The organism is Rhodospirillaceae bacterium (assembly GCA_002728255.1).
Classification (GTDB): Bacteria; Pseudomonadota; Alphaproteobacteria; order UBA7887; family UBA7887.
Map to the genome: position 1 here is coordinate 1 of PBWV01000020.1, position 57,671 is coordinate 57,671.

The 57,671-nt window shown below is 47.0% G+C and carries 57 protein-coding genes, 2 tRNA genes and 1 pseudogene (1 of these 60 running past the window's edge); 32 read left to right on the forward strand and 28 right to left on the reverse strand.

Annotated elements, in window-relative coordinates; all coding sequences use genetic code 11:
• From CMM32_05490 to CMM32_05500, 3 genes are all read left to right on the forward strand, one after another.
• Positions 1–203 (forward strand): GTP cyclohydrolase I FolE (locus tag CMM32_05490; GenBank protein ID MBT06355.1); only part of this gene is annotated, 203 nt, incomplete at its 5' end.
• 180 nt (positions 204–383) lie between these two features.
• Complete coding sequence (locus CMM32_05495) at positions 384–1,472, forward strand: hypothetical protein (GenBank protein ID MBT06356.1); 1,089 nt, start codon at positions 384–386, stop codon at positions 1,470–1,472.
• Positions 1,473–1,549: 77 nt separating this feature from the next.
• The gene (locus tag CMM32_05500; GenBank protein ID MBT06357.1) at positions 1,550–1,999 is read left to right on the forward strand and encodes a hypothetical protein; all 450 of its coding nucleotides are present in this window, start codon (positions 1,550–1,552) and stop codon (positions 1,997–1,999) included.
• Between the two features lie 182 nt (positions 2,000–2,181).
• Here the strand turns inward: CMM32_05500 and CMM32_05505 are convergent, their stop codons facing one another.
• The 10 genes and pseudogenes from CMM32_05505 to CMM32_05550 all read right to left on the reverse strand — a co-directional run bounded on the left by CMM32_05505 (position 2,182) and on the right by CMM32_05550 (position 12,245).
• A complete protein-coding gene (locus CMM32_05505; GenBank protein MBT06358.1) occupies positions 2,182–3,012 on the reverse strand; it encodes a hypothetical protein in 831 nt (276 codons plus the stop codon).
• 17 nt (positions 3,013–3,029) lie between these two features.
• Positions 3,030–3,443 (reverse strand): hypothetical protein, encoded by a 414-nt coding sequence (locus CMM32_05510; protein MBT06359.1) that lies wholly within the window; start codon positions 3,441–3,443, stop codon positions 3,030–3,032.
• A 63-nt stretch (positions 3,444–3,506) separates the two neighbouring features.
• The gene (locus CMM32_05515; GenBank protein ID MBT06360.1) at positions 3,507–5,024 is read right to left on the reverse strand and encodes a microcystin degradation protein MlrC; all 1,518 of its coding nucleotides are present in this window, start codon (positions 5,022–5,024) and stop codon (positions 3,507–3,509) included.
• A 52-nt stretch (positions 5,025–5,076) separates the two neighbouring features.
• Positions 5,077–6,039, reverse strand: a pseudogene (locus CMM32_05520) (site-specific DNA-methyltransferase).
• 96 nt (positions 6,040–6,135) lie between these two features.
• Entirely contained in the window at positions 6,136–7,311 is a 1,176-nt protein-coding gene (locus CMM32_05525; GenBank protein ID MBT06361.1) for a peptidase M20, read from the reverse strand.
• A 44-nt stretch (positions 7,312–7,355) separates the two neighbouring features.
• Positions 7,356–8,222 carry a hypothetical protein gene (locus CMM32_05530; protein ID MBT06362.1) on the reverse strand — a complete coding sequence of 289 codons (867 nt, stop codon included), beginning with the start codon at positions 8,220–8,222 and terminating at the stop codon, positions 7,356–7,358.
• 157 nt (positions 8,223–8,379) lie between these two features.
• The gene (ggt, locus tag CMM32_05535) at positions 8,380–10,074 is read right to left on the reverse strand and encodes a gamma-glutamyltransferase (protein MBT06363.1); all 1,695 of its coding nucleotides are present in this window, start codon (positions 10,072–10,074) and stop codon (positions 8,380–8,382) included.
• A gap of 45 nt (positions 10,075–10,119) precedes the next feature.
• Entirely contained in the window at positions 10,120–10,221 is a 102-nt protein-coding gene (locus CMM32_05540) for a hypothetical protein (protein ID MBT06364.1), read from the reverse strand.
• Positions 10,184–10,918 carry a hypothetical protein gene (locus tag CMM32_05545; protein MBT06365.1) on the reverse strand — a complete coding sequence of 245 codons (735 nt, stop codon included), beginning with the start codon at positions 10,916–10,918 and terminating at the stop codon, positions 10,184–10,186. The genes CMM32_05540 and CMM32_05545 overlap by 38 nt, the downstream gene beginning before the upstream one ends.
• A gap of 229 nt (positions 10,919–11,147) precedes the next feature.
• Entirely contained in the window at positions 11,148–12,245 is a 1,098-nt protein-coding gene (locus CMM32_05550) for a C4-dicarboxylate ABC transporter (GenBank protein ID MBT06366.1), read from the reverse strand.
• Positions 12,246–12,465: 220 nt separating this feature from the next.
• Here CMM32_05550 and CMM32_05555 point away from each other — a divergent pair, with 220 nt between their 5' ends.
• Entirely contained in the window at positions 12,466–12,648 is a 183-nt protein-coding gene (locus CMM32_05555; protein ID MBT06367.1) for a hypothetical protein, read from the forward strand.
• 90 nt (positions 12,649–12,738) lie between these two features.
• Here CMM32_05555 and CMM32_05560 read toward each other — a convergent pair whose 3' ends face one another.
• Positions 12,739–14,376 carry a glutamine-hydrolyzing GMP synthase gene (locus CMM32_05560; GenBank protein MBT06368.1) on the reverse strand — a complete coding sequence of 546 codons (1,638 nt, stop codon included), beginning with the start codon at positions 14,374–14,376 and terminating at the stop codon, positions 12,739–12,741.
• On the opposite strand from CMM32_05560, the gene CMM32_05565 reads away from it, so the two are divergent.
• On the forward strand, positions 14,355–14,645 hold the full coding sequence (locus tag CMM32_05565; GenBank protein MBT06369.1) for a hypothetical protein: 291 nt from the start codon (positions 14,355–14,357) through the stop codon (positions 14,643–14,645). The two genes, CMM32_05560 and CMM32_05565, sit on opposite strands and share 22 nt — an antisense overlap.
• Here the strand turns inward: CMM32_05565 and CMM32_05570 are convergent.
• The 3 genes from CMM32_05570 to CMM32_05580 all read right to left on the reverse strand — a co-directional run bounded on the left by CMM32_05570 (position 14,642) and on the right by CMM32_05580 (position 18,195).
• Positions 14,642–15,940, reverse strand: a complete 1,299-nt coding sequence (locus tag CMM32_05570; protein ID MBT06370.1) for an rRNA cytosine-C5-methylase — start codon at positions 15,938–15,940, stop codon at positions 14,642–14,644. The two genes, CMM32_05565 and CMM32_05570, sit on opposite strands and share 4 nt — an antisense overlap.
• Positions 15,941–15,960: 20 nt before the next feature.
• Positions 15,961–17,424, reverse strand: coding sequence for an IMP dehydrogenase (locus CMM32_05575; protein MBT06371.1), 1,464 nt, complete (start codon positions 17,422–17,424; stop codon positions 15,961–15,963).
• Positions 17,425–17,505: 81 nt separating this feature from the next.
• On the reverse strand, positions 17,506–18,195 hold the full coding sequence (locus CMM32_05580) for a 23S rRNA methyltransferase (protein MBT06372.1): 690 nt from the start codon (positions 18,193–18,195) through the stop codon (positions 17,506–17,508).
• Positions 18,196–18,356: 161 nt separating this feature from the next.
• Here CMM32_05580 and CMM32_05585 point away from each other — a divergent pair.
• Both CMM32_05585 and CMM32_05590 read left to right on the forward strand, forming a co-directional pair.
• A tRNA-Gln gene (locus CMM32_05585) sits at positions 18,357–18,430 on the forward strand.
• A 63-nt stretch (positions 18,431–18,493) separates the two neighbouring features.
• On the forward strand, positions 18,494–18,967 hold the full coding sequence (locus tag CMM32_05590) for a hypothetical protein (protein ID MBT06373.1): 474 nt from the start codon (positions 18,494–18,496) through the stop codon (positions 18,965–18,967).
• 57 nt (positions 18,968–19,024) lie between these two features.
• Here the strand turns inward: CMM32_05590 and CMM32_05595 are convergent, their stop codons facing one another.
• The gene (locus CMM32_05595; GenBank protein ID MBT06374.1) at positions 19,025–21,211 is read right to left on the reverse strand and encodes a malate synthase G; all 2,187 of its coding nucleotides are present in this window, start codon (positions 21,209–21,211) and stop codon (positions 19,025–19,027) included.
• A 246-nt stretch (positions 21,212–21,457) separates the two neighbouring features.
• Between CMM32_05595 and CMM32_05600 the strand changes: the two genes are divergently transcribed.
• Positions 21,458–22,231 (forward strand): 2,4-dihydroxyhept-2-ene-1,7-dioic acid aldolase, encoded by a 774-nt coding sequence (locus CMM32_05600; protein MBT06375.1) that lies wholly within the window; start codon positions 21,458–21,460, stop codon positions 22,229–22,231.
• A 1-nt stretch (position 22,232) separates the two neighbouring features.
• Here CMM32_05600 and CMM32_05605 read toward each other — a convergent pair whose 3' ends face one another.
• Complete coding sequence (locus CMM32_05605) at positions 22,233–23,207, reverse strand: NADPH:quinone oxidoreductase (protein MBT06376.1); 975 nt, start codon at positions 23,205–23,207, stop codon at positions 22,233–22,235.
• Between the two features lie 84 nt (positions 23,208–23,291).
• Here CMM32_05605 and CMM32_05610 point away from each other — a divergent pair, with 84 nt between their 5' ends.
• Entirely contained in the window at positions 23,292–24,182 is an 891-nt protein-coding gene (locus CMM32_05610) for an MBL fold metallo-hydrolase (GenBank protein ID MBT06377.1), read from the forward strand.
• Between the two features lie 21 nt (positions 24,183–24,203).
• Here CMM32_05610 and CMM32_05615 read toward each other — a convergent pair whose 3' ends face one another.
• Positions 24,204–25,415: an N-acetylmuramoyl-L-alanine amidase gene (locus CMM32_05615; protein MBT06378.1), complete on the reverse strand. Its 1,212-nt coding sequence runs from the start codon at positions 25,413–25,415 to the stop codon at positions 24,204–24,206.
• A 545-nt stretch (positions 25,416–25,960) separates the two neighbouring features.
• Here CMM32_05615 and CMM32_05620 point away from each other — a divergent pair.
• The gene (locus tag CMM32_05620) at positions 25,961–28,513 is read left to right on the forward strand and encodes a ribonuclease E/G (GenBank protein ID MBT06379.1); all 2,553 of its coding nucleotides are present in this window, start codon (positions 25,961–25,963) and stop codon (positions 28,511–28,513) included.
• Between the two features lie 43 nt (positions 28,514–28,556).
• On the opposite strand, the gene CMM32_05625 is transcribed toward CMM32_05620, so the two are convergent.
• Positions 28,557–29,711 (reverse strand): 1-aminocyclopropane-1-carboxylate deaminase, encoded by a 1,155-nt coding sequence (locus tag CMM32_05625; GenBank protein ID MBT06380.1) that lies wholly within the window; start codon positions 29,709–29,711, stop codon positions 28,557–28,559.
• Positions 29,712–29,881: 170 nt separating this feature from the next.
• Between CMM32_05625 and CMM32_05630 the strand changes: the two genes are divergently transcribed.
• The 3 genes from CMM32_05630 to CMM32_05640 all read left to right on the forward strand — a co-directional run bounded on the left by CMM32_05630 (position 29,882) and on the right by CMM32_05640 (position 33,755).
• A complete protein-coding gene (locus tag CMM32_05630) occupies positions 29,882–31,294 on the forward strand; it encodes a peptidase (GenBank protein ID MBT06381.1) in 1,413 nt (470 codons plus the stop codon).
• A gap of 120 nt (positions 31,295–31,414) precedes the next feature.
• The gene (locus tag CMM32_05635; GenBank protein ID MBT06382.1) at positions 31,415–32,143 is read left to right on the forward strand and encodes a hypothetical protein; all 729 of its coding nucleotides are present in this window, start codon (positions 31,415–31,417) and stop codon (positions 32,141–32,143) included.
• Between the two features lie 178 nt (positions 32,144–32,321).
• Positions 32,322–33,755: a peptidase S41 gene (locus tag CMM32_05640; GenBank protein MBT06383.1), complete on the forward strand. Its 1,434-nt coding sequence runs from the start codon at positions 32,322–32,324 to the stop codon at positions 33,753–33,755.
• A gap of 20 nt (positions 33,756–33,775) precedes the next feature.
• On the opposite strand, the gene CMM32_05645 is transcribed toward CMM32_05640, so the two are convergent.
• On the reverse strand, positions 33,776–34,558 hold the full coding sequence (locus CMM32_05645; GenBank protein ID MBT06384.1) for a thiazole synthase: 783 nt from the start codon (positions 34,556–34,558) through the stop codon (positions 33,776–33,778).
• Positions 34,548–34,784, reverse strand: coding sequence for a thiamine biosynthesis protein ThiS (gene thiS, locus CMM32_05650; GenBank protein MBT06385.1), 237 nt, complete (start codon positions 34,782–34,784; stop codon positions 34,548–34,550). The genes CMM32_05645 and thiS overlap by 11 nt, the downstream gene beginning before the upstream one ends.
• Positions 34,785–35,001: 217 nt before the next feature.
• On the opposite strand from thiS, the gene aroQ reads away from it, so the two are divergent.
• The 4 genes from aroQ to CMM32_05670 all read left to right on the forward strand — a co-directional run bounded on the left by aroQ (position 35,002) and on the right by CMM32_05670 (position 37,942).
• Complete coding sequence (gene aroQ, locus CMM32_05655) at positions 35,002–35,451, forward strand: type II 3-dehydroquinate dehydratase (GenBank protein MBT06386.1); 450 nt, start codon at positions 35,002–35,004, stop codon at positions 35,449–35,451.
• 35 nt (positions 35,452–35,486) lie between these two features.
• A complete protein-coding gene (gene accB, locus CMM32_05660; GenBank protein MBT06387.1) occupies positions 35,487–35,936 on the forward strand; it encodes an acetyl-CoA carboxylase, biotin carboxyl carrier protein in 450 nt (149 codons plus the stop codon).
• 5 nt (positions 35,937–35,941) lie between these two features.
• Positions 35,942–37,282, forward strand: coding sequence for an acetyl-CoA carboxylase biotin carboxylase subunit (gene accC, locus CMM32_05665; protein ID MBT06388.1), 1,341 nt, complete (start codon positions 35,942–35,944; stop codon positions 37,280–37,282).
• A 3-nt stretch (positions 37,283–37,285) separates the two neighbouring features.
• On the forward strand, positions 37,286–37,942 hold the full coding sequence (locus CMM32_05670) for a leucyl/phenylalanyl-tRNA--protein transferase (protein ID MBT06389.1): 657 nt from the start codon (positions 37,286–37,288) through the stop codon (positions 37,940–37,942).
• Here CMM32_05670 and CMM32_05675 read toward each other — a convergent pair.
• Genes CMM32_05675 through CMM32_05685 form a run of 3 tightly spaced genes read right to left on the reverse strand, consistent with a single transcriptional unit; the run spans position 37,891 to position 38,767 of the window.
• On the reverse strand, positions 37,891–38,397 hold the full coding sequence (locus CMM32_05675) for a hypothetical protein (GenBank protein ID MBT06390.1): 507 nt from the start codon (positions 38,395–38,397) through the stop codon (positions 37,891–37,893). The two genes, CMM32_05670 and CMM32_05675, sit on opposite strands and share 52 nt — an antisense overlap.
• Positions 38,324–38,560 carry a hypothetical protein gene (locus tag CMM32_05680; protein MBT06391.1) on the reverse strand — a complete coding sequence of 79 codons (237 nt, stop codon included), beginning with the start codon at positions 38,558–38,560 and terminating at the stop codon, positions 38,324–38,326. The genes CMM32_05675 and CMM32_05680 overlap by 74 nt, the downstream gene beginning before the upstream one ends.
• Before the next feature lie 12 nt (positions 38,561–38,572).
• Positions 38,573–38,767: a hypothetical protein gene (locus CMM32_05685; protein ID MBT06392.1), complete on the reverse strand. Its 195-nt coding sequence runs from the start codon at positions 38,765–38,767 to the stop codon at positions 38,573–38,575.
• Between the two features lie 87 nt (positions 38,768–38,854).
• Here CMM32_05685 and CMM32_05690 point away from each other — a divergent pair, with 87 nt between their 5' ends.
• Positions 38,855–39,754, forward strand: a complete 900-nt coding sequence (locus tag CMM32_05690; protein MBT06393.1) for a hypothetical protein — start codon at positions 38,855–38,857, stop codon at positions 39,752–39,754.
• Here CMM32_05690 and CMM32_05695 read toward each other — a convergent pair.
• A complete protein-coding gene (locus CMM32_05695; GenBank protein MBT06394.1) occupies positions 39,751–40,137 on the reverse strand; it encodes an NADH:ubiquinone oxidoreductase subunit NDUFA12 in 387 nt (128 codons plus the stop codon). The genes CMM32_05690 and CMM32_05695 overlap by 4 nt on opposite strands.
• A gap of 207 nt (positions 40,138–40,344) precedes the next feature.
• Between CMM32_05695 and CMM32_05700 the strand changes: the two genes are divergently transcribed.
• A complete protein-coding gene (locus CMM32_05700; protein MBT06395.1) occupies positions 40,345–40,767 on the forward strand; it encodes a nucleoside-diphosphate kinase in 423 nt (140 codons plus the stop codon).
• Here CMM32_05700 and CMM32_05705 read toward each other — a convergent pair.
• Entirely contained in the window at positions 40,764–41,420 is a 657-nt protein-coding gene (locus CMM32_05705) for a phosphoribosylglycinamide formyltransferase (protein ID MBT06396.1), read from the reverse strand. The genes CMM32_05700 and CMM32_05705 overlap by 4 nt on opposite strands.
• 7 nt (positions 41,421–41,427) lie before the next feature.
• Positions 41,428–42,507 (reverse strand): phosphoribosylformylglycinamidine cyclo-ligase, encoded by a 1,080-nt coding sequence (locus CMM32_05710; GenBank protein ID MBT06397.1) that lies wholly within the window; start codon positions 42,505–42,507, stop codon positions 41,428–41,430.
• Between CMM32_05710 and CMM32_05715 the strand changes: the two genes are divergently transcribed.
• The 6 genes from CMM32_05715 (at position 42,468) to CMM32_05740 (ending at position 50,258) form a co-directional block, all read left to right on the forward strand.
• A complete protein-coding gene (locus tag CMM32_05715) occupies positions 42,468–43,823 on the forward strand; it encodes a hypothetical protein (protein MBT06398.1) in 1,356 nt (451 codons plus the stop codon). The two genes, CMM32_05710 and CMM32_05715, sit on opposite strands and share 40 nt — an antisense overlap.
• A 60-nt stretch (positions 43,824–43,883) precedes the next feature.
• Positions 43,884–44,966, forward strand: a complete 1,083-nt coding sequence (locus CMM32_05720; protein ID MBT06399.1) for an AI-2E family transporter — start codon at positions 43,884–43,886, stop codon at positions 44,964–44,966.
• Positions 44,963–45,646, forward strand: a complete 684-nt coding sequence (locus CMM32_05725; protein MBT06400.1) for a hypothetical protein — start codon at positions 44,963–44,965, stop codon at positions 45,644–45,646. The genes CMM32_05720 and CMM32_05725 overlap by 4 nt, the downstream gene beginning before the upstream one ends.
• 26 nt (positions 45,647–45,672) lie before the next feature.
• The gene (locus CMM32_05730) at positions 45,673–46,452 is read left to right on the forward strand and encodes a 3-oxoacyl-ACP reductase (protein MBT06401.1); all 780 of its coding nucleotides are present in this window, start codon (positions 45,673–45,675) and stop codon (positions 46,450–46,452) included.
• A gap of 92 nt (positions 46,453–46,544) precedes the next feature.
• The gene (locus CMM32_05735; protein ID MBT06402.1) at positions 46,545–48,680 is read left to right on the forward strand and encodes an RNA degradosome polyphosphate kinase; all 2,136 of its coding nucleotides are present in this window, start codon (positions 46,545–46,547) and stop codon (positions 48,678–48,680) included.
• A gap of 78 nt (positions 48,681–48,758) precedes the next feature.
• Positions 48,759–50,258: an exopolyphosphatase gene (locus tag CMM32_05740; GenBank protein ID MBT06403.1), complete on the forward strand. Its 1,500-nt coding sequence runs from the start codon at positions 48,759–48,761 to the stop codon at positions 50,256–50,258.
• A gap of 66 nt (positions 50,259–50,324) precedes the next feature.
• On the opposite strand, the gene rnd is transcribed toward CMM32_05740, so the two are convergent.
• Positions 50,325–51,488 carry a ribonuclease D gene (gene rnd, locus CMM32_05745; protein MBT06404.1) on the reverse strand — a complete coding sequence of 388 codons (1,164 nt, stop codon included), beginning with the start codon at positions 51,486–51,488 and terminating at the stop codon, positions 50,325–50,327.
• Positions 51,489–51,649: 161 nt separating this feature from the next.
• Between rnd and CMM32_05750 the strand changes: the two genes are divergently transcribed.
• The 4 genes from CMM32_05750 to CMM32_05765 all read left to right on the forward strand — a co-directional run bounded on the left by CMM32_05750 (position 51,650) and on the right by CMM32_05765 (position 55,110).
• The gene (locus CMM32_05750) at positions 51,650–52,609 is read left to right on the forward strand and encodes a dihydrodipicolinate synthase family protein (protein MBT06405.1); all 960 of its coding nucleotides are present in this window, start codon (positions 51,650–51,652) and stop codon (positions 52,607–52,609) included.
• 55 nt (positions 52,610–52,664) lie between these two features.
• On the forward strand, positions 52,665–53,375 hold the full coding sequence (locus CMM32_05755; protein MBT06406.1) for a short-chain dehydrogenase: 711 nt from the start codon (positions 52,665–52,667) through the stop codon (positions 53,373–53,375).
• Positions 53,376–53,379: 4 nt separating this feature from the next.
• On the forward strand, positions 53,380–54,213 hold the full coding sequence (locus tag CMM32_05760) for a methyltransferase (GenBank protein MBT06407.1): 834 nt from the start codon (positions 53,380–53,382) through the stop codon (positions 54,211–54,213).
• Positions 54,214–54,402: 189 nt separating this feature from the next.
• On the forward strand, positions 54,403–55,110 hold the full coding sequence (locus tag CMM32_05765) for a hypothetical protein (GenBank protein ID MBT06408.1): 708 nt from the start codon (positions 54,403–54,405) through the stop codon (positions 55,108–55,110).
• 33 nt (positions 55,111–55,143) lie between these two features.
• On the opposite strand, the gene CMM32_05770 is transcribed toward CMM32_05765, so the two are convergent.
• A tRNA-Val gene (locus tag CMM32_05770) sits at positions 55,144–55,218 on the reverse strand.
• Positions 55,219–55,456: 238 nt separating this feature from the next.
• Here CMM32_05770 and CMM32_05775 point away from each other — a divergent pair.
• The 3 genes from CMM32_05775 to CMM32_05785 form a co-directional block, all read left to right on the forward strand.
• Positions 55,457–56,158 (forward strand): ABC transporter permease, encoded by a 702-nt coding sequence (locus CMM32_05775; GenBank protein MBT06409.1) that lies wholly within the window; start codon positions 55,457–55,459, stop codon positions 56,156–56,158.
• Positions 56,151–56,969: an ABC transporter ATP-binding protein gene (locus tag CMM32_05780; protein MBT06410.1), complete on the forward strand. Its 819-nt coding sequence runs from the start codon at positions 56,151–56,153 to the stop codon at positions 56,967–56,969. The genes CMM32_05775 and CMM32_05780 overlap by 8 nt, the downstream gene beginning before the upstream one ends.
• Positions 56,872–57,671, forward strand: the 5' portion of a protein-coding gene (locus CMM32_05785) for a sulfate transporter (GenBank protein ID MBT06411.1). 142 nt of this gene lie beyond the right edge of the window; the window shows 800 of its 942 coding nt (coding positions 1–800); it begins with the start codon at positions 56,872–56,874; its stop codon lies off the right edge, out of view. The genes CMM32_05780 and CMM32_05785 overlap by 98 nt, the downstream gene beginning before the upstream one ends.

Consider the following 57,671-nt stretch of genomic DNA (forward strand, 5'->3'; position numbering starts at 1 on the left):
CGGATACCATACAGAAAGTGCTGGAGCCCAAAGGGGTTGGTGTAGTCATTGAGGCAGCACATCAGTGCATGACCACCCGAGGTATTCGTAAACCGGGGGTCAGTATGGTTACGAACCGAATGCTGGGGACATTTCGGGACGATCCGGCGATGCGACGGGAGTTCCTGGACATGATCGGCAACGTGGGCGGAAACCGGAAGTAATAAGTACTAAGCAAAGCTGGGCCATTTAAGTCAGTGCTGAGGCAGTGTTATCCCTTTAACCGCAGAGTCGAGGCAGGGGACCCATGCTGTGCCAATTTGGTGTAAACTAACCACCATTTCCCAGATAACTGATGGCCTTGCCATCATGATTTAGAAATCAAGTCAGGAGCACGAATACCTATGAGGGGGCGGCCGGTATCAAGATGGAAACGTGCAATTGTATTCTGGCTATTTGTTTTAGTGGCTGCTTACGCGGCTTATGTCTATCCTGTGGTTTCGATAAGTCGTTGGCTAGGTTACTCGCAATGGGCATCGTGGCCAGTCACAATCGCTTTGTGGGTATTGATCGTGGTGGGGTTGTGGTGTTCGTTTCGGAGCTCCCTAATCAAGAGTAAACTTCTGTGGGTTCACTGGATGGGAATTGGATTCATTTTCTTTTCAGTGTGCGTCGTTTACGAATTATTTTGTCTATTCTTAGCTATCGATGAAAACCAAGGTGTCTTGGGCGTGATAACTATTGGGGTTTTTCTGTCATTGTTTTCGTTTTTCAATGGACAACAGATCGTAGTTAAGAAGAATAATTTCACTTCTCCCAAATTAACCCGCTCGTTTCGATTGATTCAATTGAGCGACGTTCATATTGGTTCTCGTAGTGCCCGTTATCTTGCGCGTGTGGTTGATCGGGTTAACGCGCTGACTCCCGACGCAGTTGTGATTACTGGTGATTTAGTCGATACAGAAAGTGTGGGTGCGAGTGACCTAGCTGCCCTTAAAAAGGTGGGCGCACCGACTTTCTTGTCCATTGGTAATCATGAACGTTATGTTGGCTTGGAAGCGTTGCAACCATTGATAGAATCGCTTGGTATAACGATTTTGCGCCAAAGTAGCCAAGTGATAGGCGAGATACAATTGATTGGCATTGATGATGCGGAATCAACGGATCAGGTTGCTGTGCAGTTGCCTTTGATTGAGCGTTTTAGCGGAAAATACGACGTATTGCTCTATCATCGACCGCTTGGCTGGTCGGACGCTTTTAGGGGTGGGGTTGATCTAATGTTGTCAGGCCACACTCACAATGGTCAGATTTTCCCCTTCAATTGGTTGGTGCGAACCCAGTTCAGTCGTCTTCAGGGGCTCTATTCAGCTAGTGATGGGTCAGGCCAACATTATGTTTCACCGGGCACCGGTACCTGGGGCCCGGTCATGCGTCTTGGTTCACACAACGAGATTACCGTTTTTGATTTGGGATCAGCAGGAAAAACCGCGTAATTGGGAAAATATTGTGTTTCACTGTTTCCATTAGAGTAATTGTCCGGAGGGAAATTCATGAAATCGTTTGACTTATAATGGTTAGAATTTATGTCGATGCTGATGCCTGTCCGGTTAAGAAAGAGGTAGAACGGATTGCGACACGCCATCAAATTCAAACTTATCTGGTATGCGATGGTGGAATTCGCCCTTCGCAGAATCCATTAATACAACTTGTTGTTGTTAATCGGGGGGCCGATGCCGCGGATGACTGGATTGTAGATCATATCAGACTAGCTGATATCTGTGTGACTAATGATATTCCGCTTGCTGGACGTTGTATTAAAGGGGGCGCTTTTGCTATCAAACCTAATGGCAATATCTATAACAACGATAATATAGGTGTTGCTCTTGCTATCCGGGACATAAAGGAAGGCCTGCGAGCAACCGGTGAGATGACGGCTGGTCCTCTTCCGTTTAGAAAAACCGATCGGTCCAAGTTCCTAGATCGCATGGAAATGATTGTCCAAGAGGCAAGAAGATTATAGTTCATTGCATCACGCTAAATCCGTAGTGCCTAGCTGGACATTATCTCCTGTTTCTTCGTGCTAGGTTGTCCTTTTTTTATCTGAATTATACCCACTTGGAAAATCATAGGCTATTGTCCATGTCCGAGTTTTCAGGACAGGCGCGCATTAAGAAGTAATTCTTGGCGAAGCTTTTGACTAAATCAGAGGCGCCTCCGGCGCGAGGGCTGCTTAACATCACAAAAGACTTGGGCTATCCGAAAATCCTCACGAAGGGTGTCTCCTTGCCCAACAAAATTATCTGCAGCAAGTGGGAATAGGGGGGCGTAGGGATTAGGAAATACGCTCGCTCGCTCCAGGAGCCATCGTATGGACGTTAGGTCAGATGTATAAACTCGTCCTCGGCGGTTAGTTGAGGCGACTAGGATTCCGATAACTTGTCCCCGGTCGTTGAACATAGGTCCACCCGACAAACCGCCTAGCGATGGCAGGCTATCGGGCGCCCTCTTGCGTTCTGCCCATGTATGAACCAGCTCATCGGTGTGGTATCGGCCTCTCTGTTTCATACGGTTGAAGCCCATCAGCTGCGCATAAACACCACCAGGTGAGCGCTGCGGATACCCAATTGCGAACCCATCCTGGCCTTTCTGAAGGTCTTCATTGAAGAATGCGAATGGTTCTGGGTCGATCTGTACAGCCAATAGGGCCACATCCGCGTTCGGGTGGAGCACAATTTGCTGGGCGCCTATGCCCTTACGTGGGCCTTGCACCAGTCCGATAGTGTCGCAGCCATCCGCAACGTGACGCGCTGTAAGCCACCAGCCTCCACCGATGGCGAAGGCTGTTCCGATCGACGGCTGCTGTGGTGAAAGATCGATCGTAAACGTCTCGACGTCCAGGTACTCCCCTTCCGCATAAGAAACTGGAGGTCGGCGCACAACTTCATTCTTGGGAAAGCGTGCATAGGAAAACAGCGCGTAGAGAACTCCGACTATTGCTGCCAGGTATGCAAGCCCATTCAGTAGGCGATCCATGAATCTAACAACCCGGCCTAGCCCGATACGGCGGCGGCAGTGATTGCGGCTACAGCCAATTTGATGGCAGAGAGTAAAATAGCAGCAGCTACTTCACCTGCCTCAATGCGAGTTGAAAGATCACGTAGAAGCAGATCGGCAAGACGAAATACAATTAGTTGAATCACTAGTGTGAGAGCCCCCCAAATTACGATGTCCGCGACGTTCACGCTTACGGACATCGACGCGGCTAGGGGAATTGCAAGTCCAAGCACAGCGCCAGCTAAGGAAATTGCAGCAGCTACGTTCCCCTCTCGGACAAGAGCCACATCCTTATGGGGGGTGATCCAAGTGTAGATCGTTACTCCTAAAACTAGCATGACAATTGTTACACAAAAGTGCATGAGCAGCACAGGAAATCCGGCCAGAAAACTTTGAATAACTGCATCCATGTCTCACATTCCTACTCAATAACGTTGTGATTTGATAGTCTTCATATTTGAATGGTCAGTGTCTCAGGTCTCATTAGTAGAGCGTGGATCATTAACTTGATCCAATGGAAATATTGGGCGGCGGATGTTATCAAAATTGAGAGCGCTGTAATCTGAGGTGCACACCCCGACCCCGGCGCACTCTACTATCTCTTGTGAAATGTGCTCAAAACCGGCTCGCCAATGAATGCGGCTTTTTAAGGCCAAAAACCGCTTGCGAGAAGGATCAATGCCGAGTGATAGAAAGGCTTCTTCATCATGAGGCTCGACATGGCTCGAAATAATAATTATTTCAACGCGTCCTGTGTCAAACACTACAGTCGGGCCCATATCTACCATAACGCCGGCTGACATGGGGCCGCGGTTAATAAAACGTCCATCAGAAATCAATTTAACCCGACCACGGACTTCGAGCGGGGAGCCTCTATGTCCAATTGATGGCAAATCCGTTTTCCCCCCCAAGGATATGGTCAGTTCCACGCCAATGCCCCCGGCTATCAGTTGCCCAACGGCTTTAGGATCGTGAATGGCAAAAAAGGCGACATCTTCAAGGCCGGATTCCAGAATTCCCTCCAGCACTTTCATTGTGTCCATTGAGCCGCCAGATGCAGCATTGTCGTAATGGTCGAGTAGCACGACAGGCCCTCTATCTTTTTCAATTCCTAAAACGCGAGCCTTTTCTAACGAAAGTTCAAGTGGTTCAATCTGGTAAACAAATTCATTCCGATGATCCCAAGCGTAGTCGAGAAGTTCATCTCTTAACCGCTTAGCAAGGGCCATATCATTGTCGGTTACAACCACAGCGCTAGAACCAGCCAGTTTTATATCAGCATGAGGAAAGCCGGTGAAAAAGCTTGCTGCTAAAGCGCCTGCTGCTTCCATGCGCTGCGCCATTGCCTGGATTTCTCTATTGGGGCTATCACCAGATCCTTGACGCATGACATGAGGCATCATCGGCCTGTTTCCCCAAGCCATGGTGGGGCGGACTTCGCCTTTTATCATCGCCAAGATTGGTCTTGCAGCACGTAAGCCTGTTTCATATATGTCGATATGGGGGTAGGTTTGATACCCAGCGACGACGTCCGCCAACTCAACCATGTCAGGATAGAGATTGGTGTGCATATCAAGTGCAACTCCGATAGGTATTTCTGGCGCTAGTTCACGAAGTCTATGGATCAAGGGTCCTTCGCCATCGGCCTGGCTCTCTGTTACCATAGCGCCATGAAGATGTAGTAAAATTCCGTCACAGCCTTTTGCAACACAATCATAGATTCTTTCTGTCATGTATTCGTAGGCATTATCTTCAACCAACCCTGAGGGCCAAGCGCTGGCAGCGATAGGAAAAACCATCTCTGCTCCCTCTGCTTCGGCCACTTCAATAAAACTGCCAAGAGCCGTACCTGTTCCTTTGAAGGCTGGTAGTACTTCATCTTCCTCAAATGGCACTGGACGGGTATTCCCGCGTGCAAACCTCTCCAATGGTGTTGGCACAGGTGAAAAAGTGTTCGTTTCATGTTGCATCATGGCAATAACAAGGCGCAAATTCGGATCTCCTATGTCTAGAAACCGTTAAATCTAATTTCGGGGTGTTCCGTCAATTTCTCTTCTTTTTTGATAATATTCTTCGACCTATCGTGTTTCTTTCCCAAAAAACGCCCTCATTAAGTCCCTGTATCTTTTTATCAACTTGTGCCTTAATCAACCTTTTCTGGGCCCAGAGACAGTATTCCTATTCTCTTTCGAAGGCTAAAAAATTTCTATTAAGTTTGCTCGATACAACTGCTGTGGTTCCACTTCCTAAGAACGGATCACACACTAACTCGCCTTTGTTAGAACTGGCTAAAATTAATTTTGCAATCAACTTTTCATTTTTTTGAGTCGGATGATCAGTATTTTCTGGCATGGACCAGAATGGAATAGTTATATCGGACATTAAATTGGATGGAGCGGTATCTCTATACTTTCCCTTCTTTGAATCCACCCAATCCTTTGGCTTGCCGTCTTCTTTATAGGGAGCCATAACAGTTCGTCGAAGTTTCACGTCATCGATATTGAATGTGTACTCTCTCCCTACAGTACAAAACCAAATGTCTTCACTACAGTTTTTCCAATTAGTTTTTGCCCCTCTACCTTTTTCTCGTTCCCACGTAATTCGGTTTCTGATTTTGAAAAATTTTGAGGCCGCCTCGTAAATTGATATCGAACTGTACCAATCGCCGCAAATGTAAACAGATGCGTCCACTTTGAGTTTAGGAAGAAATGTAGAAAGAATTTCCTCTAAATAGGAAGTGTATTCGCCTATTGTGGTTTTAGAAAAACTCAACGAATTGAATTTTTTGTTCAAATTGTATGGTGGGTCTAAGATGAGAAGAGTGATACTTTTGTCCGCAATTTTGGATATTGCGTCCTTGTAATTACAATTCACAATTTTATTTTCAAAGTTATCAATAGAACTTAATTGATCCTTTGAGACAATTCGCTTGATCAAATCGTCTTTCTCTGACTCTAAAATCGTTAATGTTCGATTACGAGGTGCTCGCGTTTTTTGTTCTGTCATTTTTCGGTGTCACTTAATTGAAAGGCCTTTATTATCTGATTAATATGCTCAAATAATACGATCAGATCATTTCAAATGTTGCCTACCCGAAAGGGTTCATTTAGCGGCCAACTGCATTTCCACTAGTTTGCTCCAGTAGCTTGCACCGATGGTCAGTATCTCGTCGTTAAAGTCGTAATTAGGGTTATGCACGTGGCAGCCTCCCGGACCACCCTCAACTCCGTTGCCTATGCGTATGTAACAACCGGGGCGTTCAGCGAGCATCCATGAAAAATCCTCGGCACCCATCACTGGTGGTTCATCGCGCAGGATCTGCACTTCACCTACAATTTCAGCTGCCGCTTGGGCAGCAAAATCGGTCTCCTCGACTGTGTTTACGGTCGGCAAATAACGGCGATCGTAAGAGAATTCGATTTGCGCTCCGAAGGTTTGTCCAATGCCCTCTGCTATCTGACGCATTTCACGCTCGATTAAGTCTTGGATTTCGACCTTCAAAGCACGTGTAGTTCCCGAAAGAATTGCTTCCTCAGGAATTACATTGGTGGTATGGCCAGCGTGCACTTGGGTTACGCTGATCACTGCTGAGTCAAGCGGGTCGGTTCGCCGAGCCGCAATTGATTGGAAGCTTGTGATCATGTGGGCCGCGACGACGACCGGATCATTGCCTTGGTGGGGGAAAGCACCGTGAGCCCCGACGCCGGTGATTTTGACTTCGAAGAAATCTGCGGAAGCCATCATTGGCCCAGGGTTTACCGAAAATTGGCCCACTGGGAGACCTGGTGAGTTGTGCATCCCGTAGACAGCCTCACAGTTAAATTTCTCGAACAAGCCATCCTCTACCATGACGCGGGCACCTGCGACATTTTCCTCGGCAGGTTGAAAGATGAAATGAACCGTGCCATCAAAGTTTTTTGTCTCTGCAAGATATCGTGCTGCGCCCAGCAGCATGGTAGTGTGGCCATCATGGCCACAGCCGTGCATTTTGCCCTCGTTACGAGACTTGTGGTCAAACTCATTGAGCTCGTGGAGGTTTAATGCGTCCATATCGGCCCGTAGGCCGATCTTTTTACTGCCCGTCCCTACTTTGAGGGTGCCGACGACGCCTGTTTTTGCTAGGCCTTTATGCACCTCAACTCCATAGGATTCGAGTTCGTCAGCTACTACCTTAGCTGTGCGTTCCTCTTCGAATGCCGTTTCAGGATGACTATGAATGTCGCGGCGGATACGTGTCATATCGTCATGGAACTCGCTGATGCGTGTGTAAATAGCCATTTTGACCTCCCTAAACTCAAATATTTCTATCAGAACGCTGCGATTTAACCAATTTTATCTAGATTCTGAGTCAGGACGGTGTGATCCTGATTGTCCAAAGGCAACACGGGGGCTCGACATTGGCCGACATTAAATCCCCGATAATTTGCAGCACTTTTTACAGCCGAATTGTAGACATGTGTCCAGATAAACAGTTGGGAAGGTAATAGACGTTGCCAAAGTTGGTTTGCTTCCCTGAGTTTGCCTTCCTGTACCAAGCCATAGAGTTCGACTGCTTCTTGCGGAATGAAGTTGNTTNCTCCCCACACGCAACCAACGCAGCCAGCTGCCAGNGCTGNATACATTATAGGATCNCCTCCGTTAAAAACCTTTCCTGGGGTTTGTAACAACTCTTGAATGCGTACGAGGTCTCCAGTGNTGTCTTTGATGTACTCTATATTGTCGATCTCTAGCAATTTTATGAAGAAGTCAGGGGTAATATCGAAGCCGGAATGTACCGGAACATTGTACACCATAATTGGAAGATCGGTCGCTTCGGCTACTTTTTCAAAATGGTGATAGACACCAGCAGCATCAGGTCCTTTAAAATAAGGAGGCAAGATCATGAGTGCATCTGCTCCATGATCAGCTGCGTGCTTGCTTGCATCTATCGTCTCGCGCAAACTGATAGCAGAGGTGTGCGCAATAAAGTGAGCATGGGATTCTACGTGTTTGCCGGTAACCTCAATCAAATAGCGTTTTTCTTCAGTTGACAGGTAAGCAAATTCGCCTGTCCCTCCGCATGCCAAGATAATATCAACTTTCGCTTCTATCATTTGGTCTATATGTCGTAAATAACCACGCTCATCAATGTTCTCATCATCGTTAAAGGGCGTACAGACTGGAACACAAACACCGGAAATTTCTGTCATAAAACTTCTCCTTAAAACATACTTACCTAAATTAGATCTAAAAGTTTAACTAAGTCTAGGGATATCTGCAGGTGCACTCAACGACTCGAAAATACTTTCACACTGTAAATTGCATTTTCTTTGCTTTTCTGGAACCAACTTCCAATTCAGCTGAGCTTCAGCGTCCTGCTTTGTCTGGCCAAAAACGAACTCCAGGCCGGGCTAAACCGCCGGAGAGGGCAATTGGCGTGCCGTCCGCCCGCCAACAGGCGGCGCCTGTCATCTGCCCGTCGTCACCAAACGCGATCGCATTCATGCCACCGCCCACATGCGGCATCATCTGAACCTCATGCCCACGTTCCATCAGGGCATCGCGCACGCTATCCGGAAACCCGGTTTCCAACTCAACTAAACCACCTTGGGTCCAAAGCCTTGGTGCCTCGACGGCCTCTTGCACGCTCATCCCATGGTCGATAATCGAGATCAACGCCTGCATCACCGACGGAAATATGGTAAGCCCGCCCGGTAGCCCGAGCGCCAAGACCGGCTTACCATCTTTAGTCGCCATCATTGGCGCATTGGAAGTAGTTACCCGTTTACCCGGCGCGATTGACAACGCATGGCCCGGATGAGGATCGAATACATGCATGTAATTGTTCGGGATGATACCCGTGCCAGGCACCACGGTTTTTGCTCCGAAGAGGCTGTTGATCGACTGTGTCATGGCAACGATGTTCCCCTCATCGTCGGCAACGGTCAGATGTGTTGTATTCGCCGATTCAGGCAAAGCAACTCTGGCTTCCCATGATTTGGCCCGTTTCAAATCGATCTCTGACCGCCGCTCATCCGCATAAGCCTTTGAGATCAGACGATCAACAGGGACATCAACGAAAGCGGGATCTCCTGTTACCGCCTGGCGGTCAGCGAAAGCAATCTTCAAGACCTCCGCTAGTATGTGCAGCATTTCCGGCGTTCCGAATCCGAGTTCGCCGACACGAAATCCCTCCAAAATGTTCATCATCTGGACGATATGGATACCACTCGCGGCGGGCGGTGGCGGGCCCACTATCTCGTAGCCGCGATAGGTGCCCTGTATAACGTCGCGTTCGATCGTCGCGTAATCCTCTAAATCCGCGACGGAAAGAAAGCCATTTGCCTTATAGCAATAATCCGCAACCGTTCCACCTAGGGATCCACCATAGAAAACATCTGACCCTTCCGACGCGATCGCCCGTAACGTCTCGGCATAGTCTCCCATAACAAGTCGGCTTCCGGCGGAGGNTGGGGTGCCATCTGGGAGAAANATTGCCGAAATAGATGCATCGCGTAACAGATCTTCTGCTGCATCTGAAATACATTCGTTCAAATAGGGGGTCACGGAAAAGCCGTTCGATGCATAGCCAATAGCCGGCGCCATAGCATCAGCCAGTGAGATAGTGCCAAAACGGTCTAGGACCTCACACCAGGCCTTTAGATTACCAGGCGAAGCGACGGCCTTCGGACCAATCGTATTCTCCCTTCCTACAGTCTCCAGATAGTCGGGAAGGGTGTCCGAGATGGGCTGGAAGCAGTCTGGACTGGATGCTAGTGGCGCACGCGCCTGGCCATCTATCACCGTATGTTTCCCATCGGCAAATCGAATATGGCATAAGCCGCCGCCAACGATTCCCACCATCTGTGGCTCAACCACGGTCAGGGCGAAGAGAGAGGCGATTGCGGCGTCGAAGGCGTTGCCGCCACCAGCCAGCATCTGCATACCGGCAGTCGAGGCGAGCGGATGATTGGTAACGACCATGCCGCGCGACCCTAAGGCGGGTTTTTTTTTACACTCGAACAGGGCGCCTGCACGATCGCGCCAATCGAATTCAGCCATACGTCCTCACTTTAAATAATTTTCGGTCGAAAATCTTTTAATATGTCATTCCCGCTCTATGGTTCCAGGTGGTTTGTTGGTGACACCATACACGACGCGATTAATGCCCCTAACCTCGTTCACAATACGACTGCGGCGTTTTCGCAATAATTACAATATTTTTTCCAAAAAGATATTGTAGGCCAATTGTATCAAAAACCTTACTTATCGGAAAAATAACACTGTCATAAAATTTAAGAGTTTTAAGATTCCCAAGTACATCTACACTTTTACACCCTAAAATCTTAACCGCTAAAGACGCAAAAAAACCAATAGAGTCGGCAAAATAAATTTTTTCTATCAAAAAACCCGCTTTCNTCAATTTGTCGGAGATGTCTTTTTTTGTATAACGGCGGTAATGACCAACAGCTTTATCTAAATCGGAATACAAAATAGGAAAAGCAGGTAGGTAGAGAACAAGTTTTGAGCCAGTTTTCATATATTTTTTTATGTTTCTTAAAACCTCTAAGTCATCCTCAATATGTTCCATAACATTTGAACTAAAAACACCGTCAACGGCACTTCCGATTTCAGAAATATTGTCATAGAATTTAAAACCGCGTTCCANCAAAAATTTCCTATTCTCTTTGTCAATCTCTACACAAATAGGCTTGATGCCTGTTTNTTTTTCATAAATATTAGNTAATATTCCAATACCCGCTCCAAAATCTACAACACACTTTTCCCCATTCAGTTCCTCAATAAAAATGTTTACAATTGACTTATTGTAAGTTGGCAAACCAATCTCATTATTAATTAATTCTTTTAAGCCAGAATAATCTGGGCTCTTAGGGGATTGCTTCATATATAATACTATTATCAATAAACTTACTGGGTATGGTTCTCATAGCGTTTCATTCTGCTATTCCCACTCAATAGTGACACCCTGTTTTTATCGTTTATTATCAATGACGTAAAAAAACTCTCAAACAACTTTCAAACTATTTTATTAGTGTGGATCAGAAGTAGTGTCGATCAAATGCTTACAAAAACCTATGGTGCACAACAACTTTTATATTTTGTTTTTGTATTAGTTAATCAAGATAGCCGAGGTCCCCCCAGATTTTGTATTCCTCGCGAAAACTCTTCAAAGAAGCCCATACCCGAGCAAAGTCTTCGTCCTCACTTGCCATCTCCCCCACAACTTCCTGCCAGGCAGACTCCAACAAATCGAGGGTCTCCTGCGGCCATTTATGAAGCGTTACACCTTTAGCCTTTATTTGTTCAAGCGCACCAAATTGCACCGCATCGCCCAGCGCGAGAGTTCGCAGCATATTCGCCTTACATACTGTATTTATAATCTCCTTATGAGTGTCAGAAAGTGTGTTCCAATCATCCTGATTGACCATAAACTCGTTGATACTAGTGGGTTGATGCCAGCCTGGGAAATAGTAGTGTTTTGCCACTTCATGGAAACCAAGATCTAGATCCATAACTGGCATCGAGAACTCTGTGGCATCTATCGTTCCAAGCTCCAGGGCCGGAAAAATATCGCCTCCCGCAATCAACTGGGTGGATACTCCTAGTTTCTCCATAACCTTTGCACCGAGACCAAAGAAGCGCATTTTTAGACCCTTGAGCTCATCAACAGATTTCACTTCAAAGCGAAACCACCCGGACCCTTCAGGAGGCGCCATCGCGCAGGGCTGCGAAACAATGTTATATCGGGCATAAATCTCCTGCATGAGATCCAGGCCACCTCCGTGGTATATCCAAGCAAGATATTCGGTCGCCCCCGGTCCAAACGGAACCGCAGCAAAAAACTGAAGTGCAGGCACCTTGCCAGCCCAATACCCAGATGAAGACCATCCTGTGTTTGCAGCTCCTGCAGACACAGCATCAAAAATTTCTAGGGGGGGGACCAACGCGCCCGGATCAAAAAATCGAATGTTTAATGTGCCATTTGAAATAACTCGCACATTCTCTTCAAAGTCTTTTCCCCCTGTGCCACCAATCAACATAGTTGCAGGAAAGCTACTGGGCATGGACCAATTAACCACTTCCTGCTTCGACGCCACCTCACTCTGGCTACCAGCCTCCTGTTGGTCTCCACCAGACTGAAGCGCGAGGCTCCCGATTAGGACGCCTACAACTAATCCGCCCACACTTCCCATTACAGTAGATTTATTCATCTAATAAGCACTNCCCAATGCTGTTCGTGGTAGGCTCAAAATGAATCGGCATCGTACCCGAGCGCCTACATTAGAAAGATTACAACATCTTTTGTTTCGATACNGCAAGTGTTACCGAAGTCGGGCAAGGCTAAACGGGGTTCGGCAGAGAACCCTATAATTAAGAACATCTTCTGCTCAAATTATTCTTATAGGAATATTCTTATAAGAATAATCGAAAATGACAGGTGATCCAAAAACACTGAATGACCCAAAAACATTTAGTTTCACCAATTATGCTGATGAGTTTGACACTCATATCAGTAAGTCAATAAGGGGATATGCTGCCCTCCGAGTCCTATCGGCATTTATGACTCGCAATAGTGACACGAAGTTTCAAACTTTGTTTCAAAGTGGGAATTAGAAATACAAAGAAATCAAGGGGTTGTTTGAAACTTTCAAACAACTTTCAAACAAAAAGAGGTAATAAAAACAATGACTTAACTTATATTTTTTACTCCCACTCCACGGTGCCTGGAGGTTTGCTCGTTATATCATAGGTTACGCGGTTGATCCCCTTGACTTCATTTACAATACGCCTTGCAACTGTACTTAGAAAATCATGCCCAAAGGGATAATAATCAGCAGTCATTCCATCCTCTGATGTAACCGCCCGCAAGGCACAGACAAACTCGTAAGTCCGAGAGTCTCCCATAACCCCAACCGTTTTAACTGGTAATAGCACACAAAATGCCTGCCAGATTTCATTGTAGATCCCAAAATTTTCAATCTCTTGAAGGTATATATCGTCGGCGGCTCGAAGTATGGAGAGTTTTTCTGCGGATATGGCGCCAGGAATGCGAATAGCTAGGCCGGGACCAGGAAACGGGTGCCGTCCAACAAGATTGGAAGGTATGTTTAATTCATTACCCAGAATACGTACTTCGTCCTTAAATAATTCGCGGAGAGGCTCCAAAAGTTTTAACTGCATTCGTTCTGGCAGGCCGCCAACATTATGGTGAGATTTTATGGTTTTGCTTGGGCCACCGGCAACTGGTACAGACTCTATCACATCTGGGTACAGGGTGCCTTGAGCTAGGAATTCGGCTCCAGTTATTTTGTTTGCTTCGTCTTCAAAGACATCAATGAAGGTATTTCCTATAATTTTTCTTTTCTGTTCAGGATCGGTGACGCCGTCCAACTTTGTCAGAAATAAATCGCTTGCATCCTTATGGATTAGCCGAATATTGAATTCTTTTTCGAACAACTCCACCACAGTTTTTGCTTCGGCTGTCCTCAACAAGCCGTGGTCGACAAGAACGCAGGTCAATTGATCTCCAATAGCTTCATGGATTAATACGGCGGTAACAGAAGAGTCTACTCCACCGGATAGTCCGCAAATTACTTTCGCCTTACCCACTTTTGCGCGGATGGCTCTGATCGCTTCGTCACGAAAGGATTTCATGGACCACGTGCCGGAACACTTAGCAATATTTAGAGCAAAGGAACGTAGTAAAGCTCCTCCCTCTGGCGTGTGTACGACTTCTGGATGAAATTGGAGTCCATAGAGTTGGCGTTTCTCATCTGCAATTGCTGCATAGGGAGTACCATCGCTTTTGGCGACAGCTTTGAACCCGTTCGGGAGAGCGGTTACTTTATCTCCATGGCTCATCCAAACATCTGCATGAGTGCCAGCTTTCCAAATTTCATCAAATAGCTTGCATGTTGCAAGCACTGAAATTTGGGCTAGGCCAAACTCCCTTTCATTGGCGGCCTGAATTTCCCCACCAAGTTGGGCGCACATTATTTGTTGGCCGTAACAAATTCCAAGAATAGGAAGCCCTGACTCAAAAATAGCGTTCGGGACGGATGGAGCTCTTTCTGAAGTTACTGAGGAAGGGCCGCCAGATAGAATAATTCCTCGGGGCTTAAAAGTTGTTAGTTTTTTTTCAGACGAGGAATACGGAACTATTTCGGTATAGACGCCAGACTCCCGAAGACGTCTGGCAATTAGTTGAGTCACTTGAGAGCCAAAGTCAATCACTAGGATTCGATTTTCTGTTCCCGCCCCCTTATCGGCCTGTTTCTCAGTCAAAGCCTTAGTCATCCTTGTTCGCATAACGGATAGCGGTGGCCTCCTCATGGGGGCCATTATCTATTATCGATATTGCTTTAGCTGTGTCGGCCAGTTCATGGAGCGCAGAATTGGCGCCAGTTTTCTGGACAGCCATAGAACGGTTGGCCAATGCACTGGTGCTTAATAAGCCGGCTGTTAATAATAAGTGGAATGCCATAATGCCCTTGGTGGCAAAGCTTAAAATGTCGGGATATCTTTTTTGGGGTTTTAGCATAGTGCCATATAAATACTCTCTTCTTGCTGGGTGTTCCAGTCTTTCAGGTGATTCTCAGTGCGAGCCCTAGATTCGTTCAAAAATCGCAATATAAAAACCATCTACTGCATGTTGTTTGGGGGTTAGTTGAAGCGTATTCGTGGTGGGTACTTCTATATTGCCGATTTCTTTACGCCAGATCTCCCCAATAGGTAAGAGCCGAAACATTTTCTGTCGCTGTACAAAGTTTTCTACCTGCTCGAGGTTCTCGGATGCCAAAATAGAGCAAGTCGCGTATACCAGCCGGCCGCCTGGTTTTACCAAGGGCGCAGCTTCATCCAAAATTTGCGATTGTTGTCTTTTATAGTCAGCCAAGCTTTTTTCTGTGAGTCTCGTCCTTGCATCGGGATCGCGTCGCCACGTTCCAGTGCCACTGCAAGGGGTATCAACTAGTACACGGTCAGCAGTCTGTTCCGCAGATTTTCGCCAATCACTCGTTTTTTTAAGGTGTTTGATCTCAATGTTTTTGAGTCCGGACCTAGCCAATCTTGGTTTAATTTTTTCTAAGCGGTTTTGGTTTGTATCACAGGAAATAACCTTACCATTTGGCGCGCATTTTTCAGCCAGTGCTAAGCTTTTTCCTCCTGCGCCAGCACAAAAATCTACGATATGGTGTTTGGAGCATGCAGATACCAGCTCTGTTATTATTTGAGAGCCTTCGTCTTGTATCTCTATTTTTCCTTGCCGATATTCTTTTGTTGCGAGGAGGGCTGGTCGACCAAGCACCCGAATTCCATTTTTGGCGTATTTGGTGGGTTGAGCTTGGATACCATCTTGTTGAAACTTTTTTAGCAGGGCGGAGCGAGTGGTTTTAGTCGTATTTACACGCAGGTCCATAGGTGCATTGCTGTCGAATGCTTGCATTTCGGGTATTAGTTCACTTCCGTATGTCCTTAAAAGTTCGTTCTCTAGCCATTGAGGGTAATTCCCTTGAACCCAAAGAGGTGGTTGATAGATCGGGCGTTTGCAATATTCTAAATATTGGGTCATCCAAGTACGCTCAGTTGGAGATAGTGGTGCTGGTGAATAAGGTGCACCGTCGACATAGTCATTAAGTTGGGTGAGGGACTTATTACTTCTAATTAGGTATCCAAAGGCCAGTGCCCTGGCCGAATATTCGACATTAATCTGGGAAAGCTGCCACTCAATGTAGTATCGATCCCGCAGTATGGAAAACAGGGTTTCCCGAATAGTTTTTCTATCTTTGGCGCCAATATAGCGTCGCCCGCGTAAATAGTCCGCCGCTATCCTGCTTGCGGGCTGGTTTTGTTTCTCGTAAAGCTCGATAATCTCGATGGTAGCTTGGAAACAAGCTGGGCGTCTCATGATTCTGACTACAAATAATGTTAGATCTTAGGCTGGTAATTTGGTGCCTCTCGCGTTATTGCGACGTCATGTACATGACTCTCTTTCATTCCTGCATCGCTTACCCGGATAAAGTTACAATTGCTCTTCATGTCTTTAATAGTTGCATTTCCTGTGTACCCCATGGCGGCGCGAAGTCCGCCAACGAGCTGGTTTAGGACGTTTTCCACTGGACCTTTGAATGGAACTCTTCCCTCTACTCCTTCCGGAACTAGTTTTAATGTATCAGTAATTTCTTGTTGAAAATAACGGTCTGCAGAGCCTCGGGCCATAGCACCAAGGGATCCCATACCGCGATAGGCCTTGTAACTCCTACCTTGATACAAATAGACCTCTCCAGGACTTTCCTCAGTGCCTGCCAGAAGAGAACCTATCATGGCGCAGTTTGCCCCTGCGGCGATTGCTTTCGCCAAGTCTCCCGAGTAGCGAATTCCACCATCTGCTATGGCGGGGATGTTGGCCTTGGAACATACATCGACAACGTCAGAAAGTGCTGTAAGCTGTGGGACGCCGACTCCTGCTACGACGCGAGTAGTGCAGATAGACCCTGGCCCAATCCCCACTTTTACTGCGTCAGCTCCAACATCTATAAGGGCCTTCGCTCCCTCGGCGGTGGCAATGTTGCCCCCGACAATTTGACTTTGGTTAGACATTTTTCTGATCGCCCTCAGCGTCTCAATAACTGACGCTGAGTGGCCGTGGGCCGTGTCCACAATAATCACGTCGGCTTCTGCATCGAGGAGGGCTTCTGCACGTTTTAATCCCTCTGAACCGACGCCCGTGGCTGCCGCCGCTCTCAGGCGGCCCTGCGCATCCTTACTGGCATCCGGATACGCTTGAGATTTTTCGATATCAGTTACTGTAATCATGCCTACGCAATGATACCGATCGTCAACGACAAGGAGCCTCTCTATCCTATTCTGATCCAACAAACGGGTCGCATTTTCTCCGCGCACATCCTCGGGTACAGTAACTAAATTTTCTTTTGTCATTAATTCAGATACCGGCATTTTGTTGTCTGTTGCAAAACGGACATCTCTATTTGTTATAATGCCTACAAGCTTTCCATCCTTTCGTTCTACAACGGGAAACCCCGAAATGCGGTGTTTCTTTTTTAAGGAAATCAATTCCTCCAGTGTCATCTCGGGTGTGACTGTTATTGGATTAATTACCATCCCAGATTCAAAACGTTTAACTTTCCGGACTTCGTCAGCTTGAAGAGATACCTCGAGGTTGCGGTGGATCACTCCCAATCCCCCGGCTTGGGCCATGGCAATCGCAAGTTTTGCTTCTGTGACGGTGTCCATTGCAGCTGAAATTAGAGGAATTTTCAGCTCGACTGATTTGGTCAATTTTGTTGTGGTATCCGCCTCAGTCGGCAAAATTGACGACGCGGCTGGCTTTATCAGAACGTCGTCGAAGGTCAGCGCTTCATCGATTCTCATTTTATGACCATGGGTGCATACATGTCAGTTAATATATAGATATTCCGCTTCCTGAAAAAGAGCTTCAGGTCTTATTCCGCCTTATAGCCGATAACCCAAGGCTACAACATAACTTTCTGAAGATTCTTTCCGGCTCGCCGGGGGTTTGGCATGTCGGACTGATTTAAAATTCATTTTCATTTGTTCTACTAGATGTTGCTCGGCCCCAATTTTGAGCACTTTGGCCACAAAGGTTCCCCCAGGGGCTAGTATCCCCATCGCAAATTCTAGAGCTGTTTCGCACAAGACGTTGACCCGCAAGGCATCTGTTTGGCGGTGTCCAGTGGACGGAGCGGCCATATCGCTCAGGACTACATCAATTTGGCGCGGCAGTGCCTTGCTAATGGCACTCGCTGCTTCTGGCGATAGGAAGTCTATCTCCATGGCCATGGCGCCGCGTATTGGGGTAATTGGGTTAATGTCAATCGCTAGCACACTACTGGTTCCCCCGAGTTTTGGTTGTACATGCTCCACGGCGACCTGGGTCCAGCTCCCAGGAGCTGCGCCTAAGTCCAGCACAGTTTGTCCTGGCTGGAAGATTCTAAATCTCTTGTTTAATTCAATCAGTTTGTATGCGGCTCTGCTACGATATCCATGTTGATTGGCTGCTTTTACATATGGGTCTTTTTGTTGACGTTTCATCCACCGCGCGGAAGAGTGCTTCAGTTTTTTGCGGGAAGAATTTTCTTTGCCGCGGGATTTGGAGATTGGAGCTTTTTTGTTTGGTGCCATGATTCTTGCTCAAGACTATTGGGATAAAGCTGCTTGAACACAAAAACATAGCTTATTGGAGGTGTTTTCCGAAACTAAAAGAATGTTTGTATTGTGCCAATTGTGGTGAAACTTGACACCTTTCACGTGGCTACATAGATAGGGGTTGGTGCCATTATAGGTGGGGGATAGTTTAACGGTAGAACGAGCGGCTCTGACCCGCTTAGTCCTGGTTCGAATCCAGGTCCCCCAGCCAGGATTGGTCATTTCATGGCCGATGAGATTAATTTCGTTCTATGATTAGAAGAAAGTAAAATACATGTTGGATCACACATGGAAGGTATATTTGTCTGGTGAAATTCACACAGGTTGGAGAGAGGACATCAGATCGGAGGTTCATGCATCAGGTCTTTCCGTAAATATTTTGGGGCCCGTGACTAACCATGAAGATAGTGATGATTGCGGGGCGGCTATATTGGGCGCAGAACAAGATAAATTTTGGCATGATAGAAAGGGCGCAGCCATGAATGCCATTAGAACACGTGCGCTTATCGGAGGGTCTGACGTTGTGGTTGTTAGATTTGGGGACAAGTTCCGTCAATGGAATGCGGCTTTCGATGCGGGTGTAGCAGTGGCCCTTGGAAAGTCTCTAATTACCTTACACGACATATCATTGGATCATGCGCTCAAAGAAGTAGACGCCGCGGCGTCTGCTGTCTGTAGAGAGACGCAACAGGTGGTCGCCACGCTGAGGTACGTTATTCTTGGTCAGTTAGACAAGGGGGATCGGTGATGCTGTCGCCAACTGAATGACCCATCCCAGGGGGATCACCAAAGCTTCTCAGATTTTTTAAGACGTTTCAGTGGATTTCACCTCAAGTCGACGTGAATGGAGAATGGGCTCAGTATAACCACTGGGTTGAGTGGTCCCCAAAAAAATGAGATCACAGGCAGCTTTATAAGCGGTGCTACCCGAGAAATTTTCGGACATTGGAGAATAAAGCGGGTCATTTGCATTTTGCGCATCGACCACTCTTGCCATTCGTTCGAGGGTCTCTCTTACTTCTTCCTCGCGACAAATTCCATGGTGTAACCAATTTGCAATGTGTTGGCTAGATATCCGACAAGTGGCTCGGTCCTCCATTAAGCCAATGTCGTTTACATCAGGTACTTTGGAGCAACCCACCCCTTGGTCAATCCAACGAACAACATATCCCAGTATTCCTTGAGTATTGTTGTCCAATTCTCTTTGGATAGTCTCCTGGGGCCAGTTGGGCCGTTCTGCAACGGGTATAGATAAAATTTCCTCCATATTTGCTCGCTCTTGACGGGCAAGTTCTTCCTGTCGTTCTTCTACATCTACATCGTGGTAGTGTATAGCGTGCAGAGTAGAGGCGGTTGGAGATGGCACCCAGGCAGTTGTCGCTCCAGACAGGGGGTGGGCTATTTTTGCTTCCAGCATGTCAGCCATTTTATCTGGCATAGCCCACATACCCTTTCCAATTTGCGCACGGCCTCTTAGTCCACATTCAAGCCCAATATCTACATTCCATTTTTCGTAGCCTTGGATCCAATTGGCGGCCTTCATGTCGCCTTTCGGAATCATGGGGCCGGCCTCCATGGAAGTATGGATTTCGTCGCCCGTGCGATCCAGAAAACCGGTATTGATAAAGGCCACGCGTTCTTTGGCGGCTCGAATGCACTCTTTGAGGTTTAGTGTAGTTCTTCTTTCTTCATCCATGATGCCGATCTTAAGGGTAGAGGGAGCGATTTTCAGCATATCCTCAACAGCTGCAAACAGGGTGTCGGCAAATTCTACTTCCTCGGGCCCGTGCATTTTGGGTTTTACAATATAGATAGATTTTTCAGCGGAGTTCCTGGGACTAGAGGTTTTTACAAGATCATGCATGGCTATCAGTGAAGTTATCACAGCATCCATAATCCCTTCAGGAATCGGTTGGCCATTTTTGTCAAGAATGGCATCCATTGTCATTAGATGGCCGACATTACGTACCAGCATAAGGCTTCGCCCTGGAAGGGTAATGGTGTCGTCTTCAGGAGTTCTATACGAGCGGTCCGGGTTAAGTTTCCTTGTAATTTCGGTATCATCTTTATCGAACCTCTCAACAAGGTCACCCTTCATCAAACCTAGCCAGTTGCGATATGCATGGACCTTATCTGATGCATCAACTGTGGCCACCGAGTCTTCGAGATCGATAATGGTGGTTATAGCTGACTCTAGCATTACGTCCGTCACTCCAGCCTGGTCCGTCTTCCCAATTGGGTGTTCGCGATCAATCATAATTTCAATGTGTATGCCATTATTGGCCAGCAGGATGGTTTGTGGTGTAGCTGCATCACCCGTGTATCCTACAAGCTTTTCAGATTTGTTGGCCAAGGTAGTTGCCCGCCCATTGGCTAGTGATACTTCTAAGTTTCCTTCTTCCGGGTCGATGCTGTAGTTAGTAGCATCAACATGGGAACCAGAAGCCAGAGGTACCGCCCTGTCTAGAAAATCCTTGGCGAACTTAATAACTTTTGCCCCTCTATCCGGATTATAGCCGCCGCTTCGCTCTGCTCCGTCTTCTTCAGAAATTGCATCTGTACCATAGAGGGCATCGTAAAGGCTCCCCCATCGGGCATTGGCAGCGTTCAGGGCGTATCGAGCGTTTGTAACTGGCACCACTAGTTGTGGTCCTGCGACAGAGCTAATTTCCGGATCAACGTTTTTTGTGTTGATAGAAAATGTGTCACCCTCAGGAATCAGATAGCCTATGGATAGCAAATATTCGCGATATTCTTGTGGATCAAAGTCTTGGTCCCGATGATCAATATGCCAAGCATCGATTTTGGATTGGAGCATTTCCCGTTTTTCGAGCAACTCCTTATTACGAGGCGATAATTTCTCAATTAATGCGGCAAATTCTTCCCAGAAAGGCTCACTGGACAAACCGGTGCCTGGGATAGCTTCATCGTTGATAAAATTAAATAGCGTTGTGGCGACCGAAAGGCCAGCGACTTTAGTGGTCTCGGGCATAAGTAAATATTCTCCCTGCTAATGGCGTTCTCTGGCCCTGTTTAAATTTTGATCATCCGGTGGATGTAACCATTTCGGCGACCATCAATCAAGTTGAACTACCTTAAAAGGTTGGTCGGATGTATTCAATCTGCTATCAAATAGTCCAGCACTGTTTCAAAGACTTTTTTGGCCCTCTAAGTAGGTTAGAGCTGGGAAGTTGGGGTTCGGGGCGGCTTGTTGATTGTTGGATAATGGAGAGAAAATATGCGGAAGAATGGGGTTCGAGAAATTTGGGAAGGTGGAGGAAAGGTAGTCAACGGGTGGCTTGCAATACCAGATTCTATTAGTGCCGAGGTAATGGCAAGGTCAGGCTTAGATAGCGTAACAATTGATATGCAGCATGGTCTCGTGGAATATCAGGCTGCTGTAACCATGTTGCAGGCGATATCAATCACTGATGCAACGCCTATGGCTCGGGTTCCATGGAACGACCCCATTCCGATAATGAAAATGCTAGATGCAGGTGCCTATGGCATTATTTGTCCTATGGTTAATAATCGTGAGGAGTGTGAGCGATTCGTTGGAGCTTGTAGATATGCTCCTGCCGGGTATAGGAGCTTTGGTCCGGCGCGCGCCGCTATGTATGCAGGTGCAGATTATGCAGCCAACGCAAATACCAGTGTGATCACAATGGCTATGATTGAAACTGCCGAGGCCATGGATAATTTGGAAGCTATTATGTCAGTGGAAGGATTGGATGCTGTTTATGTGGGGCCAACTGACCTTTCCATTAGCTTAGGCCATGCGCCCGGAACAAAAGGAGCGTCATTGGAGCCGGTCGCTGACAACGTGATCGCTGCAATAGATGAGATCCTATCCATGGCGGCAAAGAAAGGTATAAAGACAGGTATTCAGTGTACTTCTGGAGATGGTGTTCGAGACAAGTTCCAGAAGGGCTTTGACCTGGGTACTATCGCTGGTGATTTACGACTGTTGGCTGCAGGGGCTGCTGCGGACATAAAGGCTGCGCGATCTTAAGTCAGGGGGTAAGGACTACTTTTCCGATTGCTTCTCTCCTGCTGATTTGGTCCATTGCTTCGGCTACTCGGGTCAATGGGAGTTTACTGTGAATTTGTGGAGTAAGAAGGCCGTCTCTGGCTAATTTTAGAATGCTTTGAGAGGCCTCCTCTCCTTTTTCTGGATCTCTTCTTCCGTATTCACCTGCCCGTACTCCGACAACCGAGCAGCCTTTAATCAGGACGCGGTTGGCGGGGGCAGCGGGGATGCGACCGTCCGCGAATCCCACTACTAATAAACGGCCACCCCAGGCAATGCACCGGAGTGATTCATCAAAGATCTCTCCGCCAACAGGATCAAATATTACATCGGCGCCCTCCCCCGAGGTTATTTCTTTGACCTTCTCTCGGAAGCCAGAATTTTTCAGTAATATAACGTGGTCCGCTCCGTTCTTTTTAGCAGCCAAGACTTTCTTCGAACTACTGACTGTGGCAATCACTTTTGCTCCGAGAGCTTTCCCCAGTTGAATCGCAGCAAGTCCGACGCCTCCAGCAGCTCCATGAACCAAGAGGGTTTCTCCTTTCTTTAAATTCCCCCGAGGCACAAGGGACACATAGGCGGTAGAGTAGGCCACTTGAAATCCCGCACCCTCTGCGAAGTTGAAATGTTCGGGTAGGGCTCGAATTTTTTCGAGCGGCACTACACATTGTTCAGCGTATCCACCCGTTCGCATATGGGCCATTACATTACTTCCGCAATGGAATTCATCGCTCGCCGAGCCCATTTCTATAATTTTCCCTGCCACTTCAAAGCCTGGAATGAAAGGTAATTTAGGTTTGTGTTGATACTTTCCTGCTATCATTAGAATATCAGGGAAATTAATTCCAGCTGCTTTGACTTCAATCTTCACTTCCCCTTCTCCGGGCGGTCTTAAGGGCATGTCTACTATCGAAAGTGTGGATGGGCCGCCTAGTTTTTCGCAGAGTACAGCCTTCATGTGGGTGCTCCTTGAGCTTGATTTTGTAGGTCAGTATACAGCGCGTATACTAGGTGAGAAACATGGCAAGAGGATAAACAGGCAATGAAGAAATTAATTCTTGATGATGTCTCCGTGGAATGTTTGGTTGAGTCAGCAGGAAAAAGTTTCCATCCGGAGTTCCTGTTTCCAGATTTCGACTCGTCGAAAATCTCCGAGCATGAACATTGGTTGTTGCCGAGATTTATCGACCATAACTCAGGTCGTTTGTTGATGAGTATTCATACCTATATAATCCGCACGCCCGACTATATTTGTCTTGTGGACACTTGTGTTGGCAACTGCAAGCAGCGGCCATCCACTCCCGCTTGGAATGATAGGCGGGGGCCATGGTTGCAGAACTTAAAATCGCTAGGTATTGCTCCAGAAGATGTCGATTACGTGGTTTGCACACATTTGCATGTTGATCACGTGGGTTGGAATACAGTTTTCCACAATGGCGTTTGGGTCCCGACTTTCCCAAAAGCACGCTACTTGTTCCATAGAATTGAGTATGAGTTTTGGCAAGCAAATAGTAGTCTCGAACCAGGAGCCCGTTCTGGCGCTAATGACGAGTGTTTTGCCGACAGCATTACTCCTGTAGTTGAGGCGGGGCAGGCAGTCTTGGTGGAAGGTGATCACATTATTGATAGGCGTCTTTGTTTTGAGGCGTCGCCGGGCCACACTCCTGGCCACATTTGTTTAAGCCTCCAAAGTGGAGGCAAAGACATAGCTTTCACCGGTGACCTGATGCACCACCCTGTCCAAGTCGCTTGTCCTGATTGGAACAGCAGATTTTGTGTTGACCCGGAATTAGCCAGAGATTCACGTTATGCCTACCTACATGACTGCGCGGAAAAAGAAAAATTAGTGTTAGCAGCTCATTTTGCATCTCCAACACTTGGTAAAGTGGTTCCGGAGAGGAAGGGCTTTAGATTCGCCGCGGTGGATGAGTGATATGAGCCATTTTATTTGCGCCTATTTTTGCGGCTTTTCTGTGGTTTGGATGTAATTATGGAGCGACTGGGCTAGGGCTTTTATTAGTGGCAGGCGTGTGGAAGCATTACTTAACATATAGGCCTCCTCTTTATTTGACAGGAATCCAAGCTCGACCAAGACTGAGGGTATGTCAGGTGCTTTGAGGACGGCGAAACCAGCTTGCCTGTGCGGTTTGCGCAGCAAAGTTAAGCCCCGGGTTTTCCACTCATCGACTATAGAATTGGCGGCTTTAGCGGAGGAGTTATTTGTTTCACGCTGCGCCAGGCTTACCAATATAGAACTAACGTCAGCTGGGTGTTCTTCAAGATCGAAACCTGCTATCACATCTGACTGATTTTCTTTCTCTGCAAGAGCTTGTGCGGCTTTATCGGAGGCTTTTTCGGATAACGTGTACACATGACCACCGCGAATATCCTGATTTTTGATAGAATCAGCGTGGATCGATACGAAGAGATCCCCAGCAACTTGCCTTGCTATTGCCACTCTTTGTTTCAGTGGTAGGTATATATCAGTATCGCGGGTTAAGACCACTCTGTAGCTACCAAATTTTTCTAATGCCTTTTTAAGTTCTTTCGCTGCAGCCAGAGCAACAGTTTTTTCATAAAACCCATTTTTCCCAATGGCTCCNGGATCCACGCCGCCATGTCCTGCGTCCACCACAATTGTGAATTTTTTATCCACATCATCTTTGTGGGGCAGTGGGGCACTTTCCTCTGTCCTGTCAGGCGCAGATTTGGTNGCTCTAGTCTTAACTGCGGCNGCGGTAAACTCCTCATCTGATGCAGGCCGAAAGTCCAGCACTAAACGATATGGTTTTTCGTCGCTAGGCGTTAATATGAAATTCCGTGCTACCACGGATGGGGTGGCTAGGTNGATAACTAGTCGTGATACTTCTGGCTTAAAAAGCCCAAATCTAAAACTTTTGACTACGCCGACCTGTTCCTGTCGCGCCATTGAAACAAGAAATTCAGTTTGGCGTAAGTCAAGCACTATACGATATGGGTTTGAGATTAGAAGTATTTCAGGCTTTACCTCTTTAGTGACTTCCAGAACCAGGCGGGTATAGCTGGGATGCTCCCATATTCTTATTTCTGTTACTTGAGGCCCGAGGTCAGGTTCAGCTGATGTTTGGGCCGTTCCAAATAAGCTTGTAAACAGAATACTATAAAAGTAGGCAAAAACTACGCGCAATGTCGCCTCCCGTCACCAAATGATTGAACATATAATGGTTGGCTAATTGGTGCAGGCGCGATGAGAGGATTCATATTGGGGTTTTAGAGCCTTTTTGGGCTGTTATCACTTGTTGTAACCTATATATAGAGCCAAATATCCATGCAATATACCTTATATAGATTCTTTGGTGTAGTTATAAAGGGGGTGCGTCCTCCGTCGGAGGTGCAATGGCGATTGAGTTTGGGTGGGTTACGGGCTATTATCCAGGGTAGCGGTAGGTTGACTGGGTGTTCGGCCCTTAACATCTTAGGGGTCGATTGCTGTGTCTCTGGGTAAAAGGTGACTTTATTGGTTAGGGAAAGGTCCAAGAAACTGGTTGACTATCGATTTCAATTTTTTAAGAGGGTAACTGCTGCCCGTGCGGCTTTCACGTTACAGGGGCTATGTAAGCCCTTTGGTTTTTTCGCACGTTGGCGCTGTACCCAAATACTATGTTTATTGATAACGCTGCGCGCAATGGCCATGTTGGATATGCGCGCGCGTACTGAAAGGATTGTACGCCAATGGCGACAAAAATGCTTATTGATGCAAGTCACCCCGAGGAGACCCGGGTGGCGGTTGTGGATGGTGAACGGCTAGAGGAGTTTGATTTTGAAACGTCTATCAAAACTCAGAATAAGGGTAATGTATATCTAGCTAGAGTTTCCCGAGTGGAACCTTCCCTGCAGGCAGCCTTTGTGGATTATGGAGGCAACCGGCAAGGCTTTCTTGCTTTTAGTGAAATTCATCCAGATTATTATCAGATACCGATCGACGATCGAAAATCTGCTGTTTCTGACCTCGGTTCGTCGGAAATAGGGGCAGCGGCAAGCGACCCTGCCTCAAACGACGCAGATGAACCTGATGTTGTTGATGAACCAGGCGATCGTCAGGATACGGCGAAAAGGAGTGAGAGGGGACGGAGATCATACCGAATTCAGGAGGTTATTAAACGTCGCCAAGTTTTATTGATACAGGTAACTAAGGAAGAACGCGGGACAAAGGGAGCTGCCGTGACCACTTATATTTCCTTGCCAGGGAGATATTGTGTTTTGATGCCTAATACTCTCAAAGGCGGCGGGGTGAGTAGGAAAATTGATTCCGGTGAGGACCGGCGGCGCCTGCGATCGATAGTTAATGAGTTGAAAGTGCCAAAAGGGATGGCTGTAATAATCCGAACTGCGGGTCAAGAGAGAAACAGAGCGGAGATAAAGCGTGACTTAGATTATTTGCTTAGGCTATGGGAAATCATTCGCGAGTCGACCCTAAGGTCCGTAGCGCCTTACCTGATTTACGAAGAAGCAAACTTAATAAAGCGGTCAATACGTGATCTATACAGACCCGAGTTTGAAGGTATTCTGGTCCAAGGTGATGAGGGGTATAGAATAGCAAAAGCCTTTATGCGGACGATGATGCCCAGCAGGGCTAAGTTGGTGCAGCCTTACAGGGACAAAAAGAGCCTATTTAGGCAGCACAAGATTGAAGAACAGCTGGAGCATATGCATGATCCTGTGGTGGGGCTCCCATCCGGTGGTTATCTGGTGATTAATCCGACAGAGGCCTTAGTTGCAGTCGACGTCAACTCTGGGAGCGCTACCAAAGAGCGTAGTATTGAAGAGACCGCCCTTAAAACCAATATGGAGGCGTCGGAGGCCATTGCGCGACAAATGAAGCTCCGCGATCTGGCCGGTTTAGTAGTCGTGGATTTTATAGATATGGCAGAGGCTCGGAACAATAGGGCTGTTGAACGGAAATTAAGGGAGGCGTTTTCGACTGATAGGGCTAGGGTTCAGATGGGCAGGATAAGTGTGTTTGGCTTATTGGAGTTCTCGAGGCAGAGGCTTCGCCCTAGCTTATTGGAGGTCAACTCTGTGACGTGTTTTCGTTGCGGGGGAAGTGGCCGCAATCGTTCTACCGAGTCTCTTGTAATGCAGGCATTGCGCGAACTAGAGGAGGAGGGCTTAAAGGGAAATAAGGGCTCTGTTGAAGTCACTATGCCCAGGAATGCAGCCATGTATCTTCTAAATGGCAAGCGGCAGAGCCTGTCTGAGTTAGAGGCGGAATATGAAATGCGAGTTTTCGTGACAGAGCAAAATGTGGAGGATCCCGCTGGCGTTGTTATTGCGCCTATTGGATCAGAAGTGGGTGACAGAGCCTTGCAAAGCTCCCCTATCCCGGAGCCAGAAAGTAAGCCTGAACCGAGGGGAAGGCCTAATAATTCTAAGAAGGGGAGGCCAAAAGGAAAACAGACTACTGTTAAGGCTCCACAGGGAAGTTCGGATATGAGTTCGGCGGCCACTATTAGTGAGGAAGCATCCGAAGAAAATGAAAGGGTCGGTGCAGGACGGGGCCGTCCACGACGAAGAGGAAGGCGTGGAGGTCGAAGGCGGAACTCCGGTGAGAGGTCTCCGGCGGCCGCTTCTGGTGCTGAAACACAGTCTGTAGGGGAAGTCAGTGTTAGTGGGGTATCGGAGCAGGCGACCCAGGCTCCTCCCGCGGGTCCCCTGTCAAAGACAGAGGAAAGCGAAGGCCCTCTTGTCGTATCCTCGAAGATCTTGCAAGAAGAGGCCGCAGAGATGGTTTCCAAGGCGCAATCCACTGATGCGATCGACTTGGGCTCTAAGCCTCCTTCGGGCAAAAAGCGGCGCACAGGTCGAAGGCGGTCAAGCTCCACGAAAGAGGATACGAGCTCCTCAGGTACTGAAAGAAAGCGAGGGGCAAGCCGTCGCTCAACCCCTGCAAGTCTCCGAAGACCTTCTTCTGAGGTTGGAGAAGAGGTAAGTAGGGGGTCTTCAAGGTCAAAGAAGGGACAGGGCCGGGAGGCTGGATCGGGCGCAGGTGAGACGGAAGTTCTGGCAGAAGTGCCTTCTGCTCGTTCGACCAAACGTGTTAGAGATCGGAAGTCGCGCACTCGCTCAGTCACAAAGTCTCCCAGGTCTGAATTAAGAAAGAACACGAAAGGAGAGGCCCATGAGGACCTTTCATCGGATCAGGCGGAGGAAAGTGGACACGATCCGGAGGGGGTATCAAATGCCAAGCGGCGGAAAGGTTGGTGGCAAAGAGTAACAGGCTCCTAGTGGTCGCAAGACCTATAATCAATTTTTCCTACAATTTGCTCCTTTAACCTCTCCATTTTGTGAGACGGGCGCATGCCTCGTTTATGGTTTGTTCCTCGCCCGCAAACGAGATCCGTATGTGTTTATGNCCATCCCGTGGATCAAAATCGATGCCGGGAGTGGTGGCTACACCTATTTCTTCAAGCATTTGCCTACATAAATTTGTTGTATCGTTTGTGAGATTTGATGCATCCGCATATAGATAGAACGCCCCATGTGCGGGGTGGAGGTTGATAAATCCGAGGTCTGGCAGAGTTTTCATAAGTGCAGCTCGGTTTCTTCCATATGCCTGCACATATGCATCTAATTCATGACGGCAGCCAAGCGCTACAATAGCAGCTTCCTGTGACAGGACAGACGGGGAGACAAAGAAATTTTGCGTTATTTTCTCTATTGCTGGAATGAGNTTATGGGGGGCCACCATCCAGCCTATGCGCCACCCCGTCATTGCATAATATTTTGAAAAACTGTTGATAACTATAACATTTTCGTCAAATTCAGCAGCAGTGGTTGGTGCTCTGTCGTAATTAATGCCATGGTAGATTTCGTCGGAAATCAGACGCACTTGGTGAGTTTTGCTCCAAGAGATTAATGTGGATAATTCGTCAACTGTCAGCATGGTGCCTGTTGGGTTTGCAGGGCTGGCTACAATGAGACCTTGAAGTGGATAATTTTNCTGCAGAAGTNCTATAACTTTATCTAATTTAGTGCTGGGACCAGGCCTTATAGGGACAACCTCAATGCCAAGAGCTTGCAGTATATTTCGATACGCAGGGTAACCTGGTTCAATTATGGCTACTCTGTCCCCAACATCAAACGCTGCGAGAAATGCCAATAGGAAGGCCCCAGACGCTCCAAAGGTTGCCACTACGCGGTTAGCAGATATTTCAACTCCATAGGCGGATTTGTAGTGCGCGGAGATGCGATGCCTGAAGGCAGACAAGCCTAACGCCTCCGTGTAACCCAAAGGCCCCTGTTCTAAAAGGTGTTGTGCGCTAGCGATGACTTCCTTTGGGGCCNCGAAACATGGTTCTCCTACTTCTAGATGGAGAATATCTTCCCCGGCAGCTTGGCGTTCATTAGCATCTCTCATGACTTCCATTGCAAAAAATGGAGAGATATTGCTCCTGGTCGCTATCTTCAGAGTTTGATTGTTCATACTGTAACTGGTTCAGTGGTTCTTTGTTGAAGGTTGTGCTGTTCGAACCCACCAACACAAAAAAGAGTTTCAACGAATTGGGTGGGACTAAAGCACACTATGATGCAGCAATGTAACTGGGTGAAGGTCTAATTCCAAGGTTTATAAGTACTGCTAAGGTTTGCTAGATTATGGGTCTTACCACTAGAGNATGGCTGCCGAACGGAGGTGAAGAAGTGAAGCTGCAGATCCCCATTATCGTATTCGGCTTGGTTTCAGTATTTTCAAATGGCTTCACAAAGGAGCTTTCGGCGCAGTCCTTATCAGTGTTACGAGATTCGGAGATTGAGACAATCCTTCGGGTTTGGGCGGACCCGCTGTTGGAGTCTGCTGGCCTGGACCCCGACGCTGTACGCATTCGTCTAGTCAATGATGCGAGATTAAATGCCTTCGTTGCGGGAGGCCAAAACATCTTTCTGAACTCCGGTCTGCTTATGGCGACCGAGGACCCGCTTCAGGTCATAGGCGTTGTTGCACATGAGATAGGGCATATTTCGGGTGGCCATTTGGCGCGGTCCGAGGAGGCGTCTCGGCAGGCTCAAACGATTGCATTGCTACACACTGTGCTCGGCATTGGGGCCGCGGCAGTAGGGGCTGTTGCGGGGTCAAGAAGTTCTGGAGAGGCAGTTGGAGCCCTGATATCTGGAGGTGGAGCGGCTGGGCTCCGACATTTTCTTGCTTTTAGCCGGACCCAAGAAACGGCAGCTGATCAGGCGGCTTTAAGATTATTGGAAGCAAACCAGATATCGGCTAAAGGTCTTCTGAAGTTTCTGCAGAAATTTGAAGACCAAGATTTGCTAAGCCCCGAACGGCAGGATCCATATTTGAGGACGCATCCGCTCACACGCGGAAGAATCAGCTTCGTTAAGAATCACATTGCAGCGTCCGAGATTTCTAATAANCAGACTTCTGGGCGTTTGCTGAACCAACACGCTCGGATCCGGGCTAAGTTGGTAGGGTTTCTCCGACCTATAGACAAAACACTTCGCCTATATCCTCCTGAAGATAAATCAGTTGCAGCTCGTTATGCTCGAACCATTGCCTATTATAAGGATTCAGATATTGAGCGGGCATTACATGAACTGGAGAAACTATTAGTAGAGGAGCCTAAGAATCCATATTTTCATGAGTTGCGAGGCCAGATTCTTTTTGAGAGTGGCCAATTGCGTCAGGCCTGGCCAAGTTACGAGATGGCGAATGAGCTCTTGCCAGACGACAGTTTGTTGATGTGCGCTCTGGCGCGGTTAGAAATCGAATTAGGTGACCAGGAGCTTGTGCTCAAAGCCATAAGGTCCCTGGAAAAGGTAATTATTGATGAGCCTACCAATAACGTAGGGTGGTGGCTTTTATCGATAGGATATGGGCGGGTTGGGAGGATCCCTGACTCCTCTTTGGCATCGGCGGAGCAGGCAATCTTGGAAGGTCGTCCAGAGGATGCGTTGTTATATGCGGCTCGTGCCATGCGAGGGTTTGANCCTAATTCTCCTCGGTGGCTTCGATCTAATGATGTCGAGCAACTCGCCCGTCGGATTATAGCAAGGTAGTCATTTCTGCCATTAAGTTTTGGATGTTATTCAAGGGGTGCTGAGGTAGGGTTGTGAAGATGAGCTGAGTTTTTAAGGTCTGGACTGTGGAGGTGTTAGGTGGATAGAAGACAGTTGACTATGTGGCTTTGTGTAGGGGTTTTTTGCTTCGGNAGTGCCGTCATTGCTAGTGCAGAGGAGAGTTTATCGAGTTCTCAACGAAGTGAAATAGAGCAGCTAATTGAGGAATATTTAATTTCTCATCCTGAAGTTATTTTGGAGTCTGTGCAAAATTACAGGGAACGCCAGGAGACAGAGAGAATTGAGCGGGGAGTTAGTGAACTAAAGGCTCGAATGGTTGATTTAGAACGTGATCCCGAAACTCCTGTTGCGGGAAATCCAGACGGCGATATCACCTTGGTTGAATTTTTTGACTACAATTGTGGTTATTGTAAAATTGCTTTGACTACCATTCGCGAGTTGCTTGAGGAGGATCCAGGAGTCCGTCTGGTACTAAAGGAGTTTCCAATTTTGAGCGAAGGTTCAGAATATGCTGCTAGAGCAGCGCTCGCAGCCGGGGTCCAGGGGCGTTATTTTGAATTTCACAGTAGTCTTATGGAAATCCGTGGGCAAATCTCTGAACAGGCGGTGTTGGAGGTTGCCGCTCAGGTTGGATTAGATGTCGCGAAACTCAAGAAAGATATGGAAGCTGAGAGTATAATTTCTCAACTAGAGTCCAATAGGGAATTGGCGCGATCACTTAATATAAATGGTACACCAACCTTTGTAATAAGGGATCAAATTATTCCCGGAGCAGTGGATGCGAAGGCGTTGCGAGAGTTAATAAGGGAAATTCGGATCAACGATTAGTTTTCACGTTTTTAAGGGTCATATTTTTGAAATTGGGACACTCGTCCCCGCAGAGTATTGTCGCGCGCATCTGGAAAGGATGTGTTGAGACCTGTGTCTGGGGGCAGAGATAAATTTGATAACTTGGAGGAGGAAGCGAAAAGTTTCTGATAGAACTGCTATAGTCAGAGGTTGCGTAATGTTGTGCGCTGCCATTTTGTTGTTATGTTCATGTGTTACTCCCCACTCTAATAAACGATTAGGTGACAATGGTGGGAACTTAGATTTTGATGGACTTGAGCAGAATTTCCCCCGGCTATTGGAGGTTCGGTCTTTTCTCGCATCTTTTTCTGACCATTCGAAGGATGGAGATTTAATCGCAGAAAAACTTAACTTGTTTGCTGAGGTATTTCAGGTTGCTAGGCGAAATTATATAATTTCATTGTCGGCAGGACATCTTATAGATAGCTTCTTAGAGGGTATTGACCTGAAGCCAACTTCTGAACATCCGTATAACAATGTCTCAGAGCGTGTGAATAAGGCCCTAAAACATATGCTCAGGAAACTAGACCCGCATTCGGATTATCTCACTTCGAGGGATTTTGATCGTATCAAATCCCGAACCCTCGGCGAATTTAGTGGCATTGGTATAGAAATGACTATGGAGGCTGGCTATGTAAAGTGTGTAGNAGTTATTCCCGGAACTCCGGCATCTCGTTCTGGGATTAAGCCAGGAGATGTAATAACAAATATTGATGGTGTTTCGGTCAATGGGGCGAGCCTAATAGAGATTGTTGATCGGATCCGTGGTTTGCCTGGGACGATCGTTACCCTTAATGTGGCCCGTCATGAAATATCGGATACTTTCCAAGTCAAGATTNTGCGCGAGAAAGTTAAGGTCGAGAGTATTGAATCCCGGATGGAGGGCAATATTGGATACATTCGGATCTCCACTTTTAATGAGAGTACGGGCGAATCTTTGCGAGAGGCCCTGAGGGAGCTTGCTGTTGGTCAGGTAGAAGAACTGGACGGGTTGGTGATAGACCTAAGAAATAATCCGGGAGGCTTGTTGCAGCAAGCCTTGCGGGTAAGCAACTTTTTTTTGGTGTCTGGTGAAATTGTTTCTACAGCAGGGAGAAGGGATGAGCAGATTCGTAAGTTTCAGGCTGATAAAGAGGATATAAGTATGGGGCTGCCGTTGGCTGTTCTTATCAATAACGCTACTGCCTCCGCCTCGGAAATAGTTTCCGGGGCTCTCAAGGATCGTGGTCGGGCNCTGATATTTGGGCGGCGATCGTTCGGTAAGGGCTCAGTGCAAAGTATTATTCCTCTCTCTGGTCTACGCGGGGCTCTCCGCCTTACAACAGCAAGATACTATTTGCCCTCGGGCCGATCTATCCAAGCGCACGGTGTGGAGCCCCATGTAGTGGAGGAAGCTGAGAGCGCCTCCTNTCGCGAGGCCGACTCAGCAAACTTTTTACAGCCGGATAACGAACTTATGTCTCGGGGTACTGTTGCTCTCAGCGATATTTGTCCTGAGTCCTCAAAGGAAAACGACCCTGTCCTTTCATGTGCCCTTTTTGCTTTGCGCTCGCGCCTGCTTTCTCCGAATTCTCTGCAGTTACGAAACTGAAAATTTTTCAAAACTAAAAATTATATAAGCCCACTCAGTGGTGATGAGGGGTCTGCATAGAGCTTCTTTCCCATTCGGCCAGCAAGGTAGGCTAGCCGGCCCGCTTCCACGGCGCTTCGCATGGCGGCTGCCATCTTCAAGGGGTCTTTGGCAGCTGCTATTGCGGTATTCATCAATACTCCGTCACATCCGAGTTCCATAGCTTTCGTTGCATCAGATGCTGTTCCTACGCCGGCATCTACTATTATAGGTACGTTACTAGCTTCAATTATCAACCGAATATTAACTGGATTTTGTATCCCTAGTCCAGATCCAATGGGTGCGGCGGCGGGCATAATAGCGGAGCAACCTATTTCTTCTAATTTCTTGGCTCCGATAGGGTCGTCATTGCAGTAAACCATTACTTCAAACCCATCATTAACAAGAATTTCTGCAGCCTTAAACGTTTCTTCCATATTTGGATACAACGTTTTCTCATCGCCAAGGACTTCTAGTTTTACTAAGGTCCAACCTCCCGCTTCGCGAGCGAGGCGAAGGGTTCGAAGGGCATCGTCAGCATTAAAACAGCCCGCTGTATTCGGTAAGTAAACGTATTTTTTTGGGTCTACGTAATCCATAAGCATGGGTGCATTAGGGTCAGTCACATTGACCCGCCGAACGGCCACAGTAACCATTTCCGCCCCTGACGCAGCTATTGCTGCAGCGGTTTGCTCTAAATCATGGTATTTGCCAGTTCCCACGATAAGTCGTGATCCAAATGATTGGTTGGCCACAGACCAGGTATCTTTATTATCAGTCAAAATGACGCTCCTTTAACTCAACAGTGCCCATCCCGCCGCCTATAAAATGAACTATCTCAATTTGGTCCCCCTCGCAGAGGTTCAAAGAATTAAACTCAGTTTTTGGCACTATCTCCCGGTTTCGTTCCACAGCTATTTTTCGTTCATCCAACCCTAGCTCCTTGATTAGAACCGCGACAGATATTTGATTTTGAAAGTCTTTCTTGGTGCCGTTTAGTATTATCTGCATATCATTATAGTTAAATTTAAATTAATTGTGTCGTCCGGGTATTCACCAGGCATCTATTCACATACACATATGGATGTGAATAGATGTCAGAACAGAATCACATAGTAATGAATTGGCCAAATGTTGCAGCTTAAAATTTTCTTTTGGGAAATCCGTGGACCAATAAGATTATATATGGCAGGTTAAATTTGTCGAGCTAAGAGGTAAAGCCCTATAGATGCGAAAGCAGTTACAAATACTTTTAATAAATGGCCCTAATCTGAATATGCTGGGGGTACGACAACCGGAAGTCTACGGGCGCAGTTCTCTCAAAGATCTAGAGCGTATCTGTGAGAGCGAGGGACGATCTCTGGGGCTATCAATTGACTTTCGGCAAAGCAATGCTGAGGGGGAATTNGTTTCTTGGATTCAGGGAGCCCGAGGCGCTATGGATGGTATAATTTTGAATGCCGGTGCACTAACGCACTCATCTGTCGCGTTGCTCGACGCATTGGGTAGTGCGGAAGTTCCTACGGTGGAGGTTCATATGACCAATATTCACCAGCGGGAGGACTTTCGCGAAAATTCCTATGTATCTGTGTTTGCAAAAGGTATGGTGTGTGGCCTTGGGACCTATAGTTATGTTTTGGGCTTGAGAGCTATTCACAGTATCTTAAATTCGTCTTAATAATAGGATGGAAGGCAATCGTGGCAAAAATTCATATTGATGATGCTCTTATTCGTCACCTAGCGCAATTGCTTGATGAAACTGGTTTAACGGAAATAGAGGTGGGCACTGGTAGGGAAAGGCTGCGCGTTTCCCGTGCTGCGGCCGCTGTTTCAACTTCATTGGTGGGACAACAGGCTGTGGCGGATAGTGAGTTTTCCTCAAGGAGGGGGCCAGAAGTTGGGATGACCGAGGAAGTTGCAGTTAGCGGCGGGACCCCTGTTAGAGCGCCCATGGTGGGGACAGTCTACACGGCCCCAGAGCCTGAAGCGGCGCCATTTGTTTCTGTTGGGGGCAAGGTTCATAAGGGAGACACTTTGTTTATTATAGAAGCGATGAAGACCATGAATCCAGTTACAGCATCTTTGGATGGTGTAGTTAAAGAAATTTTGATTGAGAATGGCAACCCGGTGGAATATGACGAGATACTGGCGTTAGTCGAATAGAAGAAATGTTTAGCAAAGTATTAATAGCGAATCGTGGAGAGATTGCACTTCGAATTCATCGTGCTTGTCGTGATTTAGGGATTGCTTCCGTTGCAGCCCATTCTACGGCGGATGCGGATGCGATGCATGTACGACTAGCCGATGAGTCTGTCTGTATTGGTCCTGCTTCGGCGAAAGAGAGTTACTTAAATGTACCGGCCATCATAGCGGCGGCAGAGATAACTGGAGCAGACGCAGTGCATCCAGGGTACGGATTTTTATCAGAAAACGCAGAGTTTGCGCGTATTTTGGAAGCACATGGTTTGACTTTGATAGGCCCAAAAGCAGAGCATATTGAAATGATGGGCGACAAGGCTACAGCTCGGAGGGTGTTAGGAGATTTGGGCATCCCATTAGTCCCCGGAAGCCCCGGAATAGTCCGGACCTTAGATGATGCAGTTGAGGCCGCTGGCGCCATTGGTTATCCAGTTTTAATCAAGGCGGTTGCTGGAGGAGGTGGCAAGGGAATGAAGGTGGCCCATATGCCGGAGCAGTTGGGGACGGAACTGGCCTTAGCGCGCCGAGAAGCCATGGAAAATTTTGGGAATGATGAAGTATATATTGAGAAGTATTTGTCGAACCCCAGACATATCGAGTTACAAATTATGGCTGATAGTTTTGGGAATGTCGTTCATTTTGGGGAGCGAGATTGTTCTATTCAACGTAGGCATCAAAAAGTTCTGGAAGAGGCTCCGTCGCCAATTCTAAGTGCGGCCGAGAGAGACGTTTTGTTTAGTCGGTCTATAAGCGCTGTCACACAGCTGGGTTANCTCGGGGCTGGCACCTTGGAGTATTTGTTCGAGAATNGTGAGTTTTACTTTATTGAAATGAACACACGCATACAGGTCGAGCATCCAGTGACTGAAATGGTTACAGGAGTGGATTTGGTGTGCGAACAAATTAGGGTGGCAGCGGGGTCGGAGCTCTCCTATAGGCAAGAGGATGTCCTCTTTAGAGGCCACGCAATTGAATGTCGTATTAATGCTGAGTCTCCGGATACCTTTATTCCTACCCCGGGCACCGTGACCGAGTACCATCCTCCCGGTGGTGGTGGGGTCAGAGTGGATTCGGCATTATATTCCGGCTATTGCGTACCTCCATTTTATGACAGCATGGTGGGAAAGTTAATAGTGCATGGGGCCACCAGAAAAGAGTGTATTAAACGCCTTTCTGGGAGCCTGAAAGAATACGTAATTGAGGGAATAGAGACCACGATCCCTTTACATCAAAATCTACTTCGGCAAAGCCAATTTCACGATGGTAGCTATGATATACATTGGTTAGAGCGATTGATGGAGAGCACTTAAAAAGTGCTTCCCAATGATCACGCCCGAAAAACTAGAGTCAGTGCACTGTTAAGTGCCTATCGTTCTGGTTTGTTTCCGATGGGGGAAGCTCGTGAAAGCCCTGAGATTTATTGGGTCAATCCAGACTTTCGTGGAATTATTCCACTTACCCAAGGGGCTCCGGTCCGTTCGCTTCGCCGGGCTTTGCGTGACAATTCATATGCTATTACCATTGATACAAATTTTAACCGAGTGATAGAGATGTGCGCGGAAATTACCCCCAATCGACCAGAGAGTTGGATAAACGCAGAGATAATCAAGTGGTATACTGACGTACACACTGAGGGATATGCACATTCGGTAGAGTGCTGGAAAAATAATTATTTGGTAGGCGGTCTCTATGGCGTCTCAATTGGTGCAGCATTTTTCGCGGAAAGCATGTTTAGCCGAGAGAGTAATGCCAGTAAAGTGGCGTTGGCTCACCTCGTTCAGCGGCTAATAACGGGTGGCTATACGTTATTAGACGTCCAATTTGTGACAGCACACTTGAGCCGGCTTGGAGCTATAGAAGTTAGTCGAGCAGAGTACCTCGAATTTTTAGATGACGCTCTCCTTAAAACGGCTGACTTTCATTTCATGCCTTCCACTGGAGGCAAGGATTCAATTTCTACCTCTGGTTGAAATTGGGGTTCTGAGCTTACGTAACAATCGAGCACGATGATATCGTAAACAGGATGTTCTATGCTTGATAAGCTGGGCGATGAAGAGAACATCCATCCCCTAAACAAAAGTCCTGTCTTGGAGGGATGTGAAGTATCCCAAACTTCTAAAAATGCTGCGTTTTCTGGAAGTTGTTCCGGGGGTGCCTTAATGCAGCGAGAAGGGCGGATTTGAAGAGGACCCCAGACTATCGTGGCTCCCATGCCAGCTTCTAACTGCAATACACGGCCAGTGGTTTTATTGAGGCCCTCGAGGAGTAGTGTGTTCTCATTGGCATTGGCTGCGTAGGACAGCATTAGAAGAAGGGTTAGAGCATATGGGCTTATCCGCACAGTCTGATATTCACGTGCGATTTGAGAATGGCTTTGGCAAACTAGTAATGATTTCAGAAAGTACTTCTCTGATTTGCTTTTCATCGCATCCCATCAAGACGGCATCTTCCAGAGCTTCTTCACAAATTTCTTTTATTTCAATTATATTTTCGTTTAGGACTTTAATTTTTTCTGAACATCCTACCGGGGAGCCTTTTGTGTCTAGCCAAGTTGGAAGTAAATTGTCTTTTTTGGTTGGAGATTCCATTTCTAGGGTTTCCTATTCCCGGCCCTTTAGATGGTGTACCTTTTGGCTAGTCCGTCGAGCAAACTGTATGGCATCTTGGATGCATATTTGTTTTTCAGCTAGGATCACGGGTACCTCCTTATCACCTTGCATCTTTCCCATATCCATATAGCGCTGGAACTCCCGCGTGGCAACCTTTTGGAGCCAGGAACGGGAGTTGCTTAACATTATGCCACATTGGTAACATAGTGTATTCTAGAGGTNATTTCCTCCTTTCCTAACTTATATCGGCTAAATTAACGGGTGGTTTTTAGCATGGTTAGCGTTCTAAAGCTTATTCCGCTCAGGAAGGAAAGGCTCGGGCTTTGCCTTGTGGCTTTGGCCGCCGTTGGGTTTGGTGTTTCCCCGTCATTCGCTAAGCTTGCTTATTACGGCGGTTCCGAACCACTATCATTGGTAGCCGCCCGTTTTACTATATGCGTTCTGGCAATGTTTGTTATTGCTAGTATCCGAAAAAGTTCTCTCTGGGTTGGGCCCAAGTTACTTCATATTCCGTTGGTGATGGGTTTATTGCTAGCTTGGAATGCGACAGCTTACTTGTCAGCAGTTCGCGAGATAGATGTGAGCTTGGCAGCGGCATTGTTTTATACATTTCCCCTACAGGTCGCGCTATTTTCGTGGTTATTTGGTAGTGATTCACTTTCGGTGGGGCGAGTTAGCGCACTATTTATTGGCTTCACCGGTGTTGTTTTAGTAATCAGTCTAAACTTATCTCGACCTAATATGTNGGGTATTGCGTTAGCTCTAGGTGGGGGATGTGGGGTGGCTTTGACCTCTGTACTTTTTGCTCGGGTGGCAGACATAGAAAATAGTATCGGGCTAATTCTTTGGTCCATGGTGGTAGCTTGTCTGGCTAGTTGGTTTTTTGTTTTCTTTCGGGGTGGCGTAGCCTTTCCAGTCAATTGGGTCGGTTGGAGTGGTTTTGTGGTATCCATGTTAGGTTTTTCTTTAGCGGTAATCGCGTATTACCTTGCTTTGCCAATGATTGGACCGGTAAGAGCTGCCATTGTCGCTAACCTAGAGCCAATAATAGCAGTTCTAATGGCAATGTTTTTGCTCAATGAGCGTCTTGGGCCTGTACAGGTTTCGGGGATAATATTGATTGTTGTTGCTGTCTATTTGGGAGGTCGGCCAAGCGTGAGGCANTCCAACTAGTTCGGCTCCCATGGTTCGTAGTTGCCCCGAGATACGTCATTCTCTCCCGTCGGGGTTGCACCGGATGGATGGTATGCTTTAGGGGTTCCACTTAGGTTAGGCTGGTGTCCTATCATCCAGTCCCGGATGACGGGGGGGTCTTGTGTCGGAGGTAGCTTCAGGGTGTGCGTTAGCCACCCCTGCCAGTTTGGGGGTACGGCCGAACCATCTGCCTCATCCGGATAAATGACCCATCGCCTTTCTTTCATTTTTGACCCACAGCTACATCGGTAATACTCATTCCCATAATCATCTTGACCGACTTTTTTGCCAAACAGTCTTGTGAAGATTCTAGTTCCAATTGATGTAGACATTATAGCGCCATTACTAAGAGTTGGTAACATAACGAGTATAGTATCAGTAATAATATTCGTATAGCACGATATATTGCTATGGAATGCTGGGTTAGATAATTTCAATCTACTTTTCCTATAGGTTTAGGAGGTTNTCCATGGCGAGGGAGAGAAAGAGAAATTGGAAGATCTGCTTGCTCTAATGTCTCCGAGTGTTTATAAGGCCCCGTTTCCCTCTAACGTACAGATGGCTATACAATGGCAATTGAAAAAACATTATCAATTATAAAACCTGATGCAGTAAGAAGNGGTTTGAGTGGGAAGATTAACGCTCGCTTTGAGGAAATTGGCTTAAAAATTGTTGCCCAAAAACGACTTCGATTGACNAAGGCTCAGGCTGAGGGTTTTTACGCGGTTCACAGTGAAAGGTCCTTCTTTGGAGATCTATGCGAGTTTATGTGTTCAGGTCCTATAGTGGTGCAAGTATTGGAAGGTGAATCAGCGATAACAAGAAATCGCGAATTAATGGGAGCAACCAATCCTGCAAACGCTGAGGTGGGCACTATTCGTAAGGATTTTGGTGAATCAGTGGAGGCCAATTCTGTGCATGGATCTGATAGTCTTGAGACAGCTGCGAGCGAGATTTCATATTTTTTCAGTCAGATCGATATTGTTATTTAAGCCTTTTCCTTTCTAGATTGGTCTAGTGGTTTAGCAATGTTGTGGGTATTGGGGGCGGCCAGTTTTACCCTGCCACGGACTATGGATATTTGGCCCTTAGCAATCCAATTTAGTGCCAGCGGATAGCATACGTGTTCTAGCTTTAGAACACGGTTTGACAGCTTAACTGCACTATCCTCGGTGTTAACCGGAGTTATGGCCTGCAAAATAATTGGACCCTCATCCATGTCGGGGCGGACAAAGTGAACTGTGCACCCGGAATAGTGGGCACCCGCCTCTATTGCCCTCTGGTGTGTGTTTAATCCCTTAAAAGCTGGCAAAACCGAAGGATGGATGTTAACCAAGCGGTTATACCAATGATCCACGAAGCTTGTGCCAAGCATCCGCATAAATCCAGCCAGACAAATAAATTCAGTCCTAGCGTTTTCTAACACGGAGGTCAGTTGTAGCTCAAAGGCGTCCCGGCTCTCAAATTTTTCATGCTCAATTATCTGAGTTTTAACACCTAGATTTTCGGCTGTATTGAGCCCCGTAGCGTTTTTGCGGTTGGAGATTACGAGGACTATGTCAATATCGCTGTCTGGTTTGTAGCTGGCCCGAATTAAGTTTTCCATGTTGGAGCCCCGACCCGAGATCAAGATAGCCACCCTCATTATGTATTCAGCTCCATTTATTCTGGAGTCCTTTAATAGTTACTCGTTGTTTTTGTGCGCTTGATTTTTTTATTTCGCCTATATGAAGCACGCTTTCTCTGCCTGCTCTAAGGCATTCTGTCACCATATCAACCTTTTCCGGGTCTATTACAATTATCATCCCCACTCCGCAATTAAAGGTGCTAAACATCTCTTTGGCACTAAGATTCCCCACCTGCTGAAGCCATCTAAAACAACTTGGGGGCTTCCAGTTAGCATTTATTACTGCGTCAGTATATTCGGGAAGTATCCTAGGCACGTTCTCGTAAAAGCCGCCCCCGGTAATGTGAGCAATTCCCTTTACGGCAGGNCTGGTTTTGGCTAGTAGTTGAAGGATTGACCTAGTGTAGATGCGTGTTGGTTGTAGCAGTGCTTCTCCAAGGGTCTCCCTTTGTGAGAATGGCGAAGGGTCCGAAAGCTGGAGGTCTTCTGAAGCCAGAATTTGCCGAATAAGTGAATAGCCATTAGCATGGAATCCGGAGGATTCCAGGGCTAAAATTTGATCACCCGGTTTGATTTTGTTCCCTCTGATTACGTCGTCTCGTTCCACTGCCCCCACCGCAAAGCCGGCCAGGTCATAGTGTCCGCTGGAATATAGGCCAGGCATCTCAGCTGTTTCACCACCTATTAGAGCACATTCAGCTTCTTTGCAGCCTTCCGCTATGCCTTGAACTACTTGGGTCGCCACAGAGGTATCCAATGTCCCAGAAGCAATATAGTCCAAGAAAAACAATGGTTTCGCTCCCTGCACAACTAAATCGTTGACGCACATGGCCACAAGGTCTACTCCAACCACGCGGTGACTATTAGTCTGGTTGGCTAGGAGTAGCTTCGTTCCAACTCCATCTGTTGCAGCAACGAGTAAAGGGTCATTAAAGCCGCTTGATTTTATATCGAATATTGCACCAAAACCGCCTATTTCCGGCGTATTTCCATGGTTTGCGGTGGCCTGAGCTAAGGGCTTGATAATATCGACGAATTTCCGCCCAAGCTCAACATCCACTCCAGATGATCCGTACGAATAACTATTATTTTTGGACTTGTTCATCNTATTATATGCCGGGGTCCACGAGTGAGCCAAAATTTATGGTGAAGATAGCAGTCCAAAGAAGCTTTGCAATGGCACAGAATATAATCTTTTTAGTTAGGATCATACCCCTGGCTGCAGGGCTAATTAGTTTCCTAAGCTTTTACAGTATCGCTGATGATGATCTATATACCGTCGGGTCGATCAAGCTTGATGCAACCGCTGCGGATTCAAACACTGCAAGGTCGGAGGCCATATCTGAAGGGCAGGAACAGGGCCTAATCCTTTTGTTGAAAAAATTAACTTTACGTAGAGACGAGGCAAAGCTTCCAAAGCTAAGCCGGGATGAAGTAGCTGGGTATGTTCAAGATTTTGAAATTTTTAACGAAAGAAGATCGGATCAACGTTATATAGCCGAATTGAAGATACGATTTAATCGGGAAAAGGTTCGTGGATTATTAGTTGCCGCNGGGGTGCCGTTTTCCGAGGCCGAAAGTATTCCTGTAGTTGTATTGCCAGTATATAGGGAGGGAGAGGTGGTTACCCTGTGGGAGGACTCTAATCCGTGGCGTGAGGCATGGAGGAGACTTGAAATAAAAAATGAGGCCGTAAGTCTGATCGTGCCTATGGGACAATTGACTGATGTTCTGGCAATAGATGTAGAGCAAGCTCTGGCTGGAGATCGTGATTCTTTGCGCGAGTTCGCCTCAACTTATGGGGCAGGGGAAACACTGGTTACCGTGGCTACAATGTCTTCTGTTACATCGAATCAGGGCTTTGTAGACGTAACCATGCAGAACTTTGGGGCGACAGTGGGGGCTGTCGAAATAGAGAGGTTTGACATGGTTGGCAGCGAAAACCTAGAAGGATTTCTGTTGAGGGCGGCGGCGCAAATGGCACAGCGGGTCGAATATGATTGGAAAGTATCAAATCTTCTTTCTTTTGACGAAGAGGCAAGCATTGATGTGGTATACCTTGTTGAGGGGTGGGCAGAGTGGAAAAGTATTGTTTCTCGGTTAAGGGGAGTGTCGGTNGTGCAAGACGTTGCTATTNTAGCTCTCTCCCGAAGTAAAGCTAATCTGCGTGTAAAATTTCTGGGCGGCATTGAACGATTTGCGCTCTTGCTACAAAGAAAAGAGCTTGCGTTGGAAAAAGAGGCAGGAAATTGGGCTATTCTGGATCGTTCTGAGAAGGTAAGTCAGACACAGGGCGAGGTTCTTCCCAAGCCTAGTTTAGAAGAGCTGCCAGAGCTATCCGTTGAGCCAGATCTGGTGAATCCCCTACCTTCGTTGGGGGCTACAAATGGTGTAAGTCGAGAAGATCTATTCATAGAGTAGAGTGAGAAGGATAAATTTTGGATAATCGCGCGTTGGTGCTTCTAAAGTAAAGGTAGAGTTGTGACTTTGAGAAAAGAAGGGGTGTTCTGGATCGGGCTGGGGGTCTTTGTTTTGATCTTCCTGGTGTTGTTGAGCGAGATATTGTTCCCATTCGTTGCTGGGGTCGCGGTAGCTTATTTCTTTAACCCCGCTGTTGTTAAGGCTAGTAGATTTGGTCTTGGTCGAGCGGTTTCTGCCTCTCTTGTNCTAGCGCTTTTTGCTGTGAGTATAGTTCTTGTTGGTTTGCTAGTGTTTCCGATATTGCAGGGGCAAATTGTGGGTCTATTTGCTCAGTTACCGCTTATTGTGGAAGAAGGGCTGTCTCGGTGGTCACAATTAACCCCTGATAACATGCATGCTTCCTTAGTGGCTAATGTTGGGCTGGGAGAGGAAGCATTTTTGGGGGTAATCCCCCGGCTCACTGACTGGACATTCCAATCGTTACAAGCTGTGTGGTTGTCTGGTTCTGCACTTATAAACTTTGTTGGATTGTTATTTGTGAGCCCCGTTGTTGCCTGGTACCTGCTACGTGATTGGGAAAAGATTCTCTCACAATGTAATGATTGGTTGCCTCGTGAACATGCCCAAACAATTCGCACTCAGCTTCATCTTGTTGATGAGATTTTAGCGAATTACTGTCGAGGTCAGGCNAGTGTTTGTATAATTCTTGCAATTGCGTATTCGCTCGCACTGGGTATTTTGGGACTTAAGTATGGGCTTCTGATCGGCTTAGTTGCTGGCATAATTTCGTTTGTTCCATACGTGGGGACAATTTTTGGGTTTTGCCTCGCTGGTGGGTTCGCCTACTTCCAATTTGATGGTGTGGAGTTTGTCGGTATTGTAGCCATAGTCTTTGTAATAGGGCAGATCATTGAGGGTTATATTTTGACGCCTAAATTAGTTGGACAGCGGATAGGATTAAGTGCTGTGTGGGTCTTGTTTGCCCTTTTGGCCGGAGGGTCACTATTTGGCGTGGTTGGCATCTTGTTGGCAGTGCCCGTTGCCGCGGTCATCGGGGTTGGATTGAAGTTTCTTTTTAATCATTACCTTCAAAGTCATTTGTACCACGGGCCTCCTAAAAATCATTCGGTATCGGAAAAATGAGCCAAGCTGGGCCCCCGCAGCTGAAATTAGATTTGGGTCTAACTCCTGTATATCGGGAGGAGGATTTTTTGGTGGCTGGGTGCAACTCTGAGGCGGTTAGCTGGCTTGACCAGTGGCCAGAATGGCGGGCTTGTGGCCTTATCGTGTCTGGCCCCCCAAGCTCCGGGAAAACCCACTTGGCTGAAATTTGGCGGAACAAGGCTCAGGCAAAACTAGTGGATGGAAGAGATCTCCTGCTCAACCAGGATTGCTTTAGTGATTCAGCGGAATCCATCGTGGTCGAGCACGCAGATGAGGCTAATGAGAGGGCATTACTACGTCTCTATAATGGGGTGGTCGAGTACAAGAAAAGTATTTTATTGACCGCGAACAGCGATCCCCAATTCTGGTCTATTTCTTTGGAAGATCTCCGGTCCCGGCTCATGGCGTTGCCGGCTGTAAAAATCGGTGAGCCTGATGACTTCTTGTTGCAGGCGTTACTGGTGAAGCAATTCTCGGACCGGCAGGTGCGCATTGAGGTGTCGGTAGTCAGGTATTTAGTTGAACGGATGGAACGTTCATTTTATATGGTTGGTCGCTTGGCTGATGAGCTTGATGCCATGGCTTTCAGGGAAAAAAGAAAGATTACCACTGTGTTGGCTGCCAGGGCGCTTGAGAAATTAATGAATGGAAAGTTTTAGGTTGAATAGAAAATAAGGAGAGTGAGATGGATTTGGGACTATCAGGAAAAAGCGCCATAGTTTGCGCTTCTAGCAAGGGCCTTGGAAAGGCCTGCGCCTTGTCCCTGGCCCGTGAAGGGGTTGCGGTTACAATCAATGCGAGAACAGAGACAGAACTTGAGACAACTGCTGAGGAGATTCGCCAGGAAACTGGAGCCACTGTAGTTGCAGTTGCTTGTGACGTTACCTCAGCCGACGGTCAGGCTGAGTTACTTTCGGCGTGTCCAAACCCTGATATTTTGGTTAACAATGCTGGCGGACCGCCCCCAGGGGATTTTAGAGACTGGGTTAGGAAGGATTGGGTGGATGCTGTTACAGCAAATATGATCACTCCAATTGAGCTTATCAAGGCAACAGTGGATGGAATGATCGATCGTCAGTTTGGACGAATAGTCAATATAACGTCTGGGTCTACCAAATCTCCTATACAACAGCTGGGATTGTCTAATGGTGCCCGCACTGGTTTGGCTGGTTTTGTCGCGGGGATCGCAAGACAAACAGTCAAGCATAATGTTACGATTAATAATCTTTTGCCTGGTCCTTTTGAGACGGATCGGTTAACGTCAGCAGTTAATTTTGCAGCGGAGAAAATGGGGAGACCCTTCGAAGAAGTTTACCAGCTTCGTGCGGAGGAGAACCCAGCAGGGCGGTTCGGGCAGCCCAGCGAATTCGGTGATGCCTGTGCATTTTTGTGTGGCGCTCAAATGGGTTATGTAACCGGGCAACATTTTTTGATGGATGGCGGAGCTTATCCGGGGACATTCTAGGAAGTTGTCTAGGTGTTACTAGGGGCGTTTGATGTTTTTGAATAAGGAAATGCGCTTTGGACACTGATCATGAGCATCGAGAGCCGGGCAACCTGAAGTTGCCGTCTTGCGAGGCCAGTTCTGGTCTTGCTGAGGGAGATTCTCGTTTCATCAATCGAGAATTGTCTTGGTTGGCATTTAATGGAAGGGTTCTTGAGGAGGCAACAAATAAGCGGCAACCCCTGCTTGAACGTGTCAGATTTTTGAGTATTTCAGCCAGTAATATGGACGAGTTCTATATGGTCAGGGTGGCCGGACTAAAGGCCCAAATAAGGGCCAACCTTTCCCAGATTACTCCAGATGGAAAGACCCCTTCGGAGCAGATTACGGCAATAAAAACCGCTGCGGCGGCCCTTCGGACACGACAAACACAAGTGTGGCGGGGACTTCGGGAAGAATTGAGGCAGGTGGGGTTGATCCTTGTAGCGGCACATGAATTGAGCCAATCGGATGATGGTTGGCTAGGGGAATATTTTAATTCTAATGTTTTTCCAGTTCTGACACCTCTTGCGATAGATCCGGCTCACCCTTTCCCATTTCTTCCAAATCTTGGGTTTGCCTTAGCAGTTCAGTTAGTTCGTGAAGAGACTGGCGAAGGTATGCGGGCTCATGTTTTGCTACCACCCCAGATTGCCCGCCTTATTCGGCTACCAGGCCTNCTGGATCGTTATATCCCGCTTGAGGATGTGGTATTGAAATTCATAAAAAGGTTGTTTCCAGGTTATGGTGTTTCTGGTGCGGGATTATTTCGGATAATTCGTGATAGCGATATAGAAGTTTCAGATGAAGCAGATGACTTGTTAGTGTCATTTCAGCGAGCAATNCGGGAACGACGGAGAGGNAATCTAGTTCGCCTTGAGATTAGTGACACCATGCCCGCCGAACTACGTGAAATGTTGATAGATGAATTGGAGGCAGGCGCCGAAGATGTTTCGCAGGTATCGGATATTTTGGGCCTCCACCAAGTGGATGAATTGNTTCTTTGTGGAAGGCAAGACTTGTTGTTCCCAAAATACACGGCACGATTTCCAGAAAGGATTCGTGAATTTGGTGATAACTGTTTCGCCGCTATACGCGAGAAAGATATTCTGGTTCATCATCCCTATGAGTCCTTTGACGTTGTGGTCCAGTTTCTTGAGCAGGCGGCGGCTGATCAGGATGTTATAGCAATTAAGCAAACATTATATCGAACTACACCAGACTCGCCAATTGTCAGCGCGTTGGTGAAGGCAGCGGAGGGTGGGAAATCAGTTACAGCTCTGGTTGAACTAAAAGCAAGATTTAACGAAGAGGACAATTTGCGTTTAGCGCAACGCATGGAAAGGGTTGGAATTCAGGTTGTATATGGATTTATTGATCTAAAGACACATGTGAAAATTTCCTACGTTGTTCGGAGGGAGGAGAAAAAATTAAGGACATATACTCACTACGGGACGGGCAATTACCATCCAGTTTCAGCCAAAGTGTTTTCTGATCTTTCATTCTTTACTTGTAGTCCTGAATTAGCTAGAGATGCTGCAACTATCTTCAATTATTTAACAGGATATGGAGAGACCCCCCGCTTGAATCAGGTGGCATTTGCTCCTATCACCTTGCGGGAAACGATCAATGATTTGATTGATAAAGAGATTAAGAATGCTGAGGCGGGAGTGGCGGCGGAGATCTGGGCGAAAATGAATTCGCTTGTTGATCCTGATATTATTGACAAGCTGTATCAGGCAAGTCAGGCGGGTGTCCGTATTCAGCTTGTCGTTAGGGGAATTTGCTGCCTCCGGGCCCAGGTCACGGGGTTGTCGGAACGTATTCGTGTAAAAAGTATAGTTGGACGTTTTCTCGAGCATAGCCGAGTCTGGGTATTTGGTAATGGTAGGGCTTTGCCACACTCCGATGCTAAGTTATTTATTTCTTCGGCCGATTGGATGCCGCGAAATTTGGATCGACGCTGTGAAGTAATGGTGCCAATTACTAATGCTACAGTTCACGAGCAGATACTAGAGCAAATACTTGTCGCAAATCTTAAGGACGATCTTCAGAGTTGGGAGATGTTACCATCGGGNAGGTTTGAAAGACAGTTTCCAAATGGGGTAGGTTTTAGTTGTCATGAATATTTTATGACTAACCCAAGTCTCTCAGGGCGTGGCAAGGCATTGGAGCGTTTCGGCGGTCCTGCCCAATTAAGGGTAAAGTAAGATAGACTTGCTAGAGATGTATTCCGTTAACAAGCAGACTCCTGGGTAGAATTGGTCTCTAAGAGTAGATGATGCTGTATGTCCAAGTCAGTTGAGGAAGTAATCCAAGGCACAGTAGGGCGGCGCTATGCGGTTATAGATGTTGGTTCTAACTCGATACGATTAGTCGTTTATGAGGCTCTCAAACGGAGCCTGAATGTAGTTTTCAACGAAAAAATTTCTTGTGGCCTTGGTTCGGATTTGTCTCGCACAGGTCGCCTTTCTGTCAAGGGGGTCGAGCAGGCCTTAAGCAATTTAGCTCGCTTTTCTGATTTAATTGAAGCGATGGACGTAGGTCTGGTTGATGCTGTCGCTACTGCTGCTGTCAGGGAAGCAAGCGATGGCAATTTCTTTGTTGAACAGGTGAAACGCGCGGTGGGCATGGATCTTCGTGTGCTCACGGGTGTAGAGGAAGCAAAATATACAGCACTAGGTGTAATATCGTCGGTTAGATCCGCTACTGGACTAATAGCAGATTTAGGTGGAGGTAGTCTGGAACTGGCAGAGGTTCGCGGGGATGTTGTAGGTAAGACTGCTACCCTTCCATTCGGCTCCCTGAGGTTTTTAGGGAATGAGAAAGTTGGTACTAAGGATAAATTGGCTGACCTGGCGGTAAAGCTTGAGAAGCTAGATTGGCTTGCAGGACACAAGGGTCAGGAAATTTTCTTAGTCGGTGGAACTTGGCGATCACTCGCTAGACTTCATATGTTTCAAAATAAGTATCCGCTACAGATAGTGCACAAATATTCCTTGAGCTATAAGGAAGTAGTAGCTTTTTCTAAGCTTTTGTCTGTCCAAAGTTATGCTTCCTTGGCGCCTATTTCTCAGATATCAACTAGACGGCTCAAGCTTTTGCCGTTGTCTGCGCAAATTCTCTCTATTATCTTGGATCAGATTAGGCCAAGCCGCATTGTTTTTGTTGCCAGTGGTCTACGAGAGGGTTTGGCATTTAGCAGGTTATCGATCGAGGAACAGAACCGAGATCCTCTTATTATGGTTTGTATGGATATAGCAGGTCGGGCGGCCCGGTTTCCCGGTCATGGCAAAGAGCTGGCCGATTGGCTGGCTCCATTGTTTCCTAGGGAAACGGAGGAAGAAGCCCGCCTGCGCTACGCCACCTGTCTCCTTTGTGATATTGCATGGAGTGTGCATCCTGGGTATCGGCCTGAATATGCTTTGATGGAGTGTGCATTGATGCAGGCTCCAATGGATCACTTTGGCAGGGTATTTCTAGGTCTTGCTACGATGACCCGTTATAGCGGGAGACGAGTGCCGAAATTTGCGGGGCAGATCCAACCCCTCATTGACAGGGGTAGTTTAGGTAGGGCGAGAGCTATCGGCCTAGCCGCACGGGTTGGGGAGACTTTATCGGGCGGTGTTCCGGGAGCTCTTAGCGGATCCTCCTTAGCCATAAATGAAAAAGAAGTAACTCTTTCGTACTCGGAAAAAAGTTCTGCCTTGATTGGTCACGTGGTAAGGGAACGATATACGGCTTTGGCCAAACACTTAAGGTTAAAACCGCGTTATATTTTGAAATAGCTGATAGTATGGTCGATCATCGAGGTAGTGCACCTCGAAATAGGAAGGTAGCCACTATATTTTATTTCAATTTTTCTTTTCACACGAGGTGTGGATATGCACTTCCCCGTTGTTGACTCTTAAGCTGAGTTGGCCGCGAATTAATTTCAATGCGTCTTCGCCAAAAACCTTTCGTCTCCAACCTGTTAGAACGGAGTTTTTTTCTAGACCGGCAGCGATTTCAATCAAATCAGAGTTTTTTGCTACTAAAGGAGCGGCAATAGAGTTCTCATCACATCGAACTTTCAGCAAAACTTTGAGTAAGTCTACAACTGCTGGTGAGGCTGGGTGATTGTCAGGCTTCCTAGGAGTTTCTGGGTATTTTTCTAGCTTCAGGTTTTTCCCCCGCTCGATTGCCTTTAGCATAGAACTGACTAATTTTCCTTTAGTTAATGTTCCCTTTAAGCCTCTGACTCTAACCAATTCTTCCATGGTGGTTGGTTGTGAAACAGATATCGCAAGTAGAGACTGGTCGCGAATTACGTGTTGTCGGGGGAGATCGTAAAGTATAGCCCATTCCTCCCGAACGGCTGCTAATTCTCTTAAAACAGCAAGGGTACGGGAGCTAGCCCCTCTCGTTTTTATTTTTTTCCAGGCGGTCTTGGGTTCAGTAATGTATGTCTCTTGCTTACCGAGAGCCGCCATCTCCTTGGCAATCCAACTTTCACGTCCCGTTTCCGCAAGCCTTTTCTTTAAGGTTAAATATATTCGCGGTAGGTGAATAACGTCAGAAAGGGCATATTTTAACTGCCTTTTTTCCAAAGGTCTTCCAGACCAATCAGAAAATCTCGAAGACTTGTCAATTCGGGCGTCGGCGATTTTACGAGCTAGATGCTCATAACTGGCTGACTCACCAAACCCGCAAACCATAGCCGCAACTTGAGTATCAAAAATTGGATTGGGCAGTTGTCCAATGAGATGTAAAAATATTTCTATGTCTTGCCGTGCTGCATGCAGCACCTTCACGATTTTTGAGTTTATCATTAGGGAGAATAGTGGTGATAAATCGATGCCTTCGTGCAATGGATCTATTGCAAATGGTTCGCCTTTTGGGCCAGATATCTGAACTAGGCAGAGTTTTGGCCAATAAGTTTTCTCTCTGATGAATTCTGTGTCTATGCAGATAAAGGGTTCCTTAGTGAGTTTATCGCATAGAGTTGCTAAGCTTACTGAATCTGTGATTATGGTCATAATGTACTATATCTTAATCCAAACATTTTCTATTTTGCTGAATCTAGGGAATGCGGTTTGTGTTATCCGGTTCCGATTGTTGCCTGGATCAATGTATCCTACCTAGAGGAAATTTGTTAGTATAAAGCGGGCGTATAGTCGTTTGGAATGGAGTTTTGAAAATGCCGACTAGGAATAAATTTGTGCCTTCTGGAGTGATTCCAGCATGTCTTCTCCCTTTTCATGATGATTTTTCGATTGATGAGAAAAACTATAGAAAGCATTTGCGTGACGTTGCGACTGTTGAGGGTTTGTCGGCGATAACAGTAAATGCACATGCTTCTGAGGCTCACGCTTGCAGTTTTGAGGAACAACAGCGTGTGCTTGAAGTTAGCCTGAGTGAACTCCCGTCAATGCCAATAGTGAATGGTATATATGCGGATGGTAGTGCCTATGCAGCTAAATTGGCGTCAATGGCGGATGCTGAGGGCGCGTCTGCGTTGTTGGTTTTTCCCCCTAACTCTATTGCTATGGGTGGTCAACTTCGGCCTGAAATGGCACTGTCCCATTTCAAGGTAATTGCTGATAGTACCGATTTACCCTTAATTGTTTTTCAGTATCCAATGGGTGGAGGTCTAGGACACACTCTAGAAACCCTCGTTCGAATAGCTGAGGAAATCCCAACAGTGGTTGCTATTAAGGACTGGTGTAATGACGGGATGCTCCATGAGAGACATATTCGTGTTCTCCAGAATTTAGCCCGGCCTATCAGCGTTCTAACTACTCATAGTGCCTGGCTGATGTCTTCCCTAACGATGGGGTGTAATGGGCTGCTGTCGGGTGCGGGGAGTGTTATAGCCGACCTCCAAGTGGATTTATGGCGGGCTGTTCAATCTGGTGATCTGGCTCTTGCGCAGGGGATCAATGATCGTATTTATCCTATGGTTCAAGCATTTTATGCTCCTCCATTCTTGGATATGCATAATCGAATGAAGGAGGTGGCCGTACTTTTAGAACGCCTTCCAAAGGCTGTGGTCAGACCTCCACTATGTAAACTAGTTCACGGAGAGATTGAAGTTCTCAAAAAGGCTCTTAAGGAGGCCGATATTGGGCCCTTGGGTGCAAACCAGAGAGCCGCGTGAAGTGGTTTCAACGTATAGGTGCCTAGTAATTTAGGGCGTGGAAAGGTAAACGCGTGTGAGTAAAGATAAGCCAGTTTGCTTGATCACGGGATTAGGTGATGGAACGGGTGGAGCTTGTGCCCGCCGGTTTCACCAAGGTGGGTATCGAATTGCAATGTTAGCCCGTACCCAGGACCGTTTGGATCGTTTTGAAACAGAGTTGGAAGGCTCAAAGGGGTATCAGTGTAATGTTATGGATCTCGATCACTTAACAGAAATTGCTGAACAAGTCGCCTTGGAAATGGGTGCGCCGGAGGTTGTAATACACAATGCAGCAGGGGGTAGTTTTCAGAGTTTTCTAGGTGATAAGCCAGACCATTTGGAACGAAACTTTAGGATCAACACCACCTCTTTGTTATATATCGCTCGTGCAACTGCCCCGGCAATGATCAAGGCAGGCAAGGGTGCAATTATTGTTACAGGTAATACATCGGCCTTACGAGGAAAGGCTAACTATGCTTTTTTTGCCCCTACCAAAGCGGCACAACGTATATTAGCACAATCCATGGCCCGGGAACTGGGGCCGAAGGGTGTGCATGTTGCTTATGTGCTTATAGACGCCTCCATCGATACGCCTTGGACTCGCCATCTCCGCTCGGATGATCCACCAGAATCTTTCTTCTGTAAGCCCCCCGCTATTGCGGATACCATCTATCATGTGGCTCACCAAGATAAATCAGCTTGGACCTTCGATGTTGACTTGCGGCCGTTTGGCGAGAGCTGGTAAGATTTTGGCTAGGTATATACGGAAAGCCAGTGTTTTTATTCTGGCTATGTGCGTAGCCTCGACGTCGTTAGTTGCTGATTTGTTAGATGACATTATTGAGTCTAGAAATGAAATAGAGGCATCTAGGGATGTGTTTAGACACCCCAAAGAAACTTTGCGGTTTTTTGAGGTGCAGCCAGGCATGACTGTAGTGGAAACGCTCCCGGGACGGGGATGGTACAGCAGGATTTTGGCTCCGTACCTGGGTCCATCGGGGCATTTCATAGCAGCTAATTATACGCTCGATATCTCTGCAAAAATATTTGGGGGACGCTGGCAGGCAATGAGGCAAAGGTTTGAGGATTGGCCGCAAACCTTTCCTGAATGGGTAGCTAGTCTGGTCGAGGATCCACCAAGGATTTCGACGTACTACATTACTGAGGCCCCGAATAGTTTATCAAACTCTGTGGATAGGATTTTGTTTGTGCGATCGCTCCATCACCTTAATCGCTTTGATCCGGAGGTTTTGGACCAAGCAGCTAAAGAGTCATTTCGTTTGCTTAAGGCGGGGGGGATTGTTGGTGTTGTTCAACACAGAGCGCCTACAGGAAATAGTCTAGAATGGGCCGATGGCTCTAATGGATATCTGCATACGGCGCGGGTGGTGGCGGCTTTTGAGAATGCTGGTCTCAAATTAATTGCATCATCTGAAATCAATGCAAACGGGAGAGATCGTCCAACAGAAAAGGATAAGGTTTGGCGATTGCCTCCAACATTAAGGGTAAGCGATGCTGCGGAGCGGAAGTCCTCGCTGGATACGGGGGAGAGCGACCGGATGACCTTAAAATTTGTCAAGTAGTTCCCTGAGCCATCTTCTCTACAGATGAATTTTTAGACATGTGATAAAAAAATCACACTAAGGCCATCTTATCCTGACGTCACTATTCGCCGCTGATTCGGCGTTTTTGGTGGCCGTTTCCTGTATATCTGTAAAACTAATTAATATTAGTTATCTTAGCCTTACCTTTTTGACTTGGTTTCCACCTGAGTGTGGATAGACTATGTTGTTGCTCCTGCAGTCGTGTCGGAAGCTAGTGGCCGGCGAGTTACTGTAGCAATCATTGGGGAGGGGAATAATATGTTGAGAATAGGTTTGGTGCTAGGCGCCTTATTAGCTTTTTCATCAAGTGTAGTTGCAAACGAGAGTTCGATGAAACAGCGAGGTTACGTTCTTGGTGGTGTTGGCTTGACTGATTTTAACGTAACAACTTCAGATTTACAGACGTTGAATACGGCCCTTATCAATTTAGGCTTTAGTAGTTCCACCTCTTCGACGGATAACGCAGGGACCTACGTTAAGCTCCATGGCGGCTATCATGTGAACGAATATTTTGCAGTAGAGGGTGGCTTCACGAACCTGGGTACCTTGGAGATCAATACTACACTTACTGGGCCATCAGAAAGCATTGTAACGTCCGTTGATATTTATGGAGTAGAGATAGCGGCAATCGCGAAATATGAGGTGAAGAATAGCTTCGGTTTTATTAAAGCCGGATTTTTTTCCTGGGATGCGGACCTTAGTGTGAATACTTCGCGTGGCTCCGCGTCTACGTTTTTAGGTTCAGGAACTGATCCAACTATTGGGGTTGGATGGCAGTTTGGGGGACAACTCGGAGTGAGGGTGGAATATCAGTATTATCCAGTCGAGGACTCCGACCTTCAGTCTTATATTGTAAGCGGCGTCTATACTTTTTAACCTAGAAGAAGCTCAGGCTACTGACAAAGGATTTGGTGGGCGCGGCTGGGATTGAACCAGCGACCCCCACGATGTCAACGTGGTGCTCTCCCGCTGAGCTACGCGCCCTTTGCTAAAAACCTATGACTAGAAGGGTGTTTTGCACCCCATTAGGCATCGGACAATAGAGGGTGAGGGGTCATTTGCCAAACATTTTCCTGTGCAGCAAGTTATTTTGACTGGAACTGCTCAAGATCTTCCATTTTACCCCTAATAGTGTGTTGGAAGTTCCCTAAAGTATGTAGAATAGCAATTTGCGTTCTTTGTATTACTGGCCTAATGGATATAAACTGGCCAGGAAGGAATTATGGACATAGGTTCAGCTCTTGCTTCTGCATTCACATTGCTTGTGCATTTTGACAGCAATTTGCTGGAAATTGTGGCTCTTTCTTTTCAGGTAAGTCTTTGCGCAGTTGGTGTGGCGAGCCTTTTAGGGCTTCCCATAGGAGCAGGGCTGGCTGTTTTAAGATTCCCAGGGAGAACTTTTATTATCATTTCCCTTAATGCGATGATGGGATTGCCACCGGTAGTTGTAGGACTTGTTGTCTATTTGCTTTTGTCGCGGTCTGGCCCATTTGGTACGCTGGGGCTCTTGTATTCGCCCACTGCCATGATAATTGCGCAAGTATGCTTAATAACTCCGATCATTGCTGCTCTGACTAGGCAAAGTGCCGAAGAGTTATGGAACGAGTATGCCGAGCACCTTAAATCGCTCGGACTAGGTCCCAGGGAGTCTATAAGCACGTTACTTTGGGATGCACGTTTTAGTTTAATAACCATAATNCTNGCNGGTTTTGGGAGGGCAAGTGCCGANGTGGGNGCTGTCATGATTGTCGGAGGAAATATTGATCATGTAACGAGGGTAANGACATCTGCTATTACTCTGGAAACCAGNAAGGGAGATCTGGCTTTGGCCTTGGGTTTGGGAATGATTCTTCTGGCTTTAGCACTGAGCGTGAACGGGACCGCTTTCGTTATTAATGAGGCGGCAAAGAGGCGATATGGTTGAGCTTCCAGACTTCAGGTTAGCCGGTTCCGCGGGCGACAGGCGGATCCGTNTTCTACCTCTGACATTACAAGATGTTTCGTATGAAGTTAACGGAATGCGGCTTATCAAGAACCTCACTGCGACTTTCTTTCCTGACACTCTTTCGGTTGTTTTGGGTCCAAATGGGGCAGGAAAGAGTTTATTACTGCGGTTGTGCCACGGACTAATCGAGCCAACTCATGGTAAGATCCAGTGGAAGGAGAGGCGCAATCATATCGTAAGACGTTTTCAGGCAATGGTTTTCCAGCGGCCTATAATGCTTAGACGTAGCGTTTTTTCGAATCTAGAACATGGCCTTAGACACAGGGGGGTCAGAAAGCACGAAAGATTGCGGAGGATAGAAGAGATATTAGATTCTACGGGCTTGGCTCGGCTTGGGAGAGTAGCCGCTAGAAGGTTATCGGTGGGTGAGCAACAAAGATTGGCGGTCGCCCGAGCGTGGAGCCTTGACCCTGAAGTTTTGTTTTTGGATGAGCCAACAGCCGCTCTCGATCCAGCAGCAACCCACTCCTTGGAAAAAATAATCGAAACTATTCGAAAATCTAAGACAAAAGTTGTTATGACTACCCATGATCTTGGGCAGGCTAGGCGGCTCGCAGATGAAATATTCTTTTTATATAGGGGGAGACTCTTAGAGCATTCTAGTGCTGAGAGTTTTTTTGAGCAGCCAAAAAATGATCTTGCGGAATCATTTCTGCGTGGAGAGTTGCTGTGGTGGAATAGAAAAGAGCTCAGGCCGCCACAAGGATCCAGGGGTACGAGAGGGCGTTGAATTGGCAGTAAGCTATTTGAAATGTTCAATAAGAAATATTTTTCTAAGTTTTATTCTTAGCTTATCTTTAGCCGTACAGGTTTGGCCTGAGGAAGCCACTATTTTGGTTGCTTCGACAACCTCTACTGTNAATTCGGGTTTGTTTGATGAATTATTGCCGATATTTAGAGAGAGTACTGGGGTAAGTGCCAGAGTGGTTGGCGTGGGTACGGGCCAAGCTATCGAAATCGCAAAAAGAGGGGACGCTGATATTTTGTTCGTGCACCATGAGCCCTCAGAAATTGCATTCATTAATAGTGGCTNTGGAGTTCGGCGATCCCCGGTGATGTATAACGATTTTGTGTTGGTAGGGCCGCATTCGGACCCGGCTGGTATTAGGGGAGCAGATAGTGTGATCTCGGCTTATCGGTTGATAGGGAGCGCTCGCCCAGTTTTTGTCTCCCGTGGGGATGAAAGTGGCACACACAAGAGAAGTCAGGAATTTTGGAGGAAAGCAATGACGGATCCGTCAGCCTTCCAGGAGGGTAACTGGTATAATGAGGTTGGTGCGGGGATGGGCGCTACGTTAAATATAGCCCAGGAAATGGGCGGGTATACCTTGACGGATAGGGGTACGTGGGAAGCATTTGAGAATAAAGGGATTTTGGAAGTTTTGTTTGAAGGAGATCCTTCTATGCATAATCCCTACAGTGTCATAATGGT

Coding starts and splice junctions, on each gene's coding strand:
- CMM32_05495 (MBT06356.1), top strand. CDS start 384: ATGAGGGGGCGGCCGGTATCAAGATGGAAACGTGCAATTGTATTCTGG.
- CMM32_05500 (MBT06357.1), top strand. CDS start 1,550: ATGGTTAGAATTTATGTCGATGCTGATGCCTGTCCGGTTAAGAAAGAG.
- CMM32_05505 (MBT06358.1), bottom strand. CDS start 3,012: ATGGATCGCCTACTGAATGGGCTTGCATACCTGGCAGCAATAGTCGGA.
- CMM32_05510 (MBT06359.1), bottom strand. CDS start 3,443: ATGGATGCAGTTATTCAAAGTTTTCTGGCCGGATTTCCTGTGCTGCTC.
- CMM32_05525 (MBT06361.1), bottom strand. CDS start 7,311: ATGGCTATTTACACACGCATCAGCGAGTTCCATGACGATATGACACGT.
- CMM32_05550 (MBT06366.1), bottom strand. CDS start 12,245: ATGAATAAATCTACTGTAATGGGAAGTGTGGGCGGATTAGTTGTAGGC.
- CMM32_05555 (MBT06367.1), top strand. CDS start 12,466: ATGACAGGTGATCCAAAAACACTGAATGACCCAAAAACATTTAGTTTC.
- CMM32_05560 (MBT06368.1), bottom strand. CDS start 14,376: ATGGCCCCCATGAGGAGGCCACCGCTATCCGTTATGCGAACAAGGATG.
- CMM32_05570 (MBT06370.1), bottom strand. CDS start 15,940: ATGAGACGCCCAGCTTGTTTCCAAGCTACCATCGAGATTATCGAGCTT.
- CMM32_05575 (MBT06371.1), bottom strand. CDS start 17,424: ATGAGAATCGATGAAGCGCTGACCTTCGACGACGTTCTGATAAAGCCA.
- CMM32_05580 (MBT06372.1), bottom strand. CDS start 18,195: ATGGCACCAAACAAAAAAGCTCCAATCTCCAAATCCCGCGGCAAAGAA.
- CMM32_05590 (MBT06373.1), top strand. CDS start 18,494: ATGTTGGATCACACATGGAAGGTATATTTGTCTGGTGAAATTCACACA.
- CMM32_05595 (MBT06374.1), bottom strand. CDS start 21,211: ATGCCCGAGACCACTAAAGTCGCTGGCCTTTCGGTCGCCACAACGCTA.
- CMM32_05600 (MBT06375.1), top strand. CDS start 21,458: ATGCGGAAGAATGGGGTTCGAGAAATTTGGGAAGGTGGAGGAAAGGTA.
- CMM32_05605 (MBT06376.1), bottom strand. CDS start 23,207: ATGAAGGCTGTACTCTGCGAAAAACTAGGCGGCCCATCCACACTTTCG.
- CMM32_05610 (MBT06377.1), top strand. CDS start 23,292: ATGAAGAAATTAATTCTTGATGATGTCTCCGTGGAATGTTTGGTTGAG.
- CMM32_05620 (MBT06379.1), top strand. CDS start 25,961: ATGGCGACAAAAATGCTTATTGATGCAAGTCACCCCGAGGAGACCCGG.
- thiS (MBT06385.1), bottom strand. CDS start 34,784: ATGCAGATAATACTAAACGGCACCAAGAAAGACTTTCAAAATCAAATA.
- CMM32_05675 (MBT06390.1), bottom strand. CDS start 38,397: ATGAAAAGCAAATCAGAGAAGTACTTTCTGAAATCATTACTAGTTTGC.
- CMM32_05680 (MBT06391.1), bottom strand. CDS start 38,560: ATGGAATCTCCAACCAAAAAAGACAATTTACTTCCAACTTGGCTAGAC.
- CMM32_05685 (MBT06392.1), bottom strand. CDS start 38,767: ATGTTAAGCAACTCCCGTTCCTGGCTCCAAAAGGTTGCCACGCGGGAG.
- CMM32_05695 (MBT06394.1), bottom strand. CDS start 40,137: ATGTTACCAACTCTTAGTAATGGCGCTATAATGTCTACATCAATTGGA.
- CMM32_05705 (MBT06396.1), bottom strand. CDS start 41,420: ATGAGGGTGGCTATCTTGATCTCGGGTCGGGGCTCCAACATGGAAAAC.
- CMM32_05725 (MBT06400.1), top strand. CDS start 44,963: ATGAGCCAAGCTGGGCCCCCGCAGCTGAAATTAGATTTGGGTCTAACT.
- CMM32_05730 (MBT06401.1), top strand. CDS start 45,673: ATGGATTTGGGACTATCAGGAAAAAGCGCCATAGTTTGCGCTTCTAGC.
- CMM32_05740 (MBT06403.1), top strand. CDS start 48,759: ATGTCCAAGTCAGTTGAGGAAGTAATCCAAGGCACAGTAGGGCGGCGC.
- rnd (MBT06404.1), bottom strand. CDS start 51,488: ATGACCATAATCACAGATTCAGTAAGCTTAGCAACTCTATGCGATAAA.
- CMM32_05750 (MBT06405.1), top strand. CDS start 51,650: ATGCCGACTAGGAATAAATTTGTGCCTTCTGGAGTGATTCCAGCATGT.